The organism is Runella sp. R5_40 (assembly GCF_057652295.1).
In genome coordinates this window covers 115,343-173,013 of the sequence record NZ_JBYFCH010000005.1, presented here as the reverse complement: position 1 = coordinate 173,013, position 57,671 = coordinate 115,343, and the positions used below count along the sequence as shown (strand labels likewise).

At 43.2% G+C, this 57,671-nt stretch carries 53 protein-coding genes (2 of these 53 running past the window's edge); 21 read left to right on the top strand and 32 right to left on the bottom strand.

Going from position 1 to position 57,671, the window contains the following annotated elements; all coding sequences use genetic code 11:
- The 3 genes from AC23N5_RS11950 to AC23N5_RS11940 form a co-directional block, all read left to right on the top strand.
- Window positions 1–612, top strand: partial view of a glycosyl hydrolase gene (locus AC23N5_RS11950; protein ID WP_487755757.1) — the final stretch only. Its footprint begins 2,706 nt before the window's first position; the window shows 612 of its 3,318 coding nt (coding positions 2,707–3,318); its start codon lies off the left edge, out of view; the stop codon is at window positions 610–612.
- 157 nt (window positions 613–769) lie between these two features.
- Entirely contained in the window at window positions 770–1,594 is an 825-nt protein-coding gene (locus tag AC23N5_RS11945) for an alpha/beta hydrolase fold domain-containing protein (RefSeq protein WP_487755756.1), read from the top strand.
- Complete coding sequence (locus AC23N5_RS11940; protein ID WP_487755755.1) at window positions 1,591–4,335, top strand: family 78 glycoside hydrolase catalytic domain; 2,745 nt, start codon at window positions 1,591–1,593, stop codon at window positions 4,333–4,335. Before AC23N5_RS11945 ends, AC23N5_RS11940 begins: the two co-directional genes overlap by 4 nt.
- Before the next feature lie 90 nt (window positions 4,336–4,425).
- On the opposite strand, the gene AC23N5_RS11935 is transcribed toward AC23N5_RS11940, so the two are convergent.
- Together AC23N5_RS11935 and AC23N5_RS11930 are read right to left on the bottom strand one after the other, a co-directional pair.
- Window positions 4,426–5,841 (bottom strand): AAA family ATPase, encoded by a 1,416-nt coding sequence (locus AC23N5_RS11935; RefSeq protein ID WP_487755754.1) that lies wholly within the window; start codon window positions 5,839–5,841, stop codon window positions 4,426–4,428.
- A gap of 114 nt (window positions 5,842–5,955) precedes the next feature.
- On the bottom strand, window positions 5,956–6,684 hold the full coding sequence (locus tag AC23N5_RS11930) for an NUDIX hydrolase (RefSeq protein WP_487755753.1): 729 nt from the start codon (window positions 6,682–6,684) through the stop codon (window positions 5,956–5,958).
- A gap of 288 nt (window positions 6,685–6,972) precedes the next feature.
- On the opposite strand from AC23N5_RS11930, the gene AC23N5_RS11925 reads away from it, so the two are divergent.
- From AC23N5_RS11925 to AC23N5_RS11915, 3 genes are read left to right on the top strand one after another with little or no spacing between them, the layout of a single operon-like run.
- Window positions 6,973–7,827: a ThuA domain-containing protein gene (locus AC23N5_RS11925; RefSeq protein WP_487755752.1), complete on the top strand. Its 855-nt coding sequence runs from the start codon at window positions 6,973–6,975 to the stop codon at window positions 7,825–7,827.
- Between the two features lie 51 nt (window positions 7,828–7,878).
- The gene (locus AC23N5_RS11920; RefSeq protein ID WP_487755751.1) at window positions 7,879–11,022 is read left to right on the top strand and encodes a PQQ-dependent sugar dehydrogenase; all 3,144 of its coding nucleotides are present in this window, start codon (window positions 7,879–7,881) and stop codon (window positions 11,020–11,022) included.
- A gap of 28 nt (window positions 11,023–11,050) precedes the next feature.
- Window positions 11,051–11,713: a hypothetical protein gene (locus tag AC23N5_RS11915; RefSeq protein WP_487755750.1), complete on the top strand. Its 663-nt coding sequence runs from the start codon at window positions 11,051–11,053 to the stop codon at window positions 11,711–11,713.
- Window positions 11,714–11,790: 77 nt separating this feature from the next.
- On the opposite strand, the gene AC23N5_RS11910 is transcribed toward AC23N5_RS11915, so the two are convergent.
- From AC23N5_RS11910 to AC23N5_RS11860, 11 genes are all read right to left on the bottom strand, one after another.
- Window positions 11,791–12,528 (bottom strand): NRDE family protein, encoded by a 738-nt coding sequence (locus AC23N5_RS11910; RefSeq protein WP_487755749.1) that lies wholly within the window; start codon window positions 12,526–12,528, stop codon window positions 11,791–11,793.
- Between the two features lie 19 nt (window positions 12,529–12,547).
- Window positions 12,548–13,057: a DinB family protein gene (locus AC23N5_RS11905; protein WP_487755748.1), complete on the bottom strand. Its 510-nt coding sequence runs from the start codon at window positions 13,055–13,057 to the stop codon at window positions 12,548–12,550.
- Between the two features lies 1 nt (window position 13,058).
- Window positions 13,059–13,607: a YceI family protein gene (locus tag AC23N5_RS11900; protein WP_487755747.1), complete on the bottom strand. Its 549-nt coding sequence runs from the start codon at window positions 13,605–13,607 to the stop codon at window positions 13,059–13,061.
- Between the two features lie 11 nt (window positions 13,608–13,618).
- A complete protein-coding gene (locus AC23N5_RS11895) occupies window positions 13,619–14,326 on the bottom strand; it encodes a hypothetical protein (protein WP_487755746.1) in 708 nt (235 codons plus the stop codon).
- A gap of 46 nt (window positions 14,327–14,372) precedes the next feature.
- On the bottom strand, window positions 14,373–14,828 hold the full coding sequence (locus AC23N5_RS11890) for a DM13 domain-containing protein (RefSeq protein ID WP_487755745.1): 456 nt from the start codon (window positions 14,826–14,828) through the stop codon (window positions 14,373–14,375).
- 78 nt (window positions 14,829–14,906) lie between these two features.
- Complete coding sequence (locus tag AC23N5_RS11885) at window positions 14,907–15,575, bottom strand: Crp/Fnr family transcriptional regulator (RefSeq protein ID WP_487755744.1); 669 nt, start codon at window positions 15,573–15,575, stop codon at window positions 14,907–14,909.
- A gap of 58 nt (window positions 15,576–15,633) precedes the next feature.
- Window positions 15,634–16,650: an ATP-grasp domain-containing protein gene (locus AC23N5_RS11880; RefSeq protein ID WP_487755743.1), complete on the bottom strand. Its 1,017-nt coding sequence runs from the start codon at window positions 16,648–16,650 to the stop codon at window positions 15,634–15,636.
- A gap of 1 nt (window position 16,651) precedes the next feature.
- The gene (locus tag AC23N5_RS11875; RefSeq protein ID WP_183976158.1) at window positions 16,652–17,053 is read right to left on the bottom strand and encodes a DoxX family protein; all 402 of its coding nucleotides are present in this window, start codon (window positions 17,051–17,053) and stop codon (window positions 16,652–16,654) included.
- Window positions 17,054–17,068: 15 nt separating this feature from the next.
- Window positions 17,069–17,530, bottom strand: coding sequence for a YHS domain-containing (seleno)protein (locus AC23N5_RS11870; RefSeq protein ID WP_487755742.1), 462 nt, complete (start codon window positions 17,528–17,530; stop codon window positions 17,069–17,071).
- 19 nt (window positions 17,531–17,549) lie between these two features.
- On the bottom strand, window positions 17,550–17,996 hold the full coding sequence (locus AC23N5_RS11865; protein ID WP_183976161.1) for a YHS domain-containing (seleno)protein: 447 nt from the start codon (window positions 17,994–17,996) through the stop codon (window positions 17,550–17,552).
- 128 nt (window positions 17,997–18,124) lie between these two features.
- Window positions 18,125–18,745, bottom strand: a complete 621-nt coding sequence (locus AC23N5_RS11860; RefSeq protein ID WP_487755741.1) for a LysE family translocator — start codon at window positions 18,743–18,745, stop codon at window positions 18,125–18,127.
- Window positions 18,746–18,993: 248 nt separating this feature from the next.
- Between AC23N5_RS11860 and AC23N5_RS11855 the strand changes: the two genes are divergently transcribed.
- A complete protein-coding gene (locus AC23N5_RS11855) occupies window positions 18,994–19,458 on the top strand; it encodes a hypothetical protein (RefSeq protein ID WP_487755740.1) in 465 nt (154 codons plus the stop codon).
- Window positions 19,459–19,561: 103 nt separating this feature from the next.
- On the opposite strand, the gene AC23N5_RS11850 is transcribed toward AC23N5_RS11855, so the two are convergent.
- From AC23N5_RS11850 to AC23N5_RS11795, 12 genes are all read right to left on the bottom strand, one after another.
- Window positions 19,562–20,413, bottom strand: a complete 852-nt coding sequence (locus AC23N5_RS11850; protein ID WP_487755739.1) for a UbiA family prenyltransferase — start codon at window positions 20,411–20,413, stop codon at window positions 19,562–19,564.
- An 11-nt stretch (window positions 20,414–20,424) separates the two neighbouring features.
- Complete coding sequence (locus AC23N5_RS11845; RefSeq protein WP_487755738.1) at window positions 20,425–21,561, bottom strand: NAD(P)/FAD-dependent oxidoreductase; 1,137 nt, start codon at window positions 21,559–21,561, stop codon at window positions 20,425–20,427.
- Window positions 21,548–22,231, bottom strand: coding sequence for a methyltransferase domain-containing protein (locus AC23N5_RS11840; RefSeq protein WP_487755737.1), 684 nt, complete (start codon window positions 22,229–22,231; stop codon window positions 21,548–21,550). The genes AC23N5_RS11845 and AC23N5_RS11840 overlap by 14 nt, the downstream gene beginning before the upstream one ends.
- The gene (locus AC23N5_RS11835; protein ID WP_487755736.1) at window positions 22,228–23,292 is read right to left on the bottom strand and encodes a type III polyketide synthase; all 1,065 of its coding nucleotides are present in this window, start codon (window positions 23,290–23,292) and stop codon (window positions 22,228–22,230) included. Before AC23N5_RS11835 ends, AC23N5_RS11840 begins: the two co-directional genes overlap by 4 nt.
- Window positions 23,293–23,420: 128 nt before the next feature.
- Window positions 23,421–23,999: a hypothetical protein gene (locus tag AC23N5_RS11830; protein ID WP_487755735.1), complete on the bottom strand. Its 579-nt coding sequence runs from the start codon at window positions 23,997–23,999 to the stop codon at window positions 23,421–23,423.
- A 479-nt stretch (window positions 24,000–24,478) separates the two neighbouring features.
- Entirely contained in the window at window positions 24,479–25,156 is a 678-nt protein-coding gene (locus AC23N5_RS11825; protein ID WP_487755734.1) for a LytR/AlgR family response regulator transcription factor, read from the bottom strand.
- A gap of 161 nt (window positions 25,157–25,317) precedes the next feature.
- Window positions 25,318–27,015 carry a tetratricopeptide repeat-containing sensor histidine kinase gene (locus tag AC23N5_RS11820; protein ID WP_487755733.1) on the bottom strand — a complete coding sequence of 566 codons (1,698 nt, stop codon included), beginning with the start codon at window positions 27,013–27,015 and terminating at the stop codon, window positions 25,318–25,320.
- A gap of 240 nt (window positions 27,016–27,255) precedes the next feature.
- Complete coding sequence (locus AC23N5_RS11815) at window positions 27,256–27,897, bottom strand: collagen-like protein (RefSeq protein ID WP_487755732.1); 642 nt, start codon at window positions 27,895–27,897, stop codon at window positions 27,256–27,258.
- 41 nt (window positions 27,898–27,938) lie between these two features.
- On the bottom strand, window positions 27,939–28,505 hold the full coding sequence (locus AC23N5_RS11810) for an RICIN domain-containing protein (protein ID WP_183976178.1): 567 nt from the start codon (window positions 28,503–28,505) through the stop codon (window positions 27,939–27,941).
- A gap of 181 nt (window positions 28,506–28,686) precedes the next feature.
- Window positions 28,687–28,920: a helix-turn-helix domain-containing protein gene (locus AC23N5_RS11805; protein ID WP_487755731.1), complete on the bottom strand. Its 234-nt coding sequence runs from the start codon at window positions 28,918–28,920 to the stop codon at window positions 28,687–28,689.
- Window positions 28,921–28,991: 71 nt separating this feature from the next.
- Window positions 28,992–29,372, bottom strand: a complete 381-nt coding sequence (locus AC23N5_RS11800) for a PIN domain-containing protein (protein WP_487755730.1) — start codon at window positions 29,370–29,372, stop codon at window positions 28,992–28,994.
- Window positions 29,369–29,572 (bottom strand): type II toxin-antitoxin system VapB family antitoxin, encoded by a 204-nt coding sequence (locus AC23N5_RS11795; protein WP_487755729.1) that lies wholly within the window; start codon window positions 29,570–29,572, stop codon window positions 29,369–29,371. Before AC23N5_RS11795 ends, AC23N5_RS11800 begins: the two co-directional genes overlap by 4 nt.
- Window positions 29,573–29,861: 289 nt before the next feature.
- Here AC23N5_RS11795 and AC23N5_RS11790 point away from each other — a divergent pair, with 289 nt between their 5' ends.
- A complete protein-coding gene (locus AC23N5_RS11790) occupies window positions 29,862–30,146 on the top strand; it encodes a DUF4143 domain-containing protein (protein WP_487755728.1) in 285 nt (94 codons plus the stop codon).
- 44 nt (window positions 30,147–30,190) lie between these two features.
- On the opposite strand, the gene AC23N5_RS11785 is transcribed toward AC23N5_RS11790, so the two are convergent.
- A complete protein-coding gene (locus AC23N5_RS11785; RefSeq protein ID WP_487755727.1) occupies window positions 30,191–30,364 on the bottom strand; it encodes an AAA family ATPase in 174 nt (57 codons plus the stop codon).
- A 170-nt stretch (window positions 30,365–30,534) separates the two neighbouring features.
- Between AC23N5_RS11785 and AC23N5_RS11780 the strand changes: the two genes are divergently transcribed.
- The 3 genes from AC23N5_RS11780 (at window position 30,535) to AC23N5_RS11770 (ending at window position 33,825) form a co-directional block, all read left to right on the top strand.
- Window positions 30,535–31,086 carry a gluconate 2-dehydrogenase subunit 3 family protein gene (locus AC23N5_RS11780; RefSeq protein WP_487755726.1) on the top strand — a complete coding sequence of 184 codons (552 nt, stop codon included), beginning with the start codon at window positions 30,535–30,537 and terminating at the stop codon, window positions 31,084–31,086.
- 117 nt (window positions 31,087–31,203) lie between these two features.
- A complete protein-coding gene (locus AC23N5_RS11775; RefSeq protein ID WP_487755725.1) occupies window positions 31,204–32,919 on the top strand; it encodes a GMC oxidoreductase in 1,716 nt (571 codons plus the stop codon).
- 63 nt (window positions 32,920–32,982) lie between these two features.
- A complete protein-coding gene (locus AC23N5_RS11770) occupies window positions 32,983–33,825 on the top strand; it encodes a sugar phosphate isomerase/epimerase family protein (RefSeq protein ID WP_487755724.1) in 843 nt (280 codons plus the stop codon).
- A gap of 112 nt (window positions 33,826–33,937) precedes the next feature.
- Here the strand turns inward: AC23N5_RS11770 and AC23N5_RS11765 are convergent, their stop codons facing one another.
- The 3 genes from AC23N5_RS11765 to AC23N5_RS11755 all read right to left on the bottom strand — a co-directional run bounded on the left by AC23N5_RS11765 (window position 33,938) and on the right by AC23N5_RS11755 (window position 40,611).
- Window positions 33,938–35,431, bottom strand: coding sequence for an FG-GAP repeat domain-containing protein (locus tag AC23N5_RS11765; RefSeq protein ID WP_487755723.1), 1,494 nt, complete (start codon window positions 35,429–35,431; stop codon window positions 33,938–33,940).
- Window positions 35,432–35,676: 245 nt separating this feature from the next.
- The gene (locus AC23N5_RS11760) at window positions 35,677–37,272 is read right to left on the bottom strand and encodes a SusD/RagB family nutrient-binding outer membrane lipoprotein (RefSeq protein WP_487755722.1); all 1,596 of its coding nucleotides are present in this window, start codon (window positions 37,270–37,272) and stop codon (window positions 35,677–35,679) included.
- 18 nt (window positions 37,273–37,290) lie between these two features.
- Window positions 37,291–40,611, bottom strand: coding sequence for a SusC/RagA family TonB-linked outer membrane protein (locus AC23N5_RS11755; protein ID WP_487755721.1), 3,321 nt, complete (start codon window positions 40,609–40,611; stop codon window positions 37,291–37,293).
- 354 nt (window positions 40,612–40,965) lie between these two features.
- On the opposite strand from AC23N5_RS11755, the gene AC23N5_RS11750 reads away from it, so the two are divergent.
- Both AC23N5_RS11750 and AC23N5_RS11745 read left to right on the top strand, forming a co-directional pair.
- Window positions 40,966–42,195, top strand: a complete 1,230-nt coding sequence (locus AC23N5_RS11750; RefSeq protein ID WP_183976190.1) for an ROK family transcriptional regulator — start codon at window positions 40,966–40,968, stop codon at window positions 42,193–42,195.
- 20 nt (window positions 42,196–42,215) lie between these two features.
- The gene (locus tag AC23N5_RS11745; protein ID WP_487755720.1) at window positions 42,216–43,145 is read left to right on the top strand and encodes a carbon-nitrogen hydrolase family protein; all 930 of its coding nucleotides are present in this window, start codon (window positions 42,216–42,218) and stop codon (window positions 43,143–43,145) included.
- A 133-nt stretch (window positions 43,146–43,278) separates the two neighbouring features.
- On the opposite strand, the gene purB is transcribed toward AC23N5_RS11745, so the two are convergent.
- Complete coding sequence (purB, locus tag AC23N5_RS11740) at window positions 43,279–44,622, bottom strand: adenylosuccinate lyase (protein ID WP_487755891.1); 1,344 nt, start codon at window positions 44,620–44,622, stop codon at window positions 43,279–43,281.
- A gap of 79 nt (window positions 44,623–44,701) precedes the next feature.
- On the opposite strand from purB, the gene AC23N5_RS11735 reads away from it, so the two are divergent.
- Window positions 44,702–46,798 (top strand): outer membrane protein assembly factor BamB family protein, encoded by a 2,097-nt coding sequence (locus tag AC23N5_RS11735; protein WP_487755719.1) that lies wholly within the window; start codon window positions 44,702–44,704, stop codon window positions 46,796–46,798.
- A 72-nt stretch (window positions 46,799–46,870) separates the two neighbouring features.
- Window positions 46,871–47,569 carry an MIP/aquaporin family protein gene (locus AC23N5_RS11730; protein WP_183976195.1) on the top strand — a complete coding sequence of 233 codons (699 nt, stop codon included), beginning with the start codon at window positions 46,871–46,873 and terminating at the stop codon, window positions 47,567–47,569.
- A gap of 129 nt (window positions 47,570–47,698) precedes the next feature.
- On the opposite strand, the gene AC23N5_RS11725 is transcribed toward AC23N5_RS11730, so the two are convergent.
- Complete coding sequence (locus AC23N5_RS11725; RefSeq protein ID WP_487755718.1) at window positions 47,699–48,364, bottom strand: hypothetical protein; 666 nt, start codon at window positions 48,362–48,364, stop codon at window positions 47,699–47,701.
- A 155-nt stretch (window positions 48,365–48,519) separates the two neighbouring features.
- On the opposite strand from AC23N5_RS11725, the gene AC23N5_RS11720 reads away from it, so the two are divergent.
- Window positions 48,520–49,230 carry a tetratricopeptide repeat protein gene (locus AC23N5_RS11720; RefSeq protein WP_487755717.1) on the top strand — a complete coding sequence of 237 codons (711 nt, stop codon included), beginning with the start codon at window positions 48,520–48,522 and terminating at the stop codon, window positions 49,228–49,230.
- Between the two features lie 163 nt (window positions 49,231–49,393).
- Complete coding sequence (locus tag AC23N5_RS11715) at window positions 49,394–50,149, top strand: RpnC/YadD family protein (protein WP_487755716.1); 756 nt, start codon at window positions 49,394–49,396, stop codon at window positions 50,147–50,149.
- A gap of 100 nt (window positions 50,150–50,249) precedes the next feature.
- Here AC23N5_RS11715 and AC23N5_RS11710 read toward each other — a convergent pair whose 3' ends face one another.
- The gene (locus AC23N5_RS11710; RefSeq protein ID WP_487755715.1) at window positions 50,250–51,455 is read right to left on the bottom strand and encodes an MFS transporter; all 1,206 of its coding nucleotides are present in this window, start codon (window positions 51,453–51,455) and stop codon (window positions 50,250–50,252) included.
- A 202-nt stretch (window positions 51,456–51,657) separates the two neighbouring features.
- Between AC23N5_RS11710 and AC23N5_RS11705 the strand changes: the two genes are divergently transcribed.
- From AC23N5_RS11705 to AC23N5_RS11690, 4 genes are all read left to right on the top strand, one after another.
- Complete coding sequence (locus tag AC23N5_RS11705; protein WP_028524606.1) at window positions 51,658–52,806, top strand: Gfo/Idh/MocA family protein; 1,149 nt, start codon at window positions 51,658–51,660, stop codon at window positions 52,804–52,806.
- Between the two features lie 107 nt (window positions 52,807–52,913).
- Window positions 52,914–53,498: an RNA polymerase sigma factor gene (locus AC23N5_RS11700; protein ID WP_183976207.1), complete on the top strand. Its 585-nt coding sequence runs from the start codon at window positions 52,914–52,916 to the stop codon at window positions 53,496–53,498.
- A gap of 136 nt (window positions 53,499–53,634) precedes the next feature.
- A complete protein-coding gene (locus tag AC23N5_RS11695; RefSeq protein WP_487755714.1) occupies window positions 53,635–54,726 on the top strand; it encodes a FecR family protein in 1,092 nt (363 codons plus the stop codon).
- A gap of 228 nt (window positions 54,727–54,954) precedes the next feature.
- Window positions 54,955–57,671 carry the 5' portion of a TonB-dependent receptor gene (locus AC23N5_RS11690; protein ID WP_487755713.1) on the top strand. Its footprint extends 835 nt past the window's final position, so 2,717 of the gene's 3,552 nt are visible here — the first part of the coding sequence; the start codon lies at window positions 54,955–54,957; the stop codon falls past the right edge of the window.

Below are 57,671 nucleotides of genomic sequence, written 5' to 3'. Positions count from 1 at the left end.
GTAAGTTACCAAATGAAGGATGGACGCACGATTGTTCCATTGAAATTTGAATCATGGGATGCGTTTTTTGTTGTTTTCAAAGACAAAGCCACGGCCAATAACTACGCCAAGGCTGCTACTAAAGAAATGCCCTTGAGCCAAATGTCAGGCGCATGGAAAGTAAGCATTGCAGGTAAAAGCGCAACGATGGATAAACTGACTTCTTGGAGTGAAAATACCGATGTTGACATCAAATATTTCTCAGGTACTGCCACGTACAACAATAATTTCCAAATAAATACCCCCATTGGGCGGTCTGCCGATGCGGGCAAGGGGGCTGTTATTCTTGATTTGGGCGATGTTAAAAATATCGCGGAGGTGATTGTGAATGGTAAAAACGTAGGAACCGTTTGGAAAAAGCCGTTTAAAATCGACATTACTTCGGCGGTGAAAGAAGGCGATAATAGCCTTCAAATCAATGTTACCAATAGCTGGGTCAACCGCCTTGTGGGGGATGCACAGCCCGAGGTCAAGCAAAAAACAACCTTCACAACCATGCCATTTTACCGAAAAGATTCCCCATTGCTTCCTTCAGGGTTAGTAGGAGAGGTGAAGGTATGGCAAGTGAAATAATAGAAACAATGAACGAAAAGTAAGAGGCGGGGCAACCCGCCTTTTATATTGGAAAAAAGTTTGCCAAACCTGCCTGAATATGAACTTGTCGCGCTTAACCCTTTGCTTTTTACTACTGATACAAACGGGGCTTGCCTTTGGCCAGAAACCCAACTCGATGATTAAATTTTTTCCGCAGGGCACGGTTTTGCACGGAAATATTCCTTACAACAATGATACGTTGTCTAAGCACTTGCTGGACATTTATTTGCCCCCAACCCCCAAAAATAAAATGCCGTTGGTGGTTTGGGTTCATGGTGGTGGATGGTTGGTCAACGACAAATATGCCGACATGGGCTACATGAAAAGCACCATTTCGGAGCTTCTCAACAGCGGATTTGCGTTGGCGTCCATTGATTATCGTTTTGCCTCGCAAGCTGTTTTTCCCGCACTTATTCAGGACTGCAACCGTGCTATTTCATTTTTGTACGACAATGCCGCTCAATATGGGTACGACAAAAGTCGCATAGCCTTGATGGGTTTTTCGGCGGGAGGGCATTTGGCTTCGTTGATGGCTTTGTCCAAAAACAATAAAATAGAATCGTTTTTTATGCCAAACACTTCTAAAGCGTTTACGTTTAAAGCGGTGGTTGATTTTTATGGGCCTTCCGATTTGACTTCGCTTAATTCGAGTGAAAACCCAAAGGCCAACGAAGGAGTATTGCTAGGGGCGGCGCCCATTGACCGTCCCGATTTGGCCAAAATTGCCAGTCCAGTTACGTATGTTGACAAAAATGACCCGCCTTTTTTAATCATCCACGGCGAAAAAGACGAAAGTGTGCCCAATCGGCAATCAAAATTGCTGAACGGTTGGTTGAAATCCGTGGGCGTTCAAAGCGATTTAATCATTGTCAAAGACGCCCCGCATTTTGGGGTGATGTTTGATGCCCCCGAAATTCGTTCTCGAATCCTGAGCTTTTTAAAAGAAACCCTAAAACCATGAAGTTTGTCAGAAAATCTTGCTTGTTTGCGCTGATTTTGGTTCATTATCAGGTATTAGCGCAGTTGAGTGTCTCAAAGTTGACTTGCGAATACATGGACAATCCTTCGGTGGTGGATGAAAAACAGCCGAGGTTGTCGTGGGTAAATCTTGCCCAAAACAACGAAAGAGGCCAAAAACAAACGGCTTACCAAATTCGGGTAGCTACCAGCCGAACGGCGCTCGCCACGCCCGATTTGTGGGATAGCGGCAAAATCAGCAGTGAGGTTTCTCATCGGGTGCGTTATGCAGGAAAAGCCTTGGCATCGCGCGACAATTGTTTTTGGCAAATTCGGGTATGGGATAAAAATGGTAAGCCATCGGCTTGGAGTTCGGTAGGGCAGTGGCGGATGGGTTTGTTGAACCCCACCGACTGGAAAGCCGAGTGGATTGGAGCGCCTTGGCAAGGAGAGGAGGCACTTCCAAAACCTCCAGGAGGACCCAATGAACGCACCAAACTCTTGCCACCACCCGCACCTTTGTTGCGTAAAAACCTGACAATTACCAAGAAACTCAAACAAGCAGTCGTATATACGACGGGGTTGGGGTATTTTGAGATGTATGCCAATGGCGAAAAAGTTTCTGACGATTTATTGGTTCCTAATCAAACCAATTACGACAAACGACCGTCGTTGCCCAAAGCTTACATTTCGCTGCCCGACGAATTTCGCGATTACCAAGTGATGTACCTAGCTTACGATTTGACCCATCTTTTAAAACAGGGAAAAAACGCCATTGGAGCTATTCTTGGCAATGGGTTTTATAACGCACCTAAATTTTGGACGGCGTCGTACGGCTCGCCCCGATTTATTGCGCAGCTGCACCTGACCTACCAAGATGGGAGCGAAGAGGTGATTGTGTCGGATACTTCGTGGAAAGCAGCCAAATCGGCCATTCAATCTGACTTGGTATTTGACGGGGAAATATACGATTCGCGCGAAGAGCAGCCCGATTGGTGCCAGCCGACCTTCGATGACTCGCGCTGGGCATCGGCCATCAAACGCCGCACACCTCACGGTCGCTTGGTTGCGCACACGTCACCTACCGATAGGATTACCAAAGTATTACAGCCAATTTCGGTTCAAAAACTGCCGAATGGAAATTACAAGGTAAATTTTGCCGAAGAAATATCGGGTTGGGTGCGGCTCAAAAACGTATCTGCGCCTGCGGGTCATTCCATCAAAATGACGTTCAATGCCAACGTTTATTCGGGAGAAAATACCTTTATTTTCAACGGTAAAAAGTCCCAAACCTACGCGCCTCGGTTCAATTGGTTTGTATTTAGCGGGGTCGAAATCAGCAATTGGTACGGCGAACTCAAACCCGAACACATCCAAGCCGAGGCCGTTAACACAGACGTGAAGGAAAACGCCGTTTTTGAAACCTCCAATGTGCTGTTTAATCAAATTAACCACATTTGGCGGCGTAGCCAAATGGACAATATGCACGGTGGTATCGCCTCCGATTGTCCACACCGCGAACGTTCTCCCTATACAGGCGACGCGCAAGTGGCTTGCCATACCGTCATGCACAATTTTGACGCCCGGGCTTTTTACAAAAAATGGCTCAACGACATGCTTTCGGCACAAATCCCCGCCACGGGCTACATTCCCAACGGCGCACCTTGGCAACCTGGGTGCGGTGGAGGCGTGGCATGGGGCGCGGCCATCCACGTGATTCCTTGGGAGTTTTACCAACACTACGGCGATGTCGAGCTATTGAAGGAAAATTACGAAGGGATGACGGGCTACATGAAGTACATGAAAACGTGGGTCAACGACGAAGGAATCATGTTTTCGCAACGGACGGGCAACGACGGGAAACCCTTGCAGTGGTGGAATTTGGGCGACTGGGCAGGACTGAAAGGAAAACTCCCACCCGATGCGCTCGTGCATACCTTTTATTATTGGTTGTGCGCGGACATTACGGCCAAAACGGCTCAAATTTTGGGGAAACCTCAGGAGGCATCAGCCTACCGAACCATTGCCGAAAACACCAAAAAGGTATTTGTTTCAAAATTTTATGACGCTCAAAAAGGAACCTTTGGAAAGTATGGTGCGAATATTTTTGCCCTTAAAATGGGACTGGAAGGGGCGCAATACAAAGCCGTTGTCGCTTCGCTGAAAAACGACATTGCGGAAGCTGATGGGCATCTTGATACGGGTATTTTTGGCACGCGTTACTTTTTTGAAGTATTGGCCGAAAATGGGCTGAATGACTTGGCTTACAACGCCCTGAACAAGAAAACGTTTCCAAGCTTTGGGCATTGGATTGAGCTAGGAAGTACCACCACCCGTGAGTTTTGGGACGAAGACGGTTCGCACAATCACCCCATGTACGGAGGAGGGTTAAGTTGGTTGTATCGACACTTAGCAGGCATGAAAACCGACGAAAAAGCAACGGGGTATAAGCACATTGTATTTCAACCCATGCCCGTGAAAGAACTGGCCTTTGCCAAGTATTCGACAGAGTCCAACTTTGGAAAAGCGGGAATCGAATGGCGTCAAAACAACGGTTTTGAAATGTTGCTGGACGTGCCCGTTGGAAGCACAGCTACGGTACATTTTCCCAACGGAGCTAATCGTAAAATTACCGAAAACAACCTCGATATCACCCGCCTCAAGTCTGTCTCTAACCTTCGTGTCGAAGGCGATGACGTGGTGTTTGATCTGGAAAGCGGTACGTATCATTTCAAAGCGAAGTGATTGGAAAGAGGTGGGGCTAACTAATACTATTTGAAGCCCCACCGCAGTAGCCAAAATGGCCTTGCCCGCTCCTAAAGCCGCCGAACTACTTTACTGGTAAAAATCTTGAAGTGTAATTTCATGGTCTATTAAATGTCCATCGTATTGGATAGACTGTAAACCTGATTTTGTAATGAATGTTAAAAAAACGGTTTTTTTAGTGCCTGATTGCCATTTGAAGTTTTCTAGCCGTTCCTGTAGTTGATTGCCATATTGCTTGTTGATGATGAGGGGCTTATCGGCGTATTTTATCTCGCAAATATTGATACACTGGTCATTTCTGTCAATGATTAAATCAATTTGAGCCCCCTCGAAACGACCCTGAGGTTTCAGAGAATAGCTGTATTGGTTAGAAACAATGCCTGATATGCCAAGTTTTTGCTTGATTTTGTGAATATGCTTGAAACAGAAATTTTCAAAAGCATAGCCTTGCCAAGCTTTGAATGCTTGGCTTTGGCTTATCGCATTAAAATTGGTGTTTTTAGCCCCTTCTACAAATCGTAAATAAAAAATAGAAAATTCATCCCACAAGCGATATCGTTTTTCCTTCTTTTTGTTTCCCAATGGTAAGGAAACCATTAAAAAGCCTGATACCTCTAATTCTTCTAAAATTTTGGTCAAAGTACCACCTGAGGGAACCCCACTGAGTTTGACGATTTCGCTTTGAGTAACTCCCTGCCATTTGGAGAAGCAGGCTTTAATTACAGCCATGTAATGGTTAGGGTTACTAAATAAGGCAGCATACAAATTTTGAAACTCATATTTTAAGGGAGCTTTGTCTTCAAAACACAGTTTACCAACGACTTGCGGGACTGATAATCCTTTTTCGACTAATTTCAAATAATAAGGTATTCCACCCAAAGCCATATACAATTCTGTAATTTGAGGCTCATTGAACTTGATTCCCCGCTCTTTTAAAAATAATTGGGTTTCTTGGCAAGTAAATGGATGTAAGTAAATCGTACGGGTAACTCGGTTGTGTAATCCCCCCTTGTTCTGAATGAGGTGAGTGACCATCCAAGAAGTGGCTGAACCACAAACAGCCACAACGACATTGTTTTTGGAAGCCCAGCTATTCCAAAAATAGCCAAATGCTTTCAAGAAATCAGACTTAGGCCCTGCAATCCAAGGTAATTCATCAATAAAAATAACGGGTTTTTTGTTTAGTTTTATACTTGATAGTGAGGTGATTAGTAGCTGAAATGCTTCCAGCCAATTGTCTATTTTTGCAGGGATTAACTCTTTTCCAAAAGTATTTCTTAATTCAAAAAGAAAGCTATTAAGGTGCTCTTTGCGACTACCGTTTTGGATGCCAACAAACTCAAACACGATGTTTTGTTTGTAAGTTTCCCTTATCAAAAAAGTTTTACCTACTCGCCTTCTTCCAACTACGGCCACCATTTCGGCTTCTTTTGAAGCTAAAAGTTGACCCATAATAGCGATTTCTTCCGTGCGTCCTATCATCATTTTTGTTTTATAGCCAGCGAAATGTGTAACAAAAATAGTACATTTCGCTGGCTATAAAATTATTTTCAGCGAAATGTGTAATAAAAATGCCACATTTCGCTGGCTATAAATCGTTTATTCTTTCCTAAACCGATACAAATACGGTGCTTTATTCTGAGCACCCGTAAATTTCTTTTCGAGGCGTTCGAGCACGTTAAGATCGAGCATTTTCTTTTGGAAATTGTTGCGGGCAAAAGGTTTGTCATACACCGCCTCGTACAATTCTTGCACTTCACGCATGGTGAACGTTTCGGGTAAGAGATTAAAGCCAATGAGCTTTTGGTCAAGGTTTTGGCGGAGAGCTTCCAGCGCGGCATCGACCATTTCGTTGTGATCCATAATCATCTTGGGCAACTCTTTCACATTGTACCAATCTACGGAAGCATCAAGCATTCCTCTGCGAGGGCTTACTTTGTTGATGTCCACCAAGGCATAATAGCCAATCGAAACAAAGCGTTTGGAGAGCCATTGGAAGCTGCTTTCGTCTAAAATCCCTTTACTCAGCCATTCTGCTTTCATGTTGTTGAAACCCTCAAAGATTTCGTGGTTGATGCGGGTCGGTTCCCCAAAAACGCGATATTGCTCTAGGTAAATATCCGTAAGCCCCGTGCGCTCTTCCAAAATTCGTTGAGCGGCCAAGTCAATGCTTTCTTCTTGCTTGATAAATCCCCCAGGCAACGTCCAGACGGAGTGAGGGAGGTCAACTTTAGAAACTAACACCTTTAATTCTAATTCTTGATAACCAAAAATAACACTATCAATAGAGAGTTGGCGAATAAAATGGTCTTCGTCGAATAACTTCATGGGGCGTAGTTTTAGGAATTGGTAAATTTCAAATTAGGGATACATACACAAACTAAACATGAAAGTTACACTTTTGGCAGGCTTTCAAATAATTTACGGCTATAAAAAGCTCATTTTCATTTATCCCTGTATTTTGCCGTTTATAAAATATAACTCTTCAAAGACAAAATAATGCAAAAATTATTGTCTTTAAAATAGACAATAAAAATTTTTATTCTATACCTTTGTTGTGTTATACATCTAACGCATTCGTAACCAGTACTTCTATTCGCCCAAAAAATTACCTCAATGAAAAAAATCATCAAAATTGTACTGGGAGTCATCGTTGGCTTGGTGGTACTCTTGAGCGCCGTGGCGGGAATATTCCTTTACAAGGTTAAAAACGGATTTCCTGTGTCTTACGAGACCGAAGCGCCCCAAATCACGTTCCCAACGGATAAGCCTGCCATCCTGCTTTTTTCAAAAACGACAGGATTTCGTCACGGAGCGTCAATTGATGCTTCAAAGCCTGTGATTGCTGACTTGGCCAAGAAAAACAATTGGTATTTGTATGAAACGGAAGAAGGAGGGGTATTTAACGCTCAACAGCTGGCGAAATTCAGCGTAGTAGTGTTCAACAATTCGACGGGCGAGGTCATTAACGACGAGCAAAAACGAGTGCTGGAACAGTACGTGGAGAACGGTGGCAGCCTGATGGGGATTCACGGGGCTGGCGACGACTCACACCATTGGGATTGGTACGAAAAACATTTGTTAGGGGCGAAGTTTTCGCACCACCCCCTTGATCCACAGTTTCAAATGGCCGATATTTTACTTGATACGCCCAAAGACAGCCTCTTCAGTACATTAGTGCCCAAGTGGTCTAATTCGGACGAGTGGTACGTATTTTTTGAAAACCCCCGTAAAAAGGGCTTCAACATCGTATATACCATCAATGGCGAAAGTATCAATCCTAGCGGAAATATGTTGTTTGTGTCCACCAAAAACTTTGGCATGGGCAAAGACCACCCCGTGGCATGGTACAAACAAACGGGAAAAGGCAAAACTTTTTACACCTCAATGGGACACAACGAAACCGCTTGGCAGAATACCAATTTTGTGAAATTGATTGAAACGGCTTTGCAGTGGAGTGCCAAAAAATAACCTCAATAAAAATTTAACCTATCAGTAACGTTTTAATTAGTGTACCAATTTATGAAACAAGTAACTAGTAAGGGTAAGTGGGTGTTTACACAAGCGGCAGTGATGTTGTTTAGTGCGGCTCACTTGATGGCTCAAGCCCCTAAGGCCAGTGAGGCGAAGGAAAAAGCCGCTAAAGTAACGGATGTGAAAGAAGTGCGCCCCGAAGAAAACCGTTTTACCAAGGTGGTGTTGGAAGAAAAATTGGATGAACCAATGGAGTTGACCGTCCTTGATAAAGACAGGGTGTTGTTTATCCAACGTAAAGGGGAGATTCGTTTGTACAACAACAAAACCAAACAGCTGAAGACCATTGCCAAACTTCCCGTTAGCCTAAAATATGTCAATCGAGAAGGGAAAGAATCGGTGGCGGAAGATGGCGTTTTGGGGTTAGGCAAAGACCCTAATTTTGCTCAAAATCAGTGGATTTACTTGTACTATTCGTCAACAAAAGGTTCTTACAATGTGCTTTCTCGCTTTACGATGAAAGGCGACGAACTGTTGTTGGATTCGGAAAAAGAAATGTTGAAAGTCGAAACCCAGCGCGAAGAATGCTGTCATACAGGTGGCTCGATTGACTGGGATAAGGCTGGAAATATGTACCTTTCGACGGGCGATAATACCAACCCTCACGCTTCAAATGGATACAGTCCAAGCGACGAACGTCCAGGCCGCAGCCCTTGGGATGCCCAAAAGTCAAGTGCCAATACCAACGATTTGCGAGGTAAAATCCTCAGAATTAAACCCCAAGCGGACGGGACTTACACGATTCCAGAAGGGAACCTTTTTGCTAAAGGCACGGACAAAACCCGCCCTGAAATTTATACGATGGGTCACCGTAACCCATTCCGCATTTCGGTTGACCAAAAAACGGGTAAGGTGTATTGGGGAGATGTAGGCCCTGATGCTTCTAAGCCAGACCCCAATCGTGGTGCGGCAGGTACGTGTGAGTTTGGGCAAGCATCAAGTGCTGGAAACTACGGTTGGCCGCATTTTGTGGGCAACAACCAGCCGTACAACAAATTTAACTTTGACACCAAACAATCGGGTGAAAAGTGGGATGTATTTAAACCAGTTAACAATTCGCCCAACAACACAGGATTAGTACAGCTGCCTCCAGCGCAAGGAGCGATGATTTGGTACAGCTACGCCAAAAGCGAAGAGTTCCCGCTGTTGGGGGCGGGTGGCTGTAACCCCATGGCTGGACCCGTATATAACAAAGACAGATTTGCTAAAGCTGAACGCGCATTTCCGAGCTACTACGATGGTAAATTTTTTGCCTACGAGTGGATGAGAGGCTGGATTATGGCGGTAAGTTTTGATAAAGACGGAAACTACGCGTCTATGGAACCATTTATGCCAAGTTATAAATTTAGCAATCCAATGGACATGGAGTTTGCCGAGAATGGCGACATGTACATGCTTGAATACGGTTCAGGTTGGTTTACAGCCAACGACGACGCGCGCCTGATACGTATAGAGTATAACGGTGGCAATCGGAAGCCAAAAATTGAAATGGTCGCCAACCAAATGGGGGGGGCTGTGCCGTTCAACTTGAAACTTTCTTCAAAAGGAACGTCGGATGCGGACGATGATGTGTTGAAATACACGTGGAAAATTACCTCCAAAACGGGTTTTACAAAAGTACTCACTACGCCAGATGCTAACCTTACGCTCGCAAAGGCGGGCGTTTACAAAGCCACTTTGACGGTTGATGATGGAAAAGGCGGCGTGAATTCGCAGTCGATGGAAATTACGGCTGGAAACGAGCCTCCTGTGTTGAGCCTCGACATGCCTAAAAGCAATAAGTCGTTTTACGTTTCCAATAAACCGTTTAACTACGACATCAAAGTCAATGACAAAGAAGATGGTTCGTTGGGTAAAGGCATCGAAGCCGAAAATGTGGCAGTAAGTATTGATTATCTTGCCGAAGGCTTCGATAAAAACATGATTGCCATGGGACACCGTTCGGCGGATGCAAATGCCTTGGTCGCGACGGGTAAAAAACTCATCCAAGCCAGCGATTGTATGGCGTGCCATAGTGTCGATAAAAAATCAATTGGCCCAACTTACCGTGACGTAGCCAAGAAATATAAAGGTGACAATACGGCGCTGGAGCGTTTGACCAAAAAGGTCATTTCGGGAGGAAGTGGGGTATGGGGAGAAACTGCCATGGCTGGACACCCACAACTTGCTACGGGCGATGCCTCCGAAATGGTGAAGTATATTCTGAGTATTTCGGATGAAAAACCAAAGTCATTGCCAGTAAACGGTACTTACCTTGCCAAAGCACCTGCGTCGGATAAAAGCAAAGGCGTATATATCGTTCGGGCAGCGTACGAAGATCAAGGGGCGAACGGCGTGCCTGCGCTACGCTCTGAGCAGACGTTCTTTCTTCGTAACTCGAAAGTGGACCCACATACGTTTGACGAGTACAACGAGGTCAATAAAATGTCGTTTGGAGGCAATAACCTAGCGATTCCTTCAAAACCAGGTGCCTATATGGGGATGAAAGAGGTCGATTTAGAAGGAGTGTCGGAAGTAATCATGTTGGCGTCTGCACCTAAACCACAGGTAAATGCAGCGGGTGGATTGGTTGAGTTACGTCTTGATTCTCCTACGGGAAAATTGATTGGTAAATCGGAGTTTTTGGAGCCTTCAGATAAAATGGACTTTGCCCCAAAAGTGCTTAAAATTCCAATAGCTGAGCCTGTCAATGACCGTAAATTACACAATGTATATGCCGTATTCCAGAATCCAAAGGCCGATGCCGCCACGCTGATGGTTGTGTCGGGCGCGGAGTTTAAATTGCCAAGTATAGAAGCGGTGGAGGTAGAGCAACCGAAAGAAGCAGCGGCACCAGCCGACTTTTATGCGGGTAGCTGGGAAACGACCGTGATTGGTACTCCGCAGGGGGACGCTGTTATGGTGTTGAACCTAGAACGGAAAGACGGTAAACTAACGGGTACCATCAAGCCAAAAACGGGGGATTTACCTGCCGAAACCCTTGAAAAAGTAGAAGAAGCTGACGGTAAAATCATGATTTACTTCAAAATGTCTGGTTTTAACATCAACGTAAATCTTGAAAAAGTTGACGCTGACAATTTGAAGGGCTCCATGATGGGCATGTTTACCACTAAAGCAACACGTAGAAAGTAACATCAATTTAAACTCAAACTCAAATACAATGAAAAAAGCAATCGTATTGATTCTCGCACTCGTGGGTGGTATCGTATCAGAAAGTGCTGCACAGGCCGATTATTGGGTGGGCAAATGGGAGTTTTTTGTCAAAGAAACTCCGCAAGGTGACGTAAAAATGACAGGAAATTTGGTGCGCAAAGACGGGAAGTTGACGGGCGACTTGACGCCAATCACTAGCCAAGCGACCGAAAAAATTGCCATTAGCTCGATTGAAGAAAGCGGGGATAAAATCGTATTATTTTTCTCGGCGGCTGGCTACGATTTGAATTTGGCCCTCAATAAAGTGGACGGAGATAACCTCAAAGGATTATTGGCCGATTCGTTTGAAGCATCGGGAAAACGACTAAAAAGCAATGATTTCTTTGCAGGGAAGTGGGAGATTGTCGTTGTAGGTACTCCAAATGGTGACGCAAAGTTTATTACTGAGCTTGTTCGTAAAGAAGGTAAATTGGCAGGAGATTTGAAAATGACGGCGGGAGATGCTAAAGAAACAATACCTGCGAAAGTGGAAGAAGCTGAGGGGAAAATTACCCTTTACTTCTCTGCTCAAGGGTACGACGTCAACGTTGAATTAAACAAAGTAGATGACGATAACCTCAAAGGCACGCTCATGAATATGTTTGAAGCGAAGGCAAAACGGGTGAAGTAACTAGCGTAAGTAATTTTTAAAAAAGCCGTCACCAAGAGCATTTTTGCTGGGTGACGGCTTTTTATGTTCAAAATAGGTTAAGAAAGTACAGAATTTCCGATGGAGTCTTTAAAGATACAATACTGTAAATAATTGTTTGCTTGAAGGTCTTGGTAGGTCATTTTAAACTCCAACTGATTGAGCACAAATTGAGTAATCGAAATCGTTTTTAGGGTATTGTTTCTATTCATTTTTAAGTCGTTTTTGGGGTCACCACTTCCACCGTGGTGATGAAAATCAATTACTTTTTGGGGAACAATGGCTTGTTGCTTAAATTCATCAAACCACTGTTCGCGGGCGCTGATAATGTCAGGCGAATAAAGCGTAACGGAAGACCAAATACGCGGCAAAGTAGCATCAAGCGAGGTACAAAAAAGGCGGGTGCCGTTCCAACGTACTTCGGTGAGGGTAAGGTCAGTTGTACTTTCAATGATAACCAACGTGAACGGCTCAATTCCTTCAAAATCATACTGTTGGGTGAAATTGTTGACATCCAAAAAGGTGAAAAAATCCAATACTACCTTTCCCCGGCTTTGTTTGTAAGGTGGCTGAGGAACGTGTTTTTCAAAGCCGCCATTGAGCAAGCACAAGGTAAAATCGCCGCTGCTGGCAATCCACGTACCACCACCTTTGGGGTCTTTTGGAAAAAAAACTTGCTGCCCGCCAATGTGGTATTTTTTGGGAGGAATGGCGGGCTTGCGCGACACGGCTTCGTCACGGTTAGAGGTGAGAATAAACCCGTTGTCTTGGTATGGAAAGTAAGTTAAAACGCACATTTGTAATTCAAAAAAAGGGTTAATGACTAACTGACAATTCTTGTTTGTGACGAATGGTAGAATAAGCTACTCCAAAATCAGAATCAATTGGTATGTGTTTAAAATTCACCTGAATACCCACCCGAATTAAGGCAAAATGATGAATGGAATGTTCGACCATATACACCAATTCGCGTAAAAAATTGGTCTCAATTAATTCGAAGTTATCATCGTCAAAATTCACTTTTAACTGAATCGGAAAATATAAGTCAGAAGTAGTATGAATACTGTGAGTAATTTCCCCAATAAGCTGCAAAGTGTAGCCTAGATTAGTTTCAATGAGCAGGTTTCTTTTTCGGGCATCGTAGTTGATAATACCCGTTGAAAATCCTTCAAATAAACACTGAAAAAATTCGATGGTATGCCTGACGTGCTGCCCAATACTACTTTCGTTCAAAACGGGAAGTTTTTGCGTGTATTCGTCAGTAGTTAGTTGAGCAAGCAGGTCGTGCAATTGCTTTAGAACGGACAAAGAAGCGTTGATTGTCATCTTATTGTTGCACATTTAAAGTAATAGAAATGGTAGCTACATCGCCTAAAAGCGAACTTTTTTCCCCGATTTCGTACTCTACTCGGTTGAGTTGAAAGGTACTTTTCATTTGGGCCGTGGTGCCATTTTGGACGAATGAAAAGGGAATTTTGATGATTTTGGTCGTTTTCTTTAGCGTCAGACTAAACGTACCTACGTAATCGTTTTCCTTTGCCGCTTTCTCAAACTTCTGCGAAACCATCGTTATTTTGGGGTACTTTTCTACGTCAAAATACTCATCACTTCTCAAGTTTTTATCCCTGATTTTTAGGTCAGTATCAATCGTTTTTGCATCAATGCTTGCTTTGATAGTGGCGTTGGAGAGGTCTTTTGGGTCAAAAACGACCGTTCCCACAAATCCTTTAAAGGAGCCATCGGCAGTAGCGCCCAAGGCGTGTTTTATTTTGAAAGTGATTGAGGCTGAGGTAGGTTTCCAAACTTGCGCTTGAGTAGTAAAAACGACCAAGAACAATGCCTCCAAGAATATATTTTTTGCTAACGTCAAAAGCATACAGAAAGGTTTTAGAAAAGTGAATAGGAAACGGCTAAGAAGGGTAATAGCGCTTTATGTCTAAATCGGTCATTTTCAAAAGTTAAAAGGCGTTCGGCTTTGTATTCTAAAAATTGAAAACTCGCTCCACCCCGAATCGCAAAACGTTTGTTGACCCAATAACGCGCGTACAGTTCAGAGTTTAAACTGCCAATGTCGCTGTCGCTTATCAACAATAAATTAAAAGAAGTAGGTTTGGCACTTTGAAGGCTACCGTTGAGCGATTTTGATTCGCTGGCAACGAACTTTCCAGATTGTTTACCTCCAAATGAAACTCCAAAAGCGTCAATGTTAAAACCTACGTCTAATTTTGGGAAACTGTATTGCAGCGTAATTGTACTATTTAAACTTCCAACGGCCGTTTTTGTTAACTGTAATGTGTCGATATTACTCAAAATATTTTCTGTAAATAAAGCCACAATACTTTGAGAACCAGATGTAAGTTTAGCGGGAGCAGTAAGGTAGTTTTGCTGTCCGCTAAAAAATGTGTTGAAACGAACTCCCCAGCCTATTTTAAAACGCTTGGATTTTCCAATACCGTAGAGCTGTTGGAATGATGCGGAAGGTGATACTCCCGCCCCAAATGCCGTAGCGAAATCGACATTAGTTTGTTTTTGGGGAAAGTTATACTGCGCCGATAACGACGTACTTATAAGAAGAAAAATTGCTATTTTTTTCATGTTTTGAAACTTGTTTGAGCGGGTTGTGAAAAGTTCGAAATGCACGTTATTTTAATTGGGCAGCGCCAAACAAAACTGAAAACTGCTTGCACCAAATCAGCACGTGGTTTTGTTTTTGAAGGTTGGCATTCACAGGAATAGCAACCGAACTATTGCCGTTTTTAACCTCGTTTGTTACTTGGATAAAGTTGCTAACTGATTTGTCTTCAGCGAGATAAATCCGCAGGTCGGGGCCAGCGTCGGTTTTGAAATTTTCAAAAACCAACGTACGTTTTTTGTCTTTGTCTTCGTAAACTCGCACTGTTCCCGATGTGGGATGAACTGCGCTTTCAAACGTACCCTGATAAAGGAGCGTTTGGCCAGTAGCATCAAATGAATTGGGATTCATCATCATCACCGTTTCGACGGGCGTCGTTGCGGTATTTGTTTGAACAGGAACGGTTTCTTGTTGACACGAAACCAAAGCGAGCGCAAGTGAGATAATTGTCAGTGTAGTTTTCATGATTATTTGTTTTTATGTTACAAATATCACTGTTAACACTGACCTGAATTGTCGGCTAGACGACCTATTGAACGTTTTTTAGGCTACTTTTTTTAGAATTATTTCCGTACGAGAATAATCCAAAATTCCTTGTTCTTTCAACTCATTAAAAAGCTGAGTGACCGTCTGACGAGTGCTACAAATCAAACTCGCGATGTCTTGATGCGTAAGGTAATTTTTTAGGATAATTTCGTCAGAATTGGCCATCCCTTCTTTGGAAGCCCACTCTTCTAAAAAGCTTTTAAAACGCGTCCGAACGTCTTTAAACATCAGATTGGCGTACTTATTTTGAAGCCGTTTAAAGCGAAAACCCATCCACTTGGTATAAGACAAACTCAGTTGTGGATTTTTTTCTAATAACTTTTCAAAATCATCCATTTTAAAACTACAACAAATCACACTATCAGATACCGCCACGGCGTATTCGTCTGATTGGGATTCAGTCAAGGTAAATTCCCCAAAAATATCCCCTTTTTGAAGCACATCTTTGACAACCTCATTGCCTTTATCGTCGATTTCAACAATTTTTAACGTCCCTTTTTTTAGAAAATACACGCGGGTATTTTCGTCGTGCGAAAACAAAATAATTTCTCCTTTCTTGGCCGATTTGAAGTTTGAAATCATGCAAATGGATTTTAATTCGGAAGAAGAAAGGACGCTGAAGAGCTTATGATCGCGCAAATACCAGTATTTTGTATCGAGATTCATGGGAAGGTTAAGAATATTCTAAGCCAATATACAAAGTCTATTTAGCATCAACAACATTTTACATCAAATGCGTTTTTACAATTCCCCAGACTTCACCCAAGGGTAGGGGAGCCACTCCGCTTTTTTGGTTGATGATACTAATGGTTGCGCTTCGTTTCCAGTGCCAACACAAATCACGGTAGGCTTGCCAAAGCCGATAGCTAGGGTCATAAATGTGTCCAGGGTCGGAGCTGACGCCGTTTAACTCCATGATTTTGATGTTTTTTCCACGGTACAAATCGTCCAAACTGGCGACCTTTAAGTCGAACCTTCCGTAGTAAAATCCCGAAAAATCTTTACTAACGTCGTTGAAAACAGTATTCAATTGTTTATTAATCAGGTGATTAACGTTGACGAATTTAGTGCCTCGACAGTGGTTTCCAATGGGTTCCAGCAAACGAATTTCACCTTTGGCAGGGATTTCATCCAGTTGATTTCCCAGTTTGGCAGAAAGAGCCGTTAACTGAAATCGAGCACGGTTTGATTGATCGATTAACTCCCGAACCGTTGAACTGCCATCCCCTATGACCTTCAAAAACTCCTTCATGGTCAGCGACGACACTCTTCCCATTTTTTCATTGGGCAATCGGCTGAAAAGTACTCCCAACTCAATGGAATAGTCAATAAATTCCTGAAGAATGTACGCATCATTGGCTTGGATGTGATAGACTTCCAATTGACCGATGTTCTCAATCTTCGCCACATTTGTCCCTCTTTCGCCAATGTTCGGTTTGGCAATGATAGGGAACTGTAAGTGGTTGCTTTTCAGTAATCTAAGGGTTTCTTCAAAGGAGGTCTTGTGGGCGATAAACACCGTGGTGGGTAAATACGCGGGGTTGATTTTGCGGAGAATGTCAATTTTGCTTTCTCCATAAAATCCCCCTGCTTCTATCCCTGGATTGACGGCAGTAAAATAGGTAAAAGAACGTGATTTGAGGGCCAAATACACCCAATACGGAGCCATTGGCAGGTAAAAAAGCCACCAAGGCCAGTATTCGTAGTTGAAAGTTTTGACTAGAAAAAGGGGGAGTTTCATGTTAGTTGGCTGGAAAATACGTGTGAACGAACTGTTGTGCTTGTTTACGGTGTAAAACTTGAATGATGATAGAAAGTTTTAAGACAACAACGGCCAAAATAAACAGTTGACCACCATCGCCTTGGGATTCGATGCCAATCACCAACAAGTGAGAGGCTATTGCGCCCAGCATCAGCCCCGTGGCCAAAAAACCTCCCAAAAACGCGGTTGAAGGGAGTAATAATAAAATGCCTGTTATCAATTCCAGTACGCCCGTTGCTATTCTTCCCCAAGGTTCAACCCCCAATTTGGTAAACAACGCCACCGACTCAGGATGTGCCGTAAATTTAAAATAAAGGGTTTGTAATAAAATGCCCGCGGCAATTATTCGTAAAATCCACGAGATGATAGCTGTCGTTTTCATGTTAGTAGTCGAGGTTTAGTGAAAAAAAACAGTCCAGCTTTTGTCGGCTTTGGACTTGAGAGTAGGCTCGTCTTTGTTCCATTTAGTCAAAGTATTATTTGTCCAAGAGTGGTAAAAGAGGTACAGTTTTCCGTTTAAAATTTTAAACGTTTCGGGGTCGATTTCGACTTTTTCGCCCGTAGCACCCATGGCATAGGCACACCAGCCGCCGTATTGGGGTTCGTATTTTTTGGGGTCTTTGACAAACAACTCTTTGTTGGCTGCGCTAGAAAAACGGTAGGTAACACCCTCAAAAACAGCAGTAAGCTGCTTATTTCCTTCGGCTGCTTTGTTTTGGTTAAAATAGGCGACAGGGTCGTACCCTTGAATTGCCAACCCGTTTTCAAGGTTAAATTGCTTCGAGCGCTGTAACGCCTGACTATATACGAATAGGGGGGCAACTACCAACAGGATTAGAAAAAAATGCTTTGTTTTCATGGGAGGTCTGGGGGATAAATTAATTGGATTTGTTCAACGTTGGCCAGTATTCGTTGGCTTTTTGAATGCGGGTTGGAACATCTTTTGACCATAATTCTTTGACTTTTTTGCTGTAATTCAAATACAGTTTTTGGTCAACGATGGTCCAAGCGTTTGGGTCGGTAGGAGATTTGTGGTTTTCACTGACCCCGTAGGCGCAGTATCCGCCAAATTGGGGGGCGTATTTTTCAGGGTTGGCCTTGAACGCCTCCAGATGCTCAGACGAACTGAATAGCCATTTGGCACCCATCCATTCAAAAACGAAGGATTCGCTGCCTTCAACGGCTTTGCTATCAGTGAAATAGGCGACGGCGTCGTGGCCATTGATGGCGATGCCGTTTTTCTGGAAAATAGCTTTTTCTTGGGCAAAACTAACGGCCGAAAATAAAAAGAAAAGTAGGGTAAACTGGGCGATACGATTTTTCATGTGAATTGTAATTAGATGGTAATACTTGATTGTTTACGTTGGAAGTTGCTGTTAGAGAGGATGATAAGTCTCAATCTTGATACAAAGGTGCAAAGACGTTGCGTAGCGAATTGTCGGTGAGCCGACAATCAGGCCAAGATTTTAAAAGTTTGGTACAAAGACATCCCGATAAAAAACAAACCAATGAGTTTATTCATCGGATAGCGATGTAAAAAGCGGTACAAAGTTGTTTGGTAACGTTCGGCCAAATACGCAAAGAGTACTAAAATGAGGAAAGCACCTAAAGCTGCGCCAAACACAAAAGAGAATTTTGCCCCAAACGTATCAAGGCTAAAATGAGAGTGGAGGTATATCAAGAAAACGACCCAAAATGGTAAAAGTTGGGGGTTGAGCAAACCACTCAAAAAGCCTTTTAATGCTTCCACAGGTTGGGTAGAGCGGATGGCAGCATTGCGTTGTACGGGGGTTTTGATAAAACTGTAAACACCGATAACGAGAAAAAAAGGAATAATTGCGACTTCAAGGGTTTGAAAAACAGTTTGATGTTTTGCTAAAAAGCCTTGACTTTGCAGGGCTATCAGCGTATAAATGATTTCGGGCAAGGTGCCGCTTATAGCCACGCAAACCCCCGTTTTGAAGTTGTGGGAAAGGGTGGCGTTAACAACGGCCAAATTGACGGGGCCAGGATGAATGGAACCCATAAAACTGATGAGCGCCGTCAGCGAAAGAATAGCAAGGGATTCGGACATACCTTTGTTGGTTAATGAAACAAAGGTAAAGTGGAGCTCCCTGCCGAATTGTCGGTAGGCTGACATTTGGAGCAAAGTAATTTCGTCGTTGTTGATTGGGTTGTGAGCCTCAATGTAAGTCGGGTTGTCACGGTGAAGAGGGTTGCTCACAACCCGACGTGAATTAACAAGAAAGACTTTACGAAAAAATAATCTTGACAAATACAGGCAAAGTGTAAATTTGACAAAAAAATAGCCAGTTATCCACCATGAAAAATTCAAAATTGTTTGTCTTTTTACTTCTTTGTATTGCTTTGTGTAGATGTAAAAATACGATTGAAGCAGATGCTTTCGATGCTTATACTTATGCCTCTTGGCGTAAGGTTGCAGAGATTGGTTCTGATGGGAAAGAAATAGTGGTTGAAGATACGAATCAGTTTTTTGTTCGTACTTGGTCAGGCTGGACTTTATCGCAGCCACCCAAAGGACTCGATAGTGTTTTCTTTCAAAGTGGGAACAATACGTTGTTTAAAGACCGAGTAGAAAAAGTTGAAAAAATGGGGGCAAGTGGGCAGTTTTTGTTATATACAGACAAGGGAAAGCGGATAGAAATAAAATTTGACCTACCCAGTAACGTCAGTAACAATGCGTATTTGTATGTGAGTCATTTTCAAAATGGGAGTATTTCAAACAATCGCTTGGATAAATATACTTTTGTAAAATCTACCGAATAAAGTTGATTGGGTTGTGAGCAACCCTTCCCACGGTGAAGAGGGTTGCTCACAACCCGAGGATACAGTGAGGAGGGTTTCTCAAAACCCGACGCGACGCCTGCACTTATTTTTGCAGGATTAAGAGAGTTATAAACAATGCATTCAGCCCAAAGGAAGCCAGTAAATTGAGCCACATCGTATTTTTAAAGTTGGCTTGCGATGCGTCGAGCCACGTTTTACGAAACCAATTCAGAAAAAAAACGAGGGTGGGAGAGGTGAGCACGATAAAAAGAAGAAAGTGCTGAAGCGGTAAATACACCCAGAAACCAAGGGCGGTCAAGGAGTAAATGCTGGCCGTAAAAAAGAAAGTACCCCGAATGCCCAACAGCAGACTCAAGGTTCGGTCGCCGCGTTTGGCATCTTCTTCGTGCTGATAAATTTGCGTCATGGGGTACACTGCCCACAGCATCATCGAACTCAAAATGGCAGGAAGAAGGTCGTTCGTCAACGCATTGTATGGATGTAAAACAGCTTGTTGGGTACTTAAATAGACAAAAAAACCTTGAAAAAGACCAACGATAAACCAGCTCAACAACGGGTATTTTTTGAGCCGAATGCTGGTGTGGCTGTACGATTTAGAAACCAAGCCATACACCAAAACTGCCAACGCGAAGACCGCTCCAACAAAGAAATAACTGAGTACAATGGCCAAAATATCCATTGCCCAAGCGACCGAAAAAAGCTCTTTATCAACGGCGGGTGGTTTTTCGAGGCCACCGATGCTGCCTTCGTCCTTGTCGAAATAGCTGTTGTAGGCATTGCTGGCGGGATACACCAACACGTGCCAAATCACAAATACCCAACAAGCTTTCGTGACGTCGAAATGCGGCGATTGGCTGAGAGAAAACCAATAGACGGGCATCAAAAACAACGAAAATGGCAAACGAAGATGTAGAAGAATGGCTTTGGGCGTCATGGAGTAAAGGTTTAGAAAGGTTGCCCGTGGGTCAGACGGATTAAATTTTTGATGATAAAAGGAAAAGGCCGAAGCGTCCGCAGCAACAATTCCGTTTGAAATTCGCTGCCAAACTGGGCTTGAATTTGTCGCCCTACCCACAAACGCCGCCTAAAATGCTGGTTCCAATCGCGCACAAATTGAGTTTCTAACTCGTTTCGAGAAATTGTTCCATTGGTATATTTGCCAATCCACTCAAACGCAATTTTAGACGCGTGCAACGCCATGCTCATGCCATTGCCGCAGAGGGGCGTAATCATCCCTGCCGCATCGCCGAGCAGCAGCACGTGGTTTTCGACCAAGCTTTTGGACTCAAAACTAATTTGAGAAATGGTGACGGGTTCGGAAAATAAAAAGTCAGCATTGGCAAAAATTGATTTCAAATAAGGATTCCGAAAGAGCACTTGCTCGTGCATTTGTTCCAGTTTATTACCCGATTTTTTGAGGTTTTGGGCGGTTGTAAGGTAGCACAGGCAGTAGTTGTCGTCCTCAATGGCCGAAATGCCGCAGTAGCCGTCCACAAAATTATGCAGGGCGATTTTGTCTTTGGGGAAGTCGGTCTGAATGTGGTATTTAACCCCAATGTAGTTGTTGAGCCGTGTTTCTTGGCTTTGCACAAAAGGCCGTTTCCAAGCCACGTCGAGGTTCGATTTTTTACCAAAACTCCCCACGCAGCAATCCACTTCCCACGTTTGCTGGTTGGCTACAATAACAAACGAATCGGTAGCTGTCAAGTAGTCAATCTTACTAACGGTATGTTTTTCTAGTACTTCTACCCCCACCGAGCGGGCAATGCGTGCCAATTCGTAGTCGAGTTGGTAGCGGCTCAACCCAAACCCTCCCAACGGTAATGTTTCATTGATTCTAGTACCTTTGGGCGAAGTGACTTCTAGCTGTTTGATGAACGGCAGATTCCATTCGGAAAGCGGAACGCCCAAGCGTTCGATGAAATCGTACGATTCGAGGCTGATGTATTCGCCGCACACGCGGTGGAAAGGGTAGGTGTTTTTTTCAAATAACGTAACTTCAAACCCTTTTCGAGCTGCTTGAATGGCCAAACTTAGGCCCGCGAGCCCACCTCCCACGATGCCAAGTTTATTTTTGCGCATGTTGTACCACGATTAAAAACCGAAACGCCCACTGCCAACGTATAGTGTAATGCGTAATACCTGCTTTGGCAAGTAACGTTTCCCATTCTGAGCGCGTAAAACCACGCCTGACCGAAAGCGGTGCGTCATTTTTGACCAAATAAGAACGGGAAAAAAGCTGAGTCAGGACCTTAATGGAATAGTATGCCAACGTATGACGGTGCAAATCGGCGATAAAAAAACCTTGGGTCGAATTTTTGTGCATCCATTGCAGCATGTCCACCAACTGTTCGTCGGTAAAGTGATGACAAAAGAGCGAATTAAAAAGAAGGTTTGGCGTTTTATGAAAGATAGCCTTTTGATAATCAGCCGTTTGAAAGCGAACAGATGGGTTGTGGCTACGGGCGTAATCGGTACAATCGCGTTTCAAATCAACACCTTCTAGGAAAAAGTCGGGGTATTTTGAGCGAATCGCCCCGAGGTTATCGCCGCCTCCTGACCCGATTTCAACCACGTAGAGTGAGGGGGCTTTTTTGGCAAATTTTGAGATACCGTTCAACACCACCCGATGCCCACCCAGCAGCGTATTAATGATTTTGAGTTCTTTCAGGTTTTGAAACAAATCGGCCGAAGGGATGTCGTTAGCATCCAAAAGTTCGGGCGTGTAGGAGCGTTTTTTGAAATCTATCATGCCAACATCATGCTTTCCATGGTGATACCAGGCCCAAAGGCAACCGCAAATGTATTTCCGTCATTGTTGGTTGAAAATAGCTTTTTTAACACAAAAAGTATCGTCACCGACGACATATTTCCGTAGTTTCTCAACACTTCAAATGAAGTGTCGCTCGCTGTACTTTCCAACTTCATGGCCCGTTGGATAGCCTCCAAAATGCTTTTTCCGCCAGGGTGAATGGCCCAGTTGGTGATTTGGTTAAGCGTTAAGTTATTGCTGGATAGGGCGTTGAGAATCATTTTCCGAATCGAAGCCTCCAGTAATTTTGGTACCTCGTTGCTCAATTTCATCAAAAAACCGTGCTCAGATATTTTCCACGACATGTCGTTTTTTCCCTCCAGCACCACTTCCGAATAAAACCCTTCGATGCGTTTTCCGTGGGGATGATTGCTGACGATACAAGCGGCGGCTCCGTCGGAAAAAAGTAAGTTGGAAGTTTGCGTATCCATTGATTTCCCTTTTTGAAAATGTAAGGTACATAGCTCCGTACAAACAACCAAAACCTGCGCGTTGGCATCGGCTCGGCAAAAAGCATCGGCCAATTTCAGCGCGTGAATGGCTGCGTAACAGCCCATAAAATTGACCGAATTTCGGACAATTGTTGGAGATAAATCCAACGATTCCATCAGCTGAATGTCTAGCCCAGGCGCCATCAAACCCGTACAACTTACCGTAATAAGGTGTGTAAATGTGGTCAGAGGTTTGGTAAAATGAAGGTCTTCAATGGCTGCTTGCGCTAGGGTTAGGGCGTGCGTCTCAAAGAAACTCATGCGTTGCGAAACGCTAGGAAATGGCTCTAAATCAGGGGTTTTTGGGTAGAATTGATAGCCGTCTTTGGAACTGCTGTAGTCGGGCAATACCGAATGACGAAAAGAAATGCCGCTTCGATGATACATCAATGACAATCGACGGGCTTCGTCTTCCAAATAGGTTTCGGCCGATAGCATAAACCTCAAAATGTCGGTTTGTTGGTGCTTGTAAGCAGGCACAGCCGTACCGATGGCATTGATATAGGGCATGTAGTTATTTTCGAGTTAATGAATTACGCAAAGTAAGCAGTTTGGCATGTTACCAAATGTCGCCCAAACGACACATAACGGCTTAATTTAGTATATTAACTAGAAATAGGCGAAGGAGTTTAAGAAAATCATTTCCCTTGCCAACCCCAGGGCTGCCAATCTAAAACAATAGGTTTGGCAAGATTGAATTTTATGGAGATATATCTGTCTGAACCGATGCGCCGTAAGTTATAGGTAAAGGTATCATCTTTTAACCCAACCCACCAAACATTTGTGGCAGCGGCTGGAAGCAATTGTGCTGTTTCTTCGTCGGCTGGAAACATCTGGATGTCTGTCTGACCCACATTCGGACTTTTGCCACCATACATAGTTACTTTGTCAGGGGTGCCATCTTGATGCCGATGGTCGTGTTTGAGCAGAATTTTATCTCCAATTAAAGTGAAAACCCAAGTCCGTGATTTGTCTTCACCTACATAAAATGGAACTTTGATGACATCGTTTTCGCAAGCCAGAACTTGCATTTTTAAAGTTTTTCCTTTAAAAGTTTCATTGTCAGCACCTTCTGTAATTTCACCTTCGTACGATTTTCCACAGTGCTTTTTAAGGTTTTCCCAAAAGACCAAACTGGATATTTTATTTTGGGCAAGTGTGTTCGTAGCAATCAGCAACAGCACAAAAAACAAATAGTAGGACGATTTCTTTTGCATAATCGATGGAGAAAAGGACGGGATCGTGATGTAAACTCTATTTCTCAAAAAGGTCTTTCTTAGAAAGTGGTATTGTTGTGTTTTTACTACTGAATACGTTGTTTATTAAGTTTCTTTATAATTTACCCGCAGATTTACGCTGATTCTAAAACCGCAGATAACCGCAGATTTTGGGTGATTAATTCGGCTAATGAGCTTATCTGCGCCAATCCGCGTTGAATTTTAATCTGCGTTTATCTGCGGGATAAAAAATATCATATTACTTTTCAAACAAGGCATTAATTGTAAATTTGTTGCTAATATAAATAGGAATTAAAGGCTATGCAAACTTGAAAATTAGGAAACCAAGGACTTGAAGTCTTAAATGTAAGGTGTTACACTCGAAGAAGTAGCAGAATTGATCAACCCTTCGGGAAATATATAAATTGTTGGAACAATATACCAAAAATAGAGAAAAATATGGGGCTTAAATGTAAACTCTATTTCTCAAAAAGGTCTTTCTTAGAAAGCGGTATTGTTGTGTTTTTTATTACTACATTTTTAGCATTGTACTTCTCAATTTTATCCTTGTTGACTATAAATGCCCTGTGGATTTGAATAAATTTTGAGGAGGGTAATAATTCTAAAATTTGCGAAATAGTAGCGCGCGATTTATACGTTTTTTCATTGGTATAAAAGAGTAAATAATTTCCTTCTGAATTGATAAAATTGATGTCTTCAATGGGTAATTCGACTTTGTATTCGCCATCTTTTACCAAAATGGTAGGTTTGGGTTTGTCTTCCTTTGAAGATTTTATGATTGCCAATTCAATGGATGCTATCAAGTCGCTGTTTTTGAATGGTTTGGTGAGGTAAGAGTAGGGCGAGGTGGCAACAGCTTCGCTGATGACTTTGGCATTTTCGTAGGCAGTCAGATAGATAAATGGTACTTTTTGTTTGTTTTGAATGAGATTCCCTAAGCTGATACCATCCATTTCGCCATCGCCAAGATTGATGTCAAGAATAGCGAGGTCAACCAATTCCTTGTTGAGAATAGCCAAGGCTTCATTGGCATTTTTTGCTTCCAAAGTCTGATACCCATTTTCTTGAAGAACCTTTTTGGTGAGCCTTCTATTCAGAAAATCGTCTTCTACGATTAGTATGGTTTTTGAATTCATTTTCTTGAAGTAATTCGAGTTATAAACTAAAAAATGGAACACAGATGACGCTGATTTGACTGATTTATACCGATTTTACGTTTTTTAGTGTAAAAATTGTTATCCGTTCAGAGTCAATGAATTGTGTTAAAGCAAATACCTCAAAATGGTTGCTCTACTACTTAAAAACACATTTTCAGTTCAAACCCTTTTTTGAGTTGTGTTTCCACGGTGCCATTGAGTTGGTCAATCAGCCCTTTTGTGATTTCTACCCCAAGCCCTTTGGTTTGTATATTCTTAAAATCAAAGCCAATACCATTGTCAATATAGTGCAGGCAATTCTTTTTTGAGTTTTTATCCTGGGCAATTTCGATATTAATGATGCCGTTTGGTTGATTTTTGAAGGCGTGTTTCATGCTATTGCTGACCAACTCGACGATGATTAAGCCCAACGGCAAGGCTTTTGTGATAGACAACGTCTCGATGTCACAAGTGACAAACAGGCTCACATTGTTTCCTTTGATGTCATACGAATCCTTGACGAGTTCGGATAGGTCGGTTACGTATCGTTTCAAGTCCACGTCATTGACACTTTCCGAAACATTCAATTTTTTATGGAGCAAAGCAATCGAATGAATGCGATTCTGGTTGCTTCTTATCAAGTCGTCAATGTTGCTATGGCTCGCCGATTCTTTCTGGATTTCTAAGATACTGATCACATACTGCAAATTGTTTTTTACTCGGTGTTGCAGTTCAGAAAGGAGCACCTGTTTTTGCTCCATTGTTTTTTCGATTTCGTCTTTTTGAAGACTAATTTCTCGATTTTTATCTTTCAAAATCGCATTACTTTTCTGTTTTTGACGGTTGTTCCGAATCAAAATGAGGGTCAGAACCCCAAAAAACGTAAGAAATCCAATGAGTGTATTTTGCCTGATAGAATAGTCGTATTCTTTTTTAGCTTCTACTAATTCTCGTTCACGCTGTTTGATAGTATTTACAATATTTTGCGTTTGAAAAATTCTAGAAGTAGTATAAAGGCTATCGTTAGAGGCATTTACAATTTTTAGATAATTGATAGCCTTGGCTGGATTCTTTTGTTCGTAGATTTGAGCTAAAAGTTTGGCTGCGTTTATAGTAAGCACTAAGTTTTTGAATTGTCGGCCGCCTGCTAAGGCTTTTTCTGCATAAAAAATAGCGGAGTCAGGTTGGTTCATTGCCTGAAAAACCCCCGCTAAATCAACCGACTGTTCGGACTCTAAAAAAGGATTGCCAAATTTGTTTGAGAAACCAATCGCAGTTCTTAGGTAATGCAATGCCTGTGGGTAGTTTTTGCGTTTTTTTTCTACCCTTCCCATCACGGCATTGGCATACGATACCTCTATAGGGATGTTCAATTTTCGACAACTCGTATCTATTAGTTTGCCATAATACATGGCAGAGTCAAATTCATTTAGGTTTTCGTAAACCTCGCCAAGATTATGATAAATCAGCCATTTTCCGTTATTGGGAAGCGATTCTATTTCGGGGTGGTTTTTGGCTTTTAATAACCATTCTAATCGGTGTTGGCTATCTTGTTGTTTTTCGTAAACGAGGGCTATTAAATTATAAAAAACGATTTCCAGTTTGGGGTATTTTGCTTGACTTACCTGCAAGCCTTCATACGCCGTCTGCATACCGTTTTGCCAGTCACCCGTGATGGTTGAGACAAAGCTCAACGCCTGCAAAGACACTAATTCGCCATAAGTATAATTAAGTTTTCGGGCGAGGCGAATAGACTCCGTGGCATACACAACCGCTTGGCGGGGGTCTGTCATGGTATGATATCTGGCCAACTGCCACAAGCTAATCACCCGATTGGTGTCGTCAATAACCTCAGTCAAATTTTGTTTCAACCTATCTACCTCTTTTGTAGGCAGACTAAGCGGTTGAGCGAAGCCAGAGGTAGCCAGAGCCGTGATTAGTAAAAGTAATATTTTAATGAGTTGGCTCGGCATAATTGCGAAAGAACTTCCCGAAAGGGCTAACGCTTTCGGGAAGTTGATTTTATTTGCATTAATAAATCTTTCTGTAAACTTAACACAAAATTGTATTCATTTTAGTGGTTTACAGAGGTCTATTTACTAATCTTTCAGATCATAAAACTCCTTCACAGCATTATAATCAGCAAAATCTACCGATGCCTTACGGCCATTGCGGATGTCGTTGGCGGGGATAATCACTATACGAGTTGAAGCTGCTAGGGTTGAAGTCGAAGCTACTTTTCTATAAATATTTATTCCTGTGGTGTTGCCAGCAAAACTAGTTTGTGTGTAGAATTCATGTTCAACGCCATTTGATGGAACAATACCAGGGATAGCATACCAACCATAAGAGGTTGCGTTATTTGGTGTGGCATCGGTCATATAGACCAATACAGCACTACTATTCATTATTGCCGTCGTGACATTGGAAGGGAAAATAAATTGTTGAACTGAGCCTTTTGCAGCCGTCCAAGTTTTGGCTGCGTATGAGATTTGAATCACGTTGGCATTGCCAGTTTGCCCGGCAGGGCCAGCGGGGCCGCTGGCACCAGTCGGTCCTGCGGGTCCTGCTGGGCCTGCGGGACCAACAGCCCCTTCTGGGCCTTCACAACTGGTAAATAATAAACTACCGCATACTACAAGTACTGATAAAACGCCTGAAATAATGGATGATTTGTTCATACTAAAATGTGTGACTTTGTCGGAAAATTTGATTGGTTGATAAAAGGTTGAAATTTTCAATTTAATACTAGCCGATAGGCAGTTTTGGGATAAGTAAGGCTTTATTGTACTGGCACTAATCTCCACATTTGGCCCGAAACATTTTGAGTTTTATCCATAAATGCGTTGCCAGAATATACGGATTTATTATCAGGCTTATTTCCTTCTAAAGAAAAGTTGTTGCCATGCAGCATCGTACGCAATCTATAGAGGTGGTCGCCGTTAGTGGCACTTACTAAATCCAATCGCCATAGCTGGCCTGTTACATCTTGAACGTTATCCATAAAAGACCGACCGTCTTTCTCCCCCCCAGCAGTATTAGCTTCTAAACATTTACCATCGCCCTGATCTTTCGATTGTAAGCGATACCACCCTTTGTTTTTAGCATCCGGAACTAATTTCCACATGGTTCCAGTCGCACCTTTTTGCGAAGACATGAACGATGCGCCACTCATAACATTACTCGCTGAACCATTGCTTTCAAGAGATAGTGCATCGCCCGTGAATGCTGTTCGCAAATAATAATAGCCTTTATAATTAGGACTAAAAGAATGTCCTCTCTCTTGGGCATAGGATGTTAATGTAAGACCAATGAACAGAATTGTTACAAGGGTTTTTAAAGTTTTCATTTTTGAGGGTTCTTAGTAAATTTTGCCTACTCTAAATAAGCATTTTCGGCTTCCTGCTTGGTTGTTGTGCAGCAAACCTACTTGCCTCATTAATGCCTGCAAAATTTCTGGGATATAAGCCTGATTTTAGGGATAGAAAGTAGGATTTTGCAATTCCCCCCGAAAGTCCATAGGACTACGCTCAACCTTCTGACGGGTCGCCGTTGCGATTAAAAAAAAATCGTGTGAAGTTTTGTGGATAGTTGAAGCCCAGGTTGTAGGCGATTTCATTGACAGTTTTGTCGCTTTCAACTATTTTGGTTATTTCAATGGTTTTGTTCAAGAGGTAATCTTTGGCCGATTGTCCCGTTTCTTTCTTGATTAAATCCCCAAAATAGTTGGCAGAAAGATGCAACTCTTCTGGACAATACGCCACTGAAGGTAGGCTGTTGGTATGGGGTTTTTCGGATAAAAAGTAATCGTTTAGCAGTTCTATTCCATACTTAGTTAAAAGTTAGTCAATTTTAAGGTTGTCTGCTGTGCCATTAATCGAAAGTGCTTATCCAAACTCCATAGCTCAAGGTTTTGGTCGAGGCAATGCTGGGCTATCATAAGGTCTGGTAAGCCCACTTTATTAATGCCATTTTTAAGATTCAAAACTTGTAGCGCTCTAATTCCTTCCCAAAAAATAGAATAAGGTACACAAGGCAGCGCATTCAAACTTTCGATGACCTCCGTCTGGCGTGTATGTTGTAAGGCGGGGGTGAGTTCAGAAAGTATGATTTCGTTGGTGCAAACCAAATCCAAATTGATTAATTTTTCCAATAACTCCGCATTTTCGCCCTTGCGAAAATACCCCACCCAAACGGATGTATCTATCAAAATCATGGTTTGGAGGTTCTATCGCGTAAGCTATTCAAATCAATATCTAAATCAACTTTGCCCTTGAAACTAAGTAGTTTTAGGCGCTTTTCTCGTAAAATAACTTCATGTAAGGCTTTTTTGATGGCTTCAATCTTGGATTTGGAGCCCGTCGCAAGCATCGCCTCAGCAATCAATTCGTCGGGTAAGTCAATGGTTGTTTTCATTTTGAAGTATATAATTATTGATATACAAATATATATAAAAACAAACAACTTAGCTACCCCCTTTTCTGTTTGTAGATGTGAAAAATCAATCATCAAGAAAAAAGGAGAGATATACTATAATCAATAAATTTATATGAATTTGTAGATTATAATCTGTAGATTTATATAAAATGATAGCAAAGAAAGCTCAAGGCGCACTTGGAAGGTCATTGGAATGAGGGTAAAGTATTGATTGTTTTAGGGCCGCGCCAAGTGGGTAAAACAAGCCCTCATTGGGAATTTTAATCCGTTGGCATTAAGAAATGATACAGGAGCTTTATGGGAAAATTTCTTGATAAGCGAGCGTTTGAAAGCAAATCACTACAACAACAGTACGACAAAAGCTTATTTCTGGCGAACCCACGCTCAGCAAGAAATTGATTATATTGAAGAACGAGGCGGACAGATGTATGCGTACGAATTCAAATGGAATCCCAAAGCCAAAAATAAGATCCCCAATTCTTTTGTAGAAGCATATCAACCAGTTGAAAAACAGTTGATTAGTCCTGGTAATTTTGAAGATTTTTTGAGATAGAACATGCCAAGTTAATTTAGTATTAGGAAGGCATTAACCATTTATCACTGAGGCAGTTTTTGGCCGAATTTTGTTAAAATAACTTGTTCAAATTTTCTTTTCCCAAACTCTTTCATCAGCCATGTTTTTCCCACTTGCCGTGCTCCTTGCAAAATGAGCGGCTTTCTTGTGGACGAATTTTTCCAGTTTAGTAGGTCTTGATATAGGTGTTGTATCATATTTTTCATTTGAAAAAGTGTCACCTTCCCGAAAGTTCCAAACTTTCGGGAAGGTGCTAAATAAAAGTTCAAAACTTTCGAGAGGGTGATAATTGTACGCTAACGGTTAAAAAACAGCCTTAAAATTCTTTTAAAGTAATTAACCCAATTTACCAATCAACTCAGGAAAAATGAACAGAAGAGAGGTCATTAAAAGTGTTGCCTTGATGTTTGGAGGAACGCTATCGGCGCCAACCCTCATGGCCATGAACCATTGGGAGCAGGCCACAACTCCTACCACAAACGCTGCGGCGTTTAGCTTAACGGCTACGCAGCAAAAGATTATCGCAGAAGTAGCCGAAATGATTATCCCACGCACCAATACCGCAGGCGCCAAAGACGTGGGCGTGCCTACTTTTGTCGAGATGATGCTCAAGGATTGTTATTTGCAGCCTGACCACCAGCGTTTTATGGAGGGGGTAACTTCGTTGGAACAACTGAAATTTTTGGAACTGAATGAGGCCGAACGGCGCGGTGCGCTCAAAATGATGGAGCAGCAAACCAAAGAACAAATGAAGACTCCATCAAAAACGGTTCCTTTTTGGCGATTGATGAAAGAACTGACGCTGTTGGGGTATTTTACCTCCGAAGCGGGCATCAAGGCTTCGTTTGAGTACGTACAAATTCCTGGGAAATTGGAAAATATCAAGCTCAAACCCAACCAAAAATCATACGCGTATTAAGTGTAAATTTAGTGAGGAGTTATAAGAGAGGAGTGATGAGTTATAAGACATTCTTACATACTCAACTCTCATCACTCATCTCTTAACTCTCATCACTCACATAATATTTTGAAAATCATGTACTTAAATATAAAAGCAACGAAAGAAAATACCTTTGACGCCATTGTCGTTGGGTCGGGGATGACGGGCGGTTTTGCAGCGAAAGAACTGACCGAAAAAGGCATGAAGGTGTTGATGATTGAGCGTGGAAAAGAAATCAAGCACGTCCAAGATTACGACACGGCCATGAAACAGCCGTGGGAAATTGAACACCGTGGAAAAACCACGCTCGTATCGGCCGAAGAACGCTGGGCTAATAGCCGTTTTTGGGGGCTCGGCAGCGAAGAAGTGGTAAACCATTTGACCAACGATAAAGAAAATCCGTACGTTGAAAAACGTCCTTTTGACTGGATTCGCGCGTACCATACGGGTGGGAAATCCATGCACTGGGGGCGTCAGTCGTACCGCTGGAACAAACAAGATTTTGAAGCTAATGCCAAAGAAGGCATCGGTATCGACTGGCCGATTCGGTACGAAGATTTGGAGCCTTGGTACACACACGTGGAAAAATTTGTGGGCGTAAGTGGCCAAAAAGAAGGCTTGGACGTACTGCCCGACGGGCATTTTTTGCCGCCCATGCCGCTGTTTGCGCCTGAGGCTTATTTCAAAAAAGTGATGTTCGACAAGTTTAATCGCCCCGTAACGGTAGGGCGGGTGGCCAACCTTACGCAACCCCAAGCCATTCATACCGAGCTTGGTAGAGCATCGTGCCAGTACCGTAATAAATGCGCCCGTGGATGTCCTTATGGTGGATATTATAGTTCGCTGTCGGGCGCGATTCCCGCTGCCATGCGTACCAAACGCCTAACGATGTTACACGATTCGATTGTGGCCGAAATTATCTACGATGACCAAAAAAATAAGGCCGTTGGCGTTCGGGTTATCAATCAGCATAACAATCTTGTTACCGATTATTTCTCAAAAATTATCTTCTTAAACGCAGGTTCTATCAATACCGCTGCGTTGATGCTTAACTCTAAATCGAGGCGTTTCCCCAACGGATTCGGAAACGATAGCGACCAAGTAGGGCGTAATCTCATGGATCACCAACTTGGCGCAGGAGCTACGGCGAGTATCGAAGGTTTTGAAGACGATTATGTATATGGACAGCGACCCAACGCGCTTTACATTCCTCGTTTCCGAAACTGGGGGAACGATAAACAAACGGCGTATCTCAGGGGCTTTGGCTATCAAGGCGGAGCGAGCCGCGAAGGCTGGAACCGTGGCGTGGCCGCCGATGGTTTTGGCGGTGATTTTAAAGAAAACTTGACCAAGCCAGGGGCATGGGCCATCAGCATTGGTGGTTTTGGGGAAGTTTTGCCCGACCCCAGCAATAGAATGTACCTCGACCCCGACAAAAAAGATAAATGGGGTGTGCCATTGATTGTGTTTGATGCAGCCTTTAGTGACAATGACCGTGCGATTCGCAAGGACATCGTAGCTTCGGCGGTAGAAATGTTGGAAACAGCAGGGTTCAAGAACGTGACTCCTTACGACCGCCCAACGCACCTTGGACTGGGCATTCACGACATGGGAACGGCTAGGATGGGGCGCGACCCAAAAACTTCGGTCTTGAATTCTTTCAATCAAGTGCATGACAGTAAAAATGTATTCGTCACCGACGGTGCAGCGATGGCGTCGGCGTCTTGTGTCAATCCATCCATTACCTACATGGCGCTTACGGCCCGTGCAGTAGATCATGCAGTGAAGTCTTTGAAAAAAAGAGAATTGTAGCTCAAAACAGTATCTGTTTCCTTTTTTTGCCTTTCTTAAAGAAAAAAAGTACAAGAGAAAAAGATGAATAACCGTAGAAAGTTTCTTAAACAAGCAAGTAGCGCTTTGGCGATTGGGGCAGTTGCACCCGCCATGGCGCACGAAAATGCGAGCACGCCCAAAGCCCAAGAAGATTTGTTCAAGCTAGGAATCGCAGGCTATAGTTTTGTGCATTTTAAACTAGATCAAGCCCTCGAAATGATGCGTAAGGTGGACGTTCACTACCTCTGTATCAAAGATTTTCACTTGCCTTTTAATAGCACCGACGAACAAATCGCGGCGTTTCATGCCACCCTCAAAGCCTCTAACGTAACGGGCTATGCCGTGGGGCCGATTTACATGAAAACGACTCAAGAAATCGACAATGGTTTTGAATATGCCAAGCGGGTAGGAGTAAAGCTGATTGTGGGTGTACCAAACGAAGAGTTGTTGCCGTATATCGACAAAAAAGTGAAGGAATATGACATGCGTTACGCGATTCATATTCACGGTCCCGACATTAAATTGTGGCCTAATGCGTCGTCGGTTATCAATGCCGTTAAAAACCTCGACCCGCGTATGGGATTGTGTTTTGACATGGGCCATGATGCGCGTTTTGGTGATGATCCAATTGCTGACCTCAAAAAATACGCCGACCGTATTTTTGACATTCACCTCAAAAACGTAACGGCGGCTTCTAAAGAAGGAAAAACCTGCGAACTTGGACGCGGTATCATCGACGTGCCTGCGTTTGTGGCCATGCTTCGCAAAATCAAGTACAGCGGAAGTTGTAGTTTAGAATACGAAAAAGACATGAAAGACCCGTTGGCGGGTATCGCCGAATCGGTGGGGTACTTCAAAGGAGTTTGCCAAGCGAGTCGTAAATAGTGAACACCTGTCGGTAATAAGTAATTGGGGTTGGGTAAGGCTTTGGCCAATATCCAGCCCCTTTTAAATGATTAAGCACAGTTAACGATTAACGGATAACAATTAACTTTGCTTATTTTATGTGTTGATTTTTTAAAACAAGAAGCTGAGGGATGGACAAAATTCCCTTAAACATCAGCTTGGTTAGTTCGCCAACGTTGTGAAAATACGAGCCAAGTACAAGGTCGGTATCGCCGTCGCGGTCGATGTCGGCGGCTTCTAAAGTAAGCCACTTTCCTGCAGCGGCAGCTTGTGTGCTTGAGACGTCAAATTGAAAGTTACCCTTGTTGGAAAAATACAAAAAACCTTGTTCGGGTCGGTCGAGGTCATCGTAAAAAGAGATGGCAGCGATGTCGAGGTCACCGTCGTTGTCAAAATCTCGCGCCACAGCTTTGCTGGTGCCGTAGAGCGGATAAAACCACGCTTCTTTAAAATTGTCCTTTCCATCGTTCAGAAAAAGACGAATGCCGTGGTAGTTTTTAGAAATGGCGGAATAATCCCAATTGTCGCCGTTGGTCAATAAAATATCTAATGCGCCGTCTTTGTTAAAATCTACGAACTCAAAATAACTTACACCATACACAGGGGGGAATTGAAGTACCACTTTTTCTTTAAATTGGCCTTTGCCGAGGTTATAAAAAATGTGAATACTTTCGCGGGCTTGTGCCATCAACACCACGATGTCAGGTTTTTTGTCGTTGTTCATGTCTCTGATTTCCACCCTGCGAGCACCAGGTTGCGAGAGTAAAATGTGTTCTTTTTCGGGCAACATGCTCTCGTACCACGCCAGTTTTCCTGTGTTATTTCCAAAGTGACAAATCACGACATCTTCTTGGCCGTCTTGGTTGAGGTCGGCCGTAGCAAAGTCAACACCCCGCTGAATGGCGTCAAAATAAAGGGTGGCGTTGGCCACGGCAGTGTCAAGAACAATTAATTTGCCCAATGCTTGGTCAGAAGGACGAAATGACCCAATTGTGAGCAAGCGGGGAGGGGCATTGGTTGGAAATGAAATGGCCGACGGTGGACTATCGACGTTCCAAGCCATTCGTAATTGAAGAAGTGAATCGACTTCGTACAATTCATTTTGGGCATCACCCACGTACAAAATGCCATTTTTAGGATTAAACTTGAGCAGCGATGTTTGGGGAATGGGTTTGTCGTGCACTTTTACTTCGAGGGCTTCAAATTGTGCTAACGTTGGTACGATAGGAGCGTGTTTGGGTTGTGGCAATGGCGATTCAGGGGCCGTTTGTACGTAGAAATCAACAATCTGTTTCCACGCTTCTTGCGACAATTGCGGCGTTTCGGGGTATGTACCAGCTTGCCGCAATAAGGCTTCCTCCTTAGGGTCGAGGTCTGCATACGGATTGTTACCTGCGTCTTTGATCCCCAACCGAAGTCCCATGTTGGGAAGTACACTATTCGCCCACGTTTTTTTGTCCAACAGCGCTGGTTCAGGGTACAAATGACAACTTTGGCAATGCGTTAAAGCAAGTTGCTTTCCTTGAGAAAAAGCATTTGTTGCCCAAAAGAGTGCAATGAGTAGTCCCGTAATTTTAGAAGTCATAATGGAGAAATTTGAATCGAAAAATAAAAAAAATTCCGAGATAAAACCTATCTCGGAATTCTAACTACTTACCAAAGTTCAACTCTAACGTTGTATTTTTAATGTATGAATACTGCATACATGGTTAAAAGTACTATTTAACATCCCAAAAAAGTTTGGTAGTTAGGTTATCTTTTGCTCATTAGATTTACTGTAATTTAGATACCATAAGGAAAAATTACAGCAAATCTAATTGACAGATGTGCTTATTTTACATCCCAGAAAATCTTGGTGGTAAGATTATCTTGCGCTTTAACCGCCGCATAGTTGGGATTGTACGTAATTTCGTTGCTAGGGATTGTCCAACGGTATGGAGGCAAAGTTTGATTGTTGGAGTTATCTGGTACAAAACTAAATTTAGGCAAATCAAGTCTTCTTACATCAGACCAGTTTTCAAATGGCTGAGTGATGTTATAGTGAAGCCACTTTTGGTCAGCAATGAGCGCCAACTTGTTAGCTGCCGTACCTGCTTTGGTCCAGTTTACGCCATCTTTTGCAATGTAGGCCGCAATTTGAGTGGCTGTTGCAGCTACTGGAATGTTTTTCTCACCAATGATATTGTTGCTCAATGACAATATTTTGTTGTAGAAATTCACCGACTGGTCAATGGCCGTTTCGTAAGCTGTTTGGGCTTTGGCGTCATTGCTGGTTCTCAAGTAGTACTCTGCTTTGATCAAATTCACTTCAGCAGCATTGACCAAAACCCCAGGGAAGAAGTTGTTTCCACTGAAAGTAACGCGATTGTAAAGCGCAGCCATACCATCGCTGGCTAGGGTTGCTTGTACTGTTGCATTTGCAGTTGGATCAATTCCAAAATATTCTCCATTTGCATTGGCGCCTGGTTGGAAAATAATCGGCAAACGAGGATCTGCATTTGTTTTCATGTGGTCAATCATTTTCTTACCTGCGAAATTGATATACCAAGAAGCACCAGACTCAAGTGCATCTCTAAATCCTTTTGAATTGATAGGAGAATTTAGATCAAACACATTCATTTGAATGTTCTGTGCATTCGTTTCTACAATAGGATACGTAGTCGGATTACCCAAAATTTCTGCGATTTCTGAATTTGAACGTGCCTTCAAACTTTCTACGTCAGATACGCGGTTGAGCATACGAAGGCGGAGCGAGTTTGTGTAACGTTTCCAAGCATTCACATCTCCATAGTTGACAAAGTCTTGAACAGTAAAAGCTTTTTGGTAACCAGCAGATAAAGTAATTGTATTTAGCTCGGTCGCAATGCTTTTCAAATCGTCCAGCATTTTAGTATAAAGGTCTTGCGGAGAATCAAATTTTGCAAGTGATTTCGCATAATCACCATTGTTTGCACTTAACATACCCGCTTCAGTGAAAGGGATTGGACCATGTAAGTCAATCAGCTTTTGGGTATAGTCGTATATGTAAACTGTTGCGGCGAGCATGAAAATTTTCTTCTCTTTTTGCTCTTCAGCAGGGCGCTGGGCAAAAACTCGCTGTAGTTCACGATACTGCGCAAGTGTGTTATAGTAATTAAACCATACATCTTCAACACCAGAAGAACCAGGGATGTATTGGCCTTCACCGTTTACCCAACCCGTTGTTTGCACGTAGTGGTTGATAGTAGTGCGGAGCGTAACAAAGTACCAACGATACCCAGGAAGGACGTAATCTTTGTTTGATTGTAACAACCCTGTGAATTGTTTTTCAATGGTTGTTGCAGCAAGTTTTGACGGGTCTGCGTAAGCTTCAATGAATTCTGACTCTTTGCAAGACATCGCAAATAGAAGGAGTCCTGACAGCAAAATGGATGATATTTTTTTCATTATCTTGTTCATTTAAAATTAGAAACTGGCTCTTAACATTACACCTGTTGTACGGAAAGCTGGGTTATTCCCCGCGTTGTTTACATTGTCCGTCCAACGGGTACCTGCGTTTGTTTGCTCCGCATCCAAGTCTTTGATTGTTCTGTAGAAAAAGAACAAGTTACGGCCGAATACAGACAAGGTCAGGCTTTGAGCACCAATTTTAGAGGCAATCGATGAAGGCAACGTATAGCCAAATGAAAGCTCTCTCATTTTTGCGTAGGTGTTTTCAGTTACGTACAACTCATAGCGTGAGCTACTATATTGAGGCCCTCCCCAGTTGTATGTACTGTTGTAGTAAACAGCTTGCGAAATGATGTTTGTGTTTTTCTCTCCATTAGAAAGAACGCCGTCCATCAGCATCCCATCGTGGTAAACAGTCTCTCCGTTAGGGCCTTGGTTTGCAGTTGTTGCAATTCCTTTTCCGTCTTTTACATAGTAGCTAAGTCCACCATGCTCGGCATCCATGCTTCCCAAGCTTTGTTGGGTTAATCCTCGTGATGTCATCCAGTTGATACCTGTTGGCATGATACTTCCTCCGATGCGGAAATCAACGACTGCTTCTAGGTTGAAGTTTTTGTAGCTAAGGCTGTTGATAAAACCACCCACAATTTTAGGCATGGCATTACCTACTTTTTTCCAAGCGGGGTCAAGTTGATACAGACCACTTGGGCCTACAACATTTTTACCATCTTTCTGAAGGATTCCGTGTGCATAAATATCACCCATAGGTTGTCCAACAACAGATTTTAATTGAGCAGCATTGCCATCATAATCAGCGTGCAAGAGTTCAGTAGTGTTGTTAGCAAGTTTTTCTACTTTGTTGACGTTCTTGGCAAGGTTCAATGTCGCATCCCAGTTCAAATCAGAAGCAGATTTTCCTCTGATGATGTTTGCATTAATTCCGATTTCTAATCCCTTGTTTCTAAGCGTACCAATGTTAGCAAGAATAGTTCTTGCTCCTGTTGTGGATGGGATAGATAACGCTAAGATTTGGTCTACAATTTGTGCATTATAATACGAAATATCCAAGCCAAAACGGTTATTGAAGAATTTTGCATTAACACCAAATTCCATTTCATGCTTTTGTTCTGGACGAATCAAGTCATTTCCATAGGGGTTGGTACTTGTACTAGTATATAATACTGAGCCCCCCCCTGTCTGTTGAATATTAAGTGTGCCCTGATTGTAGGCGACGTTAGCCAAATAGCTACCTGGGTAGTTTCCTACTACACCATAAGACGCACGAAGTTTACCGAAACTAATAAATGAAGGCAATTTAAACGCATCAGAGAACACAAAACTTGCGTTGACAGATGGATATAGGAATGAATTTCTATTTGGAGCTAAGGTAGAAGTGCGGTCTCTGCGCAAAGTTCCTTCCACAAACACAATGTTCTTATAGTCGAAGTTTAATGTTCCTAACGTTGCGTCTCTGATATAACGATCACGACCTTGGCCACCAAGTGCCGTGTTTACAGAAGCCGATATGTCAAAGAAGTTTTCGGTACTTAAACCGCCGTCAGTTCTGCGACTTAACATCGTATTCAATTCACTTTTGGCAGTATAGCCTCCCATTACCGAAACGGTCATGTCTTCATTCAGTTTTTTCGAATAGGTCAAAAGCAAATCACCATATACACTACTGTACAAATTGTTGTTCATTGAAAAACCACCACTGTATCCAAAAGCAAGTGGTACTGTGCTATAGTTTTTGTTTTCGATACGCTCTGATGTAAGGTCAGTCGCTATACGTGCTCTTAGGTTTAAGCCACTAACAATATCCCAGTTTTGGGTAATGCTGGCAATAACACGGTTGCTGTATTCGTCCGATGAATTTTTACGTACGTTCCAAACGTAATCCGCAATATCCCCTTTGAAACCATTGTATCGGATATTCTCGTTGGGCGTTAAACTTTGTGTACCTGCCCCATTGACAAACTTATAGCCAAGGCTAGTTTGATATTTGGCATTGTACCAATCTGCTGATTCAAAACGGTCCATCATCCCCGTAAAGTTGTTGATCATACGATCTACTTTGAAAGGACGGTTGTGCGTGTGTTGGTTAACAAAATTAACCATCAAATCCGTTTTTAATTTCTTGTGAGGGTTAAAGCTGGCGTTAAGGTTCGCAATATTTTTACTGTTTTTAGCACCATAGCTAATCATTCCATTGTCTTGACGCGTAAATGAAAAACGAACATTTGAATTGTCAGATACTTTTGAAACCGCAAGGTTGACATTTGAGCTAGACGTGTTTTGGAATAAATCACCGTAGCTATTGTTAGAAGGAGAATAAGGTCTAATTACTCCGTCCCATGACATAACTGGTTGGCCGTCAAATTTTGGCCCGAAGTTAACTGTAGCACCAAGCAAACCACGTGTTTCTTTTGTTCCATCTCCGTTGGTATCGTAATAAATAAAACCAGCAGCATCCTGACCACCGTTGTTGTAGTTTAAAGGATAACCTGGACCTCTTACGTTTTGGTAACGAGGAAGGTATGCGATTTTGTCAACGTTGTAGCTCGCGTTAAAATCAACGCCTAAGCCTTTTTTGCCTTTTCCGCTTTTTGTTGTAATCAATAAAACCCCGTTTACGGCTTCTGACCCATAGAGGGCAGCTGCGGATGCACCTTTAAGTACGGAAATATTCTCAACGTCAGCTGGGTTGATGTCCAATAGACCATTTCCACGAATACGTTGGTCACCCCAATAGTCAGTATTTCTAGCTTCACCATTTCTGATAGGGATACCATCCAAAATGATAAGTGGCTGTGTGTTACCAGTAATTGAGCTAAAACCACGAATGCTAATGCTTACCCCACTCGTAGCTCCACCTGGCGTAGCGTTGATCATTACACCTGGTGCTTTCCCATAAAGCGCTGCTGCGAAGTTAGGAGATGCTACTTTAACAAGGGCATCGTTTTTAATGGTTGCAGTGGCATAACCCAATCCACGCTGTTCTTTGCCAATCCCAAGTGCAGTTACTACTACTTCTTGGAGCTGAGACGCATCTTCTTGAAGGACAACGTCAATACTTGAGCGATTACCAACAAGGATTTCTTGGGATTTGAATCCAATATACGAAAATACAAGGGCCGTTTTGGCCGAAGCTTGAAGACTGAACTTCCCGTTGCCATCGGTCGTCGTACCAGCACTTGTTCCTTTTACGATGATCGACACACCTGGTAGTGGCTGCCCATCAGTCTGGGATGTTACTTTCCCTGTAATCGTTTGCGCGAAAACAGAGCCGCCTATCATTGTCAGTAAGACAATCAGTGCAAGTAATTTGTGTTTCATTTGGTAATGGAGGTTAAAAATTAAAAATAAATAAGAAAGGGATTCTTGGTAAAAATTGGTTGCGAGTGTAAAAATCTCATAGTAAGAGATTTAGGGACGTAGGGCTGACCTGTCTTTGGTGTAAATAAGTAGTCGGGCTTTAATTAAAAAAAAATAAAAACTAAAGTTGGTTAAAGTTGTGTGAATCTGAGATTAGGAAATTTTTTACAATGTTAACAATAATTTTATTAATCCAAATGGATGTTAATAAAAAAATATTTTTAAATGTCGGCATTAAGTAAAAAAAATTAATATTATATTTATATCCACAAAATAAACTAATTTAGCATCTCCTTTATTCTACTTATATATAGCATGTTTGAACCTACTACATCGTCAGAATTAGATACTTTACCTAAAACCTCGGTCGTTGATTATAAAAAGAACTTACACCGCCGACGTATATTAATCGAACTTTATCGTTCTGGTACATCTTCTATTGCAGAGTTGGCCCGAGTTATTCACAGCAGCGTTCCTTCCGTGACGAGCATCGTGGAGGAAATGGTGGAAGAAAAGTGGATTGTGCCCGTGGGGACTGGTGTGACGAAACAAGGCCGTAAGCCCGTTTTGTTTAGCCTAAGTACTGAGCGGTATTATGTTTTGGTATTGGACGTAAATACCCACGATACCAAAGTGCTGGTGATGAATCTCAAAAACGAAGTGGTATTTCGGAGAGACCTCGACATGAAGTTGGAAGATTCTTCTAAGTTTCTGGGCGCACTGATTGAAGCTACCGAAGATGTAATCAATGAATCCAATATTCGTCACGATGATTTTATGGCGATGGGGATTTCGGTGGCAGGGTTGGTGGATGCCCGTAAGGGTTTTAACTTTACCTACCGCAGCCTTAACCAAGGCGAGCAATCGTTTGGCACATTGCTCGAAAGGCACTTTAAATTTCCTGTGTATGTCATCAACGATACCAAAGCAACTACCCTTGGCGAACACCGCTTTGGGTTGGCACAAGGTAAAGACCACGTGCTTGCCATCTATATTGATTGGGGGGTTGGACTTGGCGTGATTCTAAATGGGGAAGTTTTTCAGGGAGCTTCGGGCTTTGCGGGTGAGCTTGGACACATTCAAGTAGTACCCAACGGCGAACTTTGTCACTGCGGAAAAGTGGGTTGCCTGGATACCATCACTTCGGCGGCTTCCTTGTTGCGCCGTATCAAAAAAGGATTGAACGATGGTCGCATTTCGCGCCTGTCTGGAATGGATATTGAGAAAATCGACGCCGAAATTATCATTGATGCAGCTTGGCAGGGTGACTCCTTCGCCATTGATATTCTTCACGAGATTGGGATGGAGCTTGGAAAAGGGCTGTCGATTGCCATTCATCTGTTCAATCCAGAAATCATTATCGTGGATGGGATTGTGGCCAAGGCGGGTGCGTTTATTACGAACCCCATCGAACAAGCCATCAACAAATACTGCTTGACGGACTTTAGAAGTAACCTGAACGTGGTTATTTCTCAACTTGGGCAAGAAGCCAAATGGTTGGGAACGCAAGCGTACGTGGTAGAAAAAGTGATTGAAAATAATTAGATTCACTATCGCTGAGCACGATGAATTTTAAACAAGTAAAGGTAGGGGTTGTGCAAGCAACTCCTTTTCTTTTTGATAAGGCTAAAACCGTCGAACGGGTCATTGAGTGGATAGAAAAGGCGGCCAAAGCGCAGTGTGAACTGCTGCTTTTTCCTGAGTCTTTTATTCCTTGTTATCCGCGCGGGCTCGATTTTGATTCCCGCGTTGGTCGTCGAACGGACAAAAGCCGCGCGCATTGGCTCGACTATTGGGCAAATAGCATCGAAGCTGACTCGGAAGAAGTGCAAAAAATTGGCGAAGCTGTTCGTCAAGCAGGAATGTATGTGGCGTTGGGCGTGACCGAACGGGAACCTGTCGGTGGGTCGTTGCATTGTGCTTTGTTCTACTTTAATCAAGAGGGAGTGCTGGTGGGCAAACATCGGAAATTAAAACCTACGGGGCTTGAGCGGTACATTTGGGCTGAAAGCGATGGAAGTACACTCATGGCGTTTGATACCAAAGTGGGTCGAGTTGGAGGGCTGATTTGTTGGGAAAATTATATGCCTCTCGCGCGCATGTCGATGTACCAGCAGGGGGTCGAAATTTATTTGGCTCCTACGGCTGACGCCCGCGAATCGTGGCAAGCTACCATGCAACACGTGGCGTTGGAAGGACGCTGCTTTGTGTTAGCGGCCAACCAGTTTGTACGAAAGTCAGATTACCCCGAACGCTACCAAGAAGACTTAATCGAAGAACCCGACATCATGAGCGCAGGTGGAAGTGTGATTATCTCGCCTTTGGGGGAAGTTTTAGCGGGGCCACTTTGGAACGTAGAAGGACTGCTGACGGCAGAGTTGGATTTCTCGGTGCTGGCTAAAAGTAAATTGGATTTTGACGTGGTCGGGCACTATGCGCGTCCCGACGTTTTTTCGTTGGAAGTGAAAGGGCAACCTCCCATTTGTAAAATATAAAAAGGAGGGTTTGCGTGGTGCAGGTTGCCTATATCGTGGTGCAGGTTGCTCACAACCTGCTTTAGTCGATGTATAGTGCAGGTTGTGAGCAACCTGCACCACGAGCGGTGAGCAACCTGCACCACAAAAAACGCTACACGCCCGTGTAACTAAAGGGAGAAATCGCGCGTAGTTCTTCTTTAATTGCTTCCGATACTTCGAGGCAATCAATAAACTCAGCAATCGTATTGGAGGTGATTTTTTCGTTTTTACGCGTAAGGGCTTTCAGTGCCTCGTAAGGTTGCGGGTAAGCCTCGCGACGTAAGATGGTTTGAATTGCTTCGGCTACTACTGCCCAGTTGTTGTCGAGGTCGGCGTAGAAAGCGGTTTCGTTTAATTCAAGTTTGCCCAAACCTCGCAACAATGCCTTCAAACCGATGATGGTATGACCAAGCGGTACGCCAAGGTTACGAAGGACAGTCGAGTCGGTTAGGTCGCGTTGGAGGCGAGAAATAGGAAGTTTGGCTGACAAATGCTCAAAAACGGCGTTGGCAATGCCTAAATTTCCTTCTGAATTTTCAAAATCAATGGGGTTGACCTTGTGTGGCATGGCCGACGAGCCTACTTCGCCTGCTTTGATTTTTTGCTTAAAATACTCCATCGAAACGTACGTCCAAACATCGCGGTCGAGGTCGATGAGAATGGTATTTAAGCGCTTAAATGTATCCATCAACGCCGCAAGCATGTCGTAATGCTCGATTTGGGTCGTCAGTTGGCTGCGCGACAATCCCAGTGTTTCGTTGACAAAATTGTTCCCAAATGCCACCCAGTCAATGTCAGGATAAGCCACATGGTGCGCGTTGAAGTTGCCCGTTGCCCCGCCAAATTTTGCAGCGTAAGGGATGGCCTGAATCATCGCAAGTTGTTTCTCAAGACGTTCGATAAACACCCCAAACTCTTTTCCCAAACGCGTAGGCGAGGCAGGTTGTCCGTGCGTACGGGCCAACATCGGAATGTGTTTCCATTCTTCGGCCAAAGCTTTCAGCTTGACAACAACCTCTTCAAATGTTGGCAAAATTTCGTCCGTAATGGCTTCTTTGAGCGAAAGCGGAATCGAGGTATTGTTAACGTCTTGCGACGTAAGTCCAAAGTGGATAAATTCCAAATACGAATCAAGCTGTTTGTCTTTGAGTTTTTCTTTGATGAAATACTCTACGGCTTTTACGTCGTGGTTGGTAACCGACTCGATTTCTTTGATTCGCAAAGCATCAGCTTCCGTAAAGTCAAGATACAAAGCACGTAAGTCGGCGTAAATGGTTTTGTCGAAACCTTCCAATTGAGGAAGAGGAAGTTCGCAAAGGGCGATAAAATACTCGACTTCGATGCGAATTCGGTAGCGAATAAGCCCAAATTCCGAGAAATAAGGGGCGAGTTTTTCAACTTGACGACGGTAACGTCCATCGACGGGCGAGATAGCTGTGAGGGTATTTAATTGCATAGCTTGGTTACTAAAATGCAAAGATACGCCATCCATGCCAAAGATTTGGTAGAAAACGCTCGAAAATGCTTTTGGAAGTATGAAACATCGCATTCTACTTGGTATAGCAGGAGGGCTTATGGCATTAGTGGCTTTCCGTGAAGCAAATGATTTGTCGTTGGATTGGCCCGAATACAATGGAAACGCGACCCGAAGCCATTATTCGGAGGCGAGCCAGATTTCGGCCGAAAACGTCGGTCAACTTAAAGTGGCTTGGACGTATGCCTCGGGTGGGGCCGATACGGTTTTTCACCGTACCCAAATGCAGTGCAATCCCATTGTGATTGATGGGGTTTTGTACGGCGTTTCGGCCAATACCCAAGCGTTTGCCTTGGATGCTACGACGGGGAGGGAATTTTGGAAAACAAACGTGACTGAGACGGAAGGAACAACAAGTCGTGGGGTAAGTTACTGGGCAGCAGGAACTGAAAAAACAATCTTTTTTGGGGCGGGAAAATGGCTATATGCCGTGGATGCTGCAACGGGAAAGCTTCGCTCTTCGTTTGGAGAAAACGGACGAATCAACTTAAAAACGGGCATTGAACGCCCTACGGCCGACGATTACGTGGTTTCAAATACGCCCAATGCCATTTTTGAGGATAAAATTATCGTCGGCACGCGGGTGTCGGAAAGTGAATCGGCTTTGCTTGGTGATATTCGGGCCTATGACGTGCGAACAGGAAAACGCATTTGGACGTTTCGCACCATTCCTGAAGCGGGTGAAATGGGCGCTACATCTTGGCCAGCTAAAGCCCGACAACATATCGGAGGAGCGAATGCGTGGGCGGGAATGGCCTTGGACCGCCAGCGGGGGATTTTGTACGCACCCACAGGCTCGGCAGCGTTCGATTTTTATGGCGGAAATCGCAAAGGCGATAACCTTTTTGCCAATTGTTTGCTGGCTTTGGACGTTCGCACTGGTAAACGGCTTTGGCATTACCAGTTGGTGCGTCACGATATTTGGGACCGCGACGTGCCTGCTCCTCCCAATTTGGTAACAGTTGTCCAAAACGGAAAAAAAATAGACGCTGTGGCGCAAATTACCAAACAAGGTTACATTTTTGTGTTTGACCGAGTGAGTGGAAAACCGCTCTTCCCTATCGAAAATCGAACGTTTACGTTTGACGCCGTGGCGGGTGAATTTCCGTCAAAAACGCAGCCTATTCCGCTCAAACCGACCTATTTTGCCCGACAAAGTTTTACCGAAAAAGACCTAAACTCTTTCGTGGCTGACCGTGATTCGTTGGTGGCCTTGATCCGAAAAGCCCGTACGGGGAGTGCATATATTCCAATTGGCAAAGACATGACCATTTTCTTTCCTGGTACCGACGGCGGCGGGCAATGGGGCGGCGCTGCCACCGACCCGCAGGGAGTGATGTATATTCCTTCCAAAGAAATTCCTGTTTATACATCGCTCGTATCTCGTAAACAAGAGTCAAACGCAAAAACTACGACAGGAAAACAGTTGTATCGCCAGTATTGCTCGGCGTGCCACGGTGAAGACCGCCGAGGCAACCACGATGGCTCGTACCCTTCTTTGCTGACCGTTTCAAAACGACTTTCGGAAGATGCCGTCAAAAATTTGATTACCAAAGGCCGTGCCATGATGCCGTCGTTTGTGCATCTCTCAGCGGCAGAAAACAAAGCAATTGTCGATTTTTTGTTCCAAAAACAGCAAGATATTCAGGTGGCTAGCTCACAAAAAGGCCTCATTCCATATCAGCATACGGGTTACAACCGTTGGTACGACCGAAACGGGTATCCGATAAGTGCTCCTCCGTGGGGGACATTGACGGCTACGGATTTGAATACGGGCGACCGACTTTGGCAAGTGCCGTTGGGCGAATATCCCGAACTAACCGCCAAGGGAATTGCACCTACGGGAACGGACAACTATGGCGGGCCGCTAGTGACAGGGAGCGGATTACTTTTTATCGCCGCGACCCGCGACGAACGCTTACGGGCTTTTGACAAAAAAACAGGGAAAATACTTTGGCAGACCCAACTACCAGCGGCGGGTTATGCCTCACCAAGTACGTACGTTGTGAATGGTAAACAGTACGTAGTCATAGCCTGTGGCGGAGGAAAGTTGAAAACCAAGTCGGGTGATAAATACGTGGCTTTTGCATTGCCATAAGATAAATTTGTACTTAATTGCGAAAAAACTAATCCTAACAATCCTTTAACCTTCTAACTACTAAAAACGCTGATGACTCCTTCTCCTTTTTTAGGTGAACTTTTGGGCACGATGGTGCTTATTATTCTTGGCAACGGTGTGGTTGCCAACGTTGTTCTCAAAGATACCAAAGGCAACAATGGCGGCTGGATTGTCATTACCGCAGGTTGGGCTTTTGCCGTGACGATGGGCGTGTTTGTCTCCCAAGCTTTTGGCGGGTACGATGCGCATTTAAACCCTGCCGTTACGGTGGCTATGGCCATTGCCAAAAACGAATACAGTAAAGTGGTTAGTTATATCACGGCGCAGATGATAGGAGCCATGTTGGGTGCGATTACCGTGTGGTTGTTTCATTTACCGCATTACGCACGCACCGAAGACAAAGGAGCCAAGCGGGCTACTTTTTGTACAGAGCCTGCCATTCGTTCGACGGGGTCAAATTTCTTTAGTGAAGTCCTTGGAACAATCGTTCTTCTTGTAGGTATCAAAGGCATCGGGGCAGTGACTACGGGCTTAGGCCCTTTTGCCGTAGGTATTTTAGTGTGGGCGATTGGTCTTTCATTGGGAGGAACGACGGGTTATGCCATTAACCCTGCCCGCGACTTAGGCCCTCGCATCATTCATGCCATTATGCCCATTGCAGGTAAAGGCGATTCTGATTGGCAATACTCGTGGATTCCAGTGGCAGGCCCGATTGTAGGAGCGATGATTGCAGGTCTTTTATTGCTTTAGCAGGGGTGCTTAATGTGAGTGCCAGCCAATTTAAAACACATAGAGCACAGTAGAATAAACACATAGAAATAGCACTATGTATTGTGAAAATTCTAGGTGCACTATGTGTTTACTACCCATTTTTGACGCTTATTTCTCAAATTTTAGCTTGAAGACTCCCGTTGTTAGTTTGATTTCGTCTTTATCATCCGTTTTTTTGTAGCCTCTTCCTTCTGGGTCAATGTCGGAGTCATAGCCCGTGGCACTGGTAAAAACTTTATCTTCCAGTTTGCTTTTCAGCCTTCCAAGACCGCCCAAAGCTGTTGCTGATGTTTTTTCTTTAAAATGCGTTCCATCAAGGACACACGAAAACTTGCCTTCCAAATAACCATTTTCGGCTTTCACTACCTCAATCTCACCGCCATTTTCTCGTTTCGACTTCCCGACATGGTACTCCATACGGGGTGAACGCGTTTCTTCCACGTATTTTACATAGGCGACACCTTTGTATTTACCTTCCGATAGGAGCGACTGCCAATATTTTTCACCGTTAAAATCTTCATCCACAATTTTATATAACCCTACCTCGGGGGTATCGCTGTTGCTCCAAGTGGCAAACCAAAACCGTAACGATTTGTCGGGACTAGTGGCGTTGGCAGTAATATACCAAACATTGCCCATTCGTATTCGACGCGGGGCTGTTTTGAATTCTTTCCCGTCGATTTGAACATTCAGCGAATTATCATTGGAGAGCTGGGCAAGGGCTGAAGAAGTAGCAATAAATCCGACGATTAAGGCTAAAAATAGTGTTTTCATTGTTGTGAGAGGCGTTTGTATGCGGTTGATTATCAGTGAATAACTGTACTGTAAAGAAGTGAATTTTTGGCATATAAAACAATGACATTTTACCCGAAATTGGTATCACGGTGTTTCACCTGTATCTTTGGCGGCGTAAAATCAACCAAAAATCAATGAAATACCTCATCACCATAATAGTAGGAGTGCTTGTCGTTCTTTTTCAGGCCTGTAGTTTCTCGTCAGAAGGTATGCTAGAAAAAGGAAAAGAGTTAATGAAAGAAGGCAAATTTAGCGAAGCATTGCCCTTCCTCAATAAAGCCATCGAACGCGATAATGGCAATTTTGAAGCCCTCAACGCGCGTGGGGTGGTCTATTACGAATTGAAAGAATTCCAAAACGCATTGCTGGATTATGAGCAAGCCCTCAAAGTGAAGCCTGATTATTATCGTCCTTACTACAACCGTGCGATGCTAAAAGTAGCTCAAAACGATACCGAAGGCGCTTTAAAAGACTACGCAGAAGCCATTCGATTGGAAGATAAAAATGCCGAGCTGTTTGTGAATCGGGGGCAACTTTTGGCGGCAATGGGGCAAATGGACGGAGCACTCAACGATTTTGATAAAGCAATTGGGCTGGATTCAAAAAATGCCTTGGCGTATTACAACAAAGGAAATATTATATTTCAAAAAGGCGATTTTAAAGGAGCAGTTATTCAGTTTGAAAACGCTGTAAAAAGTGATGCAAAGTTTGGCAAGGCTTTCCACGCGTTGGGCGTAGCCCAATTGATGGAGCAGCAAAAAGAAGCAGGTTGTCTTAACCTCAAACAAGCCGATAAACTTGGTTATCCTGCCGCGAAAGAAGCACTGGAACAGAATTGTAAATAATGGCAGACTGGACTTGGAGTATGGCAAAAGGATGGAATTTATCTAAGTATTTTCTGTAACTTTACCCCATGGAGATAAAAAAAAACGCCAATCAAGTGGGCGGCAATCCGCCCAATACGATAAGATATTAAAAGAGAATATCGAAGCTGTAATTTTAAGTATCATGCAAAATGTACTTGAAATTACAGCTGTTTTTATAGAAGAATTACCTGACGACATACAGCACACCAAAGAGCGGAAGCCTGATGTACTCAAAAAGGTAACTGATGCTAAAGGGGATACTTTTGTAGTTCAGATAGAGTTTCAAGTTAAAGATGAGCCTGAAATGGTTTATCGTATGGCAGAATATTTTATCATGCTTGAAAGAAAATACAAGTTGCCAATAAGGCAGTTTGTTATATTTCTTGGCGCTGACCATCCAACTATGGTAACCCAGCTTAATAGGGAAATGCTAAAGTTTAAATTTCCGCTGGTCTCACTTTCGACGTTGGACTACCATATTTTTCTTAAATCGGATAAGCCTGAAGAAGTTATTTTGGCTATTTTAGCAAATTTTCAGAGTGAAAATCCTGAAAATGCTTTAAAACAGATATTGGTGCGTGTCAAAGAAACTAGCAATGGAGAATTTTCGTTAAATAGGTACTTCAATCAGTTGCGTGTATTAGCTCAACTTCGTAATTTAGAATTAAATTTAAAAAACGCTATGGATAGTATCGCAGAATATATTAAAGAAGAAAGAGACGTTCTATTTTTGAGAGGTCTTGATAAAGGAGAAGCAAATGCTAGGGAGAAAGAGTTAACGAAGTTTGTCACTAATTTGCTCCAGAAGTTAAATTTACCTTTTGAGCAAATTGCAGACATTACAGGTACTACTGTGGATTTTGTTAAATCTGTACATAAAAAACTTAGTGACAAGTAGATTTTATATGAAAAAAGAATCTACAAATAAAGCCTCGCCGAATCATTCGGCGAGGCTTTATTTGTAACAGTCGGCAAAGAATTAACCGACAACAATATCATTACGCTTTTTTAAGGTTCTTTGTCCAGAAGTACAAACCGATAAAGGCAACGATAAGAATGGCAGGGAAAGCTACCATCGTGCTCAGTGTCGCTTGTCCAGCAGCCAATTCAAGTGCATCGCCTTGGAAACCTTGAGCGGCTGCCTCAGTTTTAGCGCCATCAATCCAGTTACCAATAATTGGCTGGAAAATAGAGCTTGAGAACATCCCAACCCCACCAATTACCGACATTCCAAGGGCGCCACTCGCAGGGATTTTTTCAGCCACAAATCCAACCATGTTTGGCCAAAAATAAGCGATACCGCAGGCATATACAAAAGCCGCAGCGTAGGCAGTTCCACCCGTTACTTTGCTCAATAAGAACAAACCAATGGTTGCCAAAACGGCCGAAACAAGAAGAACCCCCGTTTGGCTGATTTTGTGAATTACGGGTCCTGCAAAGAAACGAGCCACGGCCATTGTACCTGTCGTAATCGCAAGAAGCAACATTGGGTCAGCACCTGACTTACTCAAAATCAAGCCTACCCACTGCTGAGGGCCGAATTCTGAAATCGCTGTCAAGGCCATACAAGCAAACATGAATATAAACAACGGTGAAAGCATGGCTTTGATGTTTTCGCCCACCGATGCAGCCACTTCGTTTTTTGGTTTTGGAAACTCTTGTCCCCAGAAAAGATAAGCATAAATAATAGCTGGAAGAAGAATAATCCAAATTTGTGCTTCCCAACCAGTGTTGGCTTCAGTCATAAATTTAGAAATCAACGAACCAATCACAATTCCACCTGGAAACCACATGTGGAATTTGTTCAACATGGCATTCATTTTATTACCATCGTACGCGTCGGCAATCATCGGGTTACAAGCGGCTTCTGTACAGCCGTTGCCCAAACCGATAAGAAGGGTTGAAATCAACAAGGTCATGTAGTTTCCACCCGAAAAGATTGTTAATAAAATACCGATAGTGTGTGCCAAAAATGCAAACTGCATGATTTTTTTGCCACCTACTGAGTTGTAAATTAAACCTCCAACAATCATGGAGATGGGGAAACCTAAGAACCACATGGAGTTGATAGTTCCTAATTGCTCGCCTGAGAAGCCGTACTGTTTGGCTAGTTGGTCTAGGATACCTGCACGGATACTGAACGAGAACGCAGTGGTAATCAGCGCAAAGCAACTACCGTAAAACAATCTGTCTTTGTTAATCATTGTTTGAAAGGTTTGGTTGAAGGGTATGAAACATATTACTTCCAGTGGACTAAAGTAGGCGTACGATTTTTTTTACCCAATTTTCGTGAGAAAAAGGCTTTTTTTTACTTTGTGAATGTAAAAGTACTTCGCTCGTGAATGGCGAAAATGATAGAATCAAACTAACCTTGTAACTAAAACACCAAATTTAAAAATTAAAAATATGGCTCGAAAAATTAGAATGGGCATGGTTGGTGGAGGCCGTGGGGCTTTCATTGGAGGGGTACACCGAATTGCGGCTGCTATCGACGGTGAGATTGACCTAGTATGCGGTGCGTTTAGCTCAACGCCCGAAAAGTCGAAAGCGTCGGGTGAAGACCTTATGCTTGATCCGTCGCGTTGTTATGGCGATTTCAAAGAAATGATTCAAAAAGAAAAACGTCGTAAAGACCGCATGGACGTGGTGTCGATTGTGACGCCTAACCACATGCACTTTGCTCCAGCTAAAATGGCGCTCGAAAACGGTTTCCACGTGATTTGTGATAAACCCGTGACGTTTTCGTTGAGTGAGGCTAGAAAATTGCAAGAAATTGTTGAAAAAACGGGCTTGACTTTTGCCTTAACCCATAACTATACGGGCTATCCGATGGTGAAAGAAGCGCGTCAACGTATCAAAAACGGAGCCATCGGCGCGATTCGTAAAGTGGTGGTTGAATACCCGCAAGGCTGGTTGTCGTTTCCTGTCGAAAAAGATGGGTCGAAACAAGCCGAATGGCGTACCGATCCAAAACGCTCAGGGATTGCAGGGGCAGTAGGTGACATCGGAACCCACGCAGAAAACCTAGCCGAATACATCACAGGCTTGAAAATAACGGAACTGTGTGCCGACGTGAGCCGCGTGGTAGAAGGGCGTGTGTTGGATGATGATGCCAACGTTTTGCTTCGTTTTGACAACGGCGCAAGAGGAATTTTGCATTGTAGCCAAATTTGTAATGGCGATTGGAACGGCCTGAATATTCGCATTTACGGAGAGTTGGGAAGTTTGCACTGGCACCAAGAAACACCTCAATATTTACACCACAAAAGCACGGATGGTTATCAGATTTATCAGCCATCGGTGGGGCAATTGTCAGACTCAGCCAATGCCCACTCACGCATTCCGTTTGGTCACCCAGAAGGGTATTTGGAGGCTTTTGCCAACGTCTATCGCAATTTTGCCCGTACGGTACGTAAGCGTATGAATGGCGAAGAACCAAACGAATTTGATTTAGATTTCCCAACCATCGAAGACGGTATCCGTGGAATGCAATTTGTCGAAACGGTCATCGCTTCGGGAAAAAGCAATAGCAAATGGGTGAAGTTTAAAGGATAAAATTGCTTAAATAACATCCTGTATATAGTTGTTGTACAGGATGTTATTTGAAAAATAAACCATCATTAGTTACCTCTTAAATCAAAAAAACATGATTCGCTATTTGAATGAAATTGACGCAAGTACATCTTGATGAGCGAGAGCTGTGGGATCGCCTGAAATCGGGAGATACAAATGCGTTTGGACAAATTTCGACGCATTATTATCGGATATTGTTTGACTATGGACGTAAATTCACCAAAGACCGTGAACTTATAAAAGATGTCATTCAAGATGCGCTGTTGGTGTTGTGGCAAAAAAGAGCCCACATCAATCCCGACGAAAATGCCAAATTGTACTTACTCAAAATCATTCGGAATAGTTTATTCAAAGAACTTCAAAAACAGCACCTGCGGGTAGCCGATGGCCAGTTTGATGAACTGGAGTTTATGGAGCCCGAAGAATCGTTTATCATTTCGGCTGAATCATCGCAGCAGATGAATGCCAAGCTGCAATTACACCTCAAAAATCTTCCCAAGCGGCAGCAAGAAGTATTGTTCTTGAAATTTTACCAAGACCTCAGCAATGACCAAATCGCGGAGGTAATGAATATTCATCGTCAATCGGTCGCCAATTTGCTCCACAATGGCCTCCGTTTGCTCAAAAACCGCTTTTTTCTTACAACCCTCTATTTCATTTTGGCTAGGTGTTGACAATTTGTTAACACGCCAAATTTCCCCCGCCTGAGAAATACCTTCTTTTTTGCATAATAAATTTTGACTTTCATGAGTATAGACCGCCAAAGTCTGGATATACCTTATAAAAGCAGTAATAAGTACTATTTTTTCTATGATAGATTATAGTAAATTCGAGGTAGAAGATTTTATAACTGACGAATCATTTGGCGAGTGGGTCAAGGGGGAGTCGGACAAGCATACGGCATTTTGGGAGTTTTGGCTGGAAGCACACCCTGAAAAAAAAGAAATTGTGAAGCAAGCAAGGCAGTTGTTGGAAGCCCTTAAAAACCAACCGACGGCCATCAACGACGACGAAATTTCTATTGAAGTTGCCAAAGTAGTAAGCCAAGTGGAGGAAGAACAACCTCGTTTATTTTTTCCATGGTGGGGAAAGGTGGCAGCAGCAGTAGTGGTGGCGTTGGGAATAGGCATATGGTTTTGGGCCACGTTTGTCCCCAATACACCAGCAATGGTAGCGACTTTGCCACTGAACAGTACCACCACAAAGAATGCAAAAGTAGAAGTAATCAATAACACCGATTCCGATTATACGGCGTCTTTGCCTGATGGCAGTACTGTGGTGCTGAAAAAAGGGAGTAAAGTGAGTTTTATTGAAAAATTTGTGGGCGACAAGCGCGAAGTATTTTTGACGGGGGAGGGTTTCTTTAACGTGGTTCGCAATCCCGCTCAACCTTTTTATGTGTATGCCAATGGCCTAGTGACGCGGGTATTGGGAACGAGCTTTACGGTACGGGCTTACGCCAAAGACAAAGAAGTAATAGTGGCGGTAAAAACGGGCAAGGTGATGGTGTATTCGCTCTCAGAATTGAAGAAATCGGAGCAAAATGCCAATTATCAGGTGCAGAGTTTGTATTTAACCCCCAACCAGCAAGCCACTTTTGAGCGAGAAATGGAGAAGTTTAACAAGGCATTGGTGGATAAACCTACGATTCTTACAAAACCTGTAGAAACACCCAATTTTACCTTTGAAAACACCCCCATCGCTGAAGTATTCCAACGCCTTAAAACGGCCTATGGCGTCGATATTGTGTATGATGCAGAAGTGATGAAAAACTGCTCCGTTACGGCACCTTTGGGAGACGAATCGCTTTTTACGAAGCTGACCATCATTTGCAAAACCATTGGGGCGCGTTACGAAATCGTTGAAACCGAAATTGTGGTTTCGGGCCGTGGGTGTCCCTAAATTGTGAACATTAATGCTATTCCTCTCTACTAAACTATCCTAAACTTAAACAGAACTCTATGTCTCCATAACTACCTAACTCCTTTAAAAAACGAAGTCGGCAATGGTCGCAACATTACCGACTTGTAGTTTTATCCCCTCCATTTTGTTGTGCTGCAACTGCCCGATTTCTCGGGTGCTGGGAGGGATTTTGTCCAAAAAATCTTGAACTAAAACCAAACCAAATGTATGGAAAGTTTACCAAAAAAGCGCAAACTGTTGCTTATAGCTATGCGAATCACCTGTTTACAACTACTGATTAGTGTCGTGCTTAGTGGTTTGGCCGTCGCGCGTGAGGGACTGGCCCAAGAAGCGCTGAATCGTAACATCAGCCTTTCGGTCGAAAATAAGCCATTAAAAACGGCATTGACGCTCATTGAAAAAACAGCTAACGTTAAATTTACGTATTTACCGCAGCTGATTGCCAAAAACGACAAAGTGTCATTGACGGTTTCGAACCAACAGCTGTCGGTCGTGCTTGAAAAACTACTGCGCCCGTTGGGATTATCGTATGAAGCATCGGGAGAGTACATTATTCTGACCAAAGCGGATGTTCAGATGCTCGAAAAAAGGAGCTATGTGCCGATGCAAACCATAGAGCAGAATGTAAAAGGACGCATCAACGACGAAAAAGGAGAGGGGCTTCCTGGGGTGAGTGTTGTGATAAAAGGCACACAACGTGGTACCACGACGAACGCCAACGGAGAATTTTCGTTGGTGGTTCCTGATAACAAAACAGTCTTGATTGTCAGTTATGTGGGTTATAGTCCCCAAGAAATTACGGTTGGCAACCAATCCTCTATTTTGATTTCGCTCAAAGCTGACTTAAAAACATTGAACGAAGTGGTAGTGGTTGGTTATGGCGTTCAGAAGAAAGCCAACTTGACGGGTGCGGTGGACATGGTTACGAGCGAGATATTTGAAAATCGCCCCATGACCAACCTGAACCAAGGGATGCAAGGGGTGTTGCCCAACCTTAACATCAAGATGATGGATGGGAAGCCCAACCAAGCACCAAGTTTTAACATTCGGGGGACGACCTCGATTGGACAAGGAGGAAATGCCTTGGTGTTGATTGATAACGTGGAGGGGGATCCAAGTTTGTTGAATCCCAACGATATTGCGAGTGTTACCTTGTTGAAAGATGCGGCTTCGGCTTCAATTTACGGAGCAAGGGGGGTATTTGGAGTGGTGTTGATTACCACAAAAAATCCAGCAGCGGGAAAAACAAACGTTACCTATTCAACCAATTATTCGTTCAAAAAGCCCATTGCAAGACCTGACTTGGTTACGGATGGCTACACGTGGGCTTCCATGTTTGCCGAATCATTCGTCAACTTTGGAGGAACGTTTCCCCAAAATGCCAATAAAACCCTCAAGTTTTCTCAGGCGTATTTGAATGAACTCAAACGGCGCTCGGAAGTAGGAGGCTTGCCAGAAGTAGAAATTGATCCTGCAACGGGCGAGTATGTGTATTATGGCAGTACAGATTATTATGGGCATTTATACAAAGATGTTAACAACTCCAACGAGCACAACCTGAGTATCTCAGGAAGCACCGACAAAGCGAGTTACCTAATCACGGGTCGTTATTTTGGTCAAGAAGGTTTGTTTCGCTACAACTCGGACGATTATCGGGTTTTCAACTTTACAGGTAAAGGTTCGATTCAGCTATTCCCTTGGTTGAAAATCAATAACATGTCGCAATATTCCGACATGAAATACCACAACCCTTCGAATGTCGGCGAAGGTGGGGGTATTTGGCGCAATATTGCAGATGAAGGTCACCCTTTGGCTCCTTTGTTGAACCCCGACGGTACCATCACTTTTTCGGCAGCGTACAGCATTGGTGATTTTTACTACGGTAAAAACGGCATTGACAATAACAAAAAGGTGTTTAGAAATACGACGGGATTTGTATCTCAGTTTTTCAACGACAAATTTAGAGTCAAAGGTGATTTTACGATTCAAAATACCGACAACAATGACCGAATCAAGGCAGTGCCTGTGCCTTATAGTGTCAAACCTGGTACAATAGCGTACGTTGGAACGACGACCAATTCTATTAATGATGTGTATCGTGAAACGTCGTACATGACGACCAACCTTTATACGGAGTACGAAAATACGTTCAAGGAAAACCATTATTTGAAAGCAATGGTGGGGTATAACTACGAGCAATCGAACTATCAGCGGTTATCTGCCCAACGTAACGGACTTATTTTTGAGGATGCACAAGACATCAACCTAGCACTTGGGCAGGCCATTACCACTACGGGAGGCTGGGAAAGATGGAAAATTCAAGGAGGTTTTGCAAGGCTTAACTATTCGTACAAAGACCGATATTTGTTGGAAGTAAACGGTCGTTACGATGGATCATCGAAATTTCCTGCCAATCAACGGTTTGCCTTTTTTCCATCGTACTCTTTCGGTTGGAGGTTATCCAAAGAGCCTTTTTGGAAAGTATCAGAACGGATTGTTTCCGACTTAAAATTGAGAGCATCTTATGGCTCATTAGGAAATGGAAACATCAGCTCGTATGCCTACTTGGAGCAATTCTCTATTTCGCAATCATCCATGATTTTGGCAGGTCAGCGGCCACAGCAAACCAGAAACCCAACGGTTTTGCCTGAGGGGCTTACGTGGGAAACCGCCACCACCAAGAACATCGGGATTGATTTGTCGATGCTTTCTAATCGGTTGACTTTTGTAGCCGATGCCTACATCCGAACCACAACCGATATGTTTACGGTGGGTTTGACGCTTCCTGCCGTTTTTGGCGCGACTGCACCCAAGGGTAACTATGCCGATTTGGAAACCAAAGGCTGGGAAACCATGCTGTCGTACCGCGACAAATTTTCGCTTGGTTCAAAGCCATTTAATTTTGATTTACGTCTAACATTGGC

Bases quoted from the DNA above. Each gene is read 5' to 3' on its own strand.
- AC23N5_RS11945 (WP_487755756.1), top strand. From the start codon at position 770: ATGATTAAATTTTTTCCGCAGGGCACGGTTTTGCACGGAAATATTCCT.
- AC23N5_RS11940 (WP_487755755.1), top strand. From the start codon at position 1,591: ATGAAGTTTGTCAGAAAATCTTGCTTGTTTGCGCTGATTTTGGTTCAT.
- AC23N5_RS11935 (WP_487755754.1), bottom strand. From the start codon at position 5,841: ATGATGATAGGACGCACGGAAGAAATCGCTATTATGGGTCAACTTTTA.
- AC23N5_RS11930 (WP_487755753.1), bottom strand. From the start codon at position 6,684: ATGAAGTTATTCGACGAAGACCATTTTATTCGCCAACTCTCTATTGAT.
- AC23N5_RS11925 (WP_487755752.1), top strand. From the start codon at position 6,973: ATGAAAAAAATCATCAAAATTGTACTGGGAGTCATCGTTGGCTTGGTG.
- AC23N5_RS11920 (WP_487755751.1), top strand. From the start codon at position 7,879: ATGAAACAAGTAACTAGTAAGGGTAAGTGGGTGTTTACACAAGCGGCA.
- AC23N5_RS11915 (WP_487755750.1), top strand. From the start codon at position 11,051: ATGAAAAAAGCAATCGTATTGATTCTCGCACTCGTGGGTGGTATCGTA.
- AC23N5_RS11910 (WP_487755749.1), bottom strand. From the start codon at position 12,528: ATGTGCGTTTTAACTTACTTTCCATACCAAGACAACGGGTTTATTCTC.
- AC23N5_RS11905 (WP_487755748.1), bottom strand. From the start codon at position 13,057: ATGACAATCAACGCTTCTTTGTCCGTTCTAAAGCAATTGCACGACCTG.
- AC23N5_RS11900 (WP_487755747.1), bottom strand. From the start codon at position 13,607: ATGCTTTTGACGTTAGCAAAAAATATATTCTTGGAGGCATTGTTCTTG.
- AC23N5_RS11895 (WP_487755746.1), bottom strand. From the start codon at position 14,326: ATGAAAAAAATAGCAATTTTTCTTCTTATAAGTACGTCGTTATCGGCG.
- AC23N5_RS11890 (WP_487755745.1), bottom strand. From the start codon at position 14,828: ATGAAAACTACACTGACAATTATCTCACTTGCGCTCGCTTTGGTTTCG.
- AC23N5_RS11885 (WP_487755744.1), bottom strand. From the start codon at position 15,575: ATGAATCTCGATACAAAATACTGGTATTTGCGCGATCATAAGCTCTTC.
- AC23N5_RS11880 (WP_487755743.1), bottom strand. From the start codon at position 16,650: ATGAAACTCCCCCTTTTTCTAGTCAAAACTTTCAACTACGAATACTGG.
- AC23N5_RS11875 (WP_183976158.1), bottom strand. From the start codon at position 17,053: ATGAAAACGACAGCTATCATCTCGTGGATTTTACGAATAATTGCCGCG.
- AC23N5_RS11870 (WP_487755742.1), bottom strand. From the start codon at position 17,530: ATGAAAACAAAGCATTTTTTTCTAATCCTGTTGGTAGTTGCCCCCCTA.
- AC23N5_RS11865 (WP_183976161.1), bottom strand. From the start codon at position 17,996: ATGAAAAATCGTATCGCCCAGTTTACCCTACTTTTCTTTTTATTTTCG.
- AC23N5_RS11860 (WP_487755741.1), bottom strand. From the start codon at position 18,745: ATGTCCGAATCCCTTGCTATTCTTTCGCTGACGGCGCTCATCAGTTTT.
- AC23N5_RS11855 (WP_487755740.1), top strand. From the start codon at position 18,994: ATGAAAAATTCAAAATTGTTTGTCTTTTTACTTCTTTGTATTGCTTTG.
- AC23N5_RS11850 (WP_487755739.1), bottom strand. From the start codon at position 20,413: ATGACGCCCAAAGCCATTCTTCTACATCTTCGTTTGCCATTTTCGTTG.
- AC23N5_RS11845 (WP_487755738.1), bottom strand. From the start codon at position 21,561: ATGCGCAAAAATAAACTTGGCATCGTGGGAGGTGGGCTCGCGGGCCTA.
- AC23N5_RS11840 (WP_487755737.1), bottom strand. From the start codon at position 22,231: ATGATAGATTTCAAAAAACGCTCCTACACGCCCGAACTTTTGGATGCT.
- AC23N5_RS11835 (WP_487755736.1), bottom strand. From the start codon at position 23,292: ATGCCCTATATCAATGCCATCGGTACGGCTGTGCCTGCTTACAAGCAC.
- AC23N5_RS11830 (WP_487755735.1), bottom strand. From the start codon at position 23,999: ATGCAAAAGAAATCGTCCTACTATTTGTTTTTTGTGCTGTTGCTGATT.
- AC23N5_RS11825 (WP_487755734.1), bottom strand. From the start codon at position 25,156: ATGAATTCAAAAACCATACTAATCGTAGAAGACGATTTTCTGAATAGA.
- AC23N5_RS11810 (WP_183976178.1), bottom strand. From the start codon at position 28,505: ATGAAAACTTTAAAAACCCTTGTAACAATTCTGTTCATTGGTCTTACA.
- AC23N5_RS11800 (WP_487755730.1), bottom strand. From the start codon at position 29,372: ATGATTTTGATAGATACATCCGTTTGGGTGGGGTATTTTCGCAAGGGC.
- AC23N5_RS11795 (WP_487755729.1), bottom strand. From the start codon at position 29,572: ATGAAAACAACCATTGACTTACCCGACGAATTGATTGCTGAGGCGATG.
- AC23N5_RS11785 (WP_487755727.1), bottom strand. From the start codon at position 30,364: ATGATACAACACCTATATCAAGACCTACTAAACTGGAAAAATTCGTCC.
- AC23N5_RS11780 (WP_487755726.1), top strand. From the start codon at position 30,535: ATGAACAGAAGAGAGGTCATTAAAAGTGTTGCCTTGATGTTTGGAGGA.
- AC23N5_RS11775 (WP_487755725.1), top strand. From the start codon at position 31,204: ATGTACTTAAATATAAAAGCAACGAAAGAAAATACCTTTGACGCCATT.
- AC23N5_RS11770 (WP_487755724.1), top strand. From the start codon at position 32,983: ATGAATAACCGTAGAAAGTTTCTTAAACAAGCAAGTAGCGCTTTGGCG.
- AC23N5_RS11765 (WP_487755723.1), bottom strand. From the start codon at position 35,431: ATGACTTCTAAAATTACGGGACTACTCATTGCACTCTTTTGGGCAACA.
- AC23N5_RS11760 (WP_487755722.1), bottom strand. From the start codon at position 37,272: ATGAAAAAAATATCATCCATTTTGCTGTCAGGACTCCTTCTATTTGCG.
- AC23N5_RS11755 (WP_487755721.1), bottom strand. From the start codon at position 40,611: ATGAAACACAAATTACTTGCACTGATTGTCTTACTGACAATGATAGGC.
- AC23N5_RS11750 (WP_183976190.1), top strand. From the start codon at position 40,966: ATGTTTGAACCTACTACATCGTCAGAATTAGATACTTTACCTAAAACC.
- AC23N5_RS11745 (WP_487755720.1), top strand. From the start codon at position 42,216: ATGAATTTTAAACAAGTAAAGGTAGGGGTTGTGCAAGCAACTCCTTTT.
- purB (WP_487755891.1), bottom strand. From the start codon at position 44,622: ATGCAATTAAATACCCTCACAGCTATCTCGCCCGTCGATGGACGTTAC.
- AC23N5_RS11735 (WP_487755719.1), top strand. From the start codon at position 44,702: ATGAAACATCGCATTCTACTTGGTATAGCAGGAGGGCTTATGGCATTA.
- AC23N5_RS11730 (WP_183976195.1), top strand. From the start codon at position 46,871: ATGACTCCTTCTCCTTTTTTAGGTGAACTTTTGGGCACGATGGTGCTT.
- AC23N5_RS11725 (WP_487755718.1), bottom strand. From the start codon at position 48,364: ATGAAAACACTATTTTTAGCCTTAATCGTCGGATTTATTGCTACTTCT.
- AC23N5_RS11720 (WP_487755717.1), top strand. From the start codon at position 48,520: ATGAAATACCTCATCACCATAATAGTAGGAGTGCTTGTCGTTCTTTTT.
- AC23N5_RS11715 (WP_487755716.1), top strand. From the start codon at position 49,394: ATGCAAAATGTACTTGAAATTACAGCTGTTTTTATAGAAGAATTACCT.
- AC23N5_RS11710 (WP_487755715.1), bottom strand. From the start codon at position 51,455: ATGATTAACAAAGACAGATTGTTTTACGGTAGTTGCTTTGCGCTGATT.
- AC23N5_RS11705 (WP_028524606.1), top strand. From the start codon at position 51,658: ATGGCTCGAAAAATTAGAATGGGCATGGTTGGTGGAGGCCGTGGGGCT.
- AC23N5_RS11700 (WP_183976207.1), top strand. From the start codon at position 52,914: ATGAAATTGACGCAAGTACATCTTGATGAGCGAGAGCTGTGGGATCGC.
- AC23N5_RS11695 (WP_487755714.1), top strand. From the start codon at position 53,635: ATGATAGATTATAGTAAATTCGAGGTAGAAGATTTTATAACTGACGAA.